The sequence below is a fragment of the Streptacidiphilus sp. EB129 genome, from assembly GCF_041262645.1.
Classification (GTDB): domain Bacteria; phylum Actinomycetota; class Actinomycetes; order Streptomycetales; family Streptomycetaceae; genus Streptacidiphilus.
Map to the genome: position 1 here is coordinate 1 of NZ_JBGCCS010000048.1, position 43700 is coordinate 43700.

35 protein-coding genes and 3 pseudogenes are annotated in these 43700 nt (G+C 68.6%); 13 read left to right on the top strand and 25 right to left on the bottom strand.

Going from position 1 to position 43700, the window contains the following annotated elements; translation table 11 throughout:
• Positions 1-167: 167 nt before the first annotated feature.
• Together ABH925_RS33710 and ABH925_RS33715 are read right to left on the bottom strand one after the other, a co-directional pair.
• A complete protein-coding gene (locus tag ABH925_RS33710) occupies positions 168-653 on the bottom strand; it encodes a hypothetical protein (protein ID WP_370154436.1) in 486 nt (161 codons plus the stop codon).
• 687 nt (positions 654-1340) lie between these two features.
• On the bottom strand, positions 1341-1640 hold the full coding sequence (locus ABH925_RS33715; RefSeq protein WP_370154438.1) for a hypothetical protein: 300 nt from the start codon (positions 1638-1640) through the stop codon (positions 1341-1343).
• Positions 1641-1955: 315 nt separating this feature from the next.
• Between ABH925_RS33715 and ABH925_RS33720 the strand changes: the two genes are divergently transcribed.
• On the top strand, positions 1956-2219 hold the full coding sequence (locus ABH925_RS33720; RefSeq protein ID WP_370154440.1) for a hypothetical protein: 264 nt from the start codon (positions 1956-1958) through the stop codon (positions 2217-2219).
• A 516-nt stretch (positions 2220-2735) separates the two neighbouring features.
• On the opposite strand, the gene ABH925_RS33725 is transcribed toward ABH925_RS33720, so the two are convergent.
• From ABH925_RS33725 to ABH925_RS33740, 4 genes are all read right to left on the bottom strand, one after another.
• Entirely contained in the window at positions 2736-3179 is a 444-nt protein-coding gene (locus ABH925_RS33725; protein WP_370154442.1) for a hypothetical protein, read from the bottom strand.
• Between the two features lie 336 nt (positions 3180-3515).
• Positions 3516-4646, bottom strand: coding sequence for a site-2 protease family protein (locus tag ABH925_RS33730; protein ID WP_370154444.1), 1131 nt, complete (start codon positions 4644-4646; stop codon positions 3516-3518).
• Between the two features lie 1336 nt (positions 4647-5982).
• The gene (locus ABH925_RS33735; protein WP_370154447.1) at positions 5983-7032 is read right to left on the bottom strand and encodes a glycosyltransferase family 2 protein; all 1050 of its coding nucleotides are present in this window, start codon (positions 7030-7032) and stop codon (positions 5983-5985) included.
• 589 nt (positions 7033-7621) lie between these two features.
• Positions 7622-9922, bottom strand: coding sequence for a Dyp-type peroxidase (locus ABH925_RS33740; RefSeq protein ID WP_370154450.1), 2301 nt, complete (start codon positions 9920-9922; stop codon positions 7622-7624).
• A gap of 460 nt (positions 9923-10382) precedes the next feature.
• Between ABH925_RS33740 and ABH925_RS33745 the strand changes: the two genes are divergently transcribed.
• Positions 10383-12332 carry a galactose oxidase-like domain-containing protein gene (locus ABH925_RS33745; protein ID WP_370154451.1) on the top strand — a complete coding sequence of 650 codons (1950 nt, stop codon included), beginning with the start codon at positions 10383-10385 and terminating at the stop codon, positions 12330-12332.
• A gap of 2935 nt (positions 12333-15267) precedes the next feature.
• Here ABH925_RS33745 and ABH925_RS33750 read toward each other — a convergent pair.
• Positions 15268-15513: a hypothetical protein gene (locus ABH925_RS33750; RefSeq protein WP_370154452.1), complete on the bottom strand. Its 246-nt coding sequence runs from the start codon at positions 15511-15513 to the stop codon at positions 15268-15270.
• Positions 15514-16387: 874 nt separating this feature from the next.
• Here ABH925_RS33750 and ABH925_RS33755 point away from each other — a divergent pair.
• Positions 16388-16615, top strand: coding sequence for a hypothetical protein (locus ABH925_RS33755; RefSeq protein WP_370154453.1), 228 nt, complete (start codon positions 16388-16390; stop codon positions 16613-16615).
• Here ABH925_RS33755 and ABH925_RS33760 read toward each other — a convergent pair.
• Positions 16595-17245, bottom strand: coding sequence for a thiol:disulfide interchange protein DsbA/DsbL (locus ABH925_RS33760; RefSeq protein WP_370154455.1), 651 nt, complete (start codon positions 17243-17245; stop codon positions 16595-16597). The two genes, ABH925_RS33755 and ABH925_RS33760, sit on opposite strands and share 21 nt — an antisense overlap.
• A 188-nt stretch (positions 17246-17433) precedes the next feature.
• On the bottom strand, positions 17434-18789 hold the full coding sequence (locus ABH925_RS33765) for an endonuclease domain-containing protein (protein ID WP_370154457.1): 1356 nt from the start codon (positions 18787-18789) through the stop codon (positions 17434-17436).
• A gap of 1531 nt (positions 18790-20320) precedes the next feature.
• On the opposite strand from ABH925_RS33765, the gene ABH925_RS33770 reads away from it, so the two are divergent.
• Together ABH925_RS33770 and ABH925_RS33775 are read left to right on the top strand one after the other, a co-directional pair.
• Entirely contained in the window at positions 20321-20803 is a 483-nt protein-coding gene (locus tag ABH925_RS33770) for a helix-turn-helix domain-containing protein (protein WP_370154460.1), read from the top strand.
• Entirely contained in the window at positions 20803-21150 is a 348-nt protein-coding gene (locus ABH925_RS33775; RefSeq protein WP_370154463.1) for a hypothetical protein, read from the top strand. Before ABH925_RS33770 ends, ABH925_RS33775 begins: the two co-directional genes overlap by 1 nt.
• Before the next feature lie 211 nt (positions 21151-21361).
• Here ABH925_RS33775 and ABH925_RS33780 read toward each other — a convergent pair whose 3' ends face one another.
• From ABH925_RS33780 to ABH925_RS33795, 4 genes and pseudogenes are all read right to left on the bottom strand, one after another.
• Positions 21362-21685: a hypothetical protein gene (locus ABH925_RS33780; protein ID WP_370154465.1), complete on the bottom strand. Its 324-nt coding sequence runs from the start codon at positions 21683-21685 to the stop codon at positions 21362-21364.
• 88 nt (positions 21686-21773) lie between these two features.
• Positions 21774-22148, bottom strand: a pseudogene (locus tag ABH925_RS33785) (hypothetical protein); the annotation flags it as partial.
• Positions 22144-22344, bottom strand: a pseudogene (locus ABH925_RS33790) (IS1182 family transposase); the annotation flags it as partial. The pseudogenes ABH925_RS33785 and ABH925_RS33790, both read right to left, overlap by 5 nt.
• Positions 22345-22387: 43 nt before the next feature.
• A complete protein-coding gene (locus tag ABH925_RS33795) occupies positions 22388-22996 on the bottom strand; it encodes a GNAT family N-acetyltransferase (RefSeq protein ID WP_370154520.1) in 609 nt (202 codons plus the stop codon).
• 450 nt (positions 22997-23446) lie between these two features.
• Here ABH925_RS33795 and ABH925_RS33800 point away from each other — a divergent pair, with 450 nt between their 5' ends.
• Positions 23447-24877 carry a hypothetical protein gene (locus ABH925_RS33800; RefSeq protein ID WP_370154468.1) on the top strand — a complete coding sequence of 477 codons (1431 nt, stop codon included), beginning with the start codon at positions 23447-23449 and terminating at the stop codon, positions 24875-24877.
• Positions 24878-24916: 39 nt separating this feature from the next.
• Here the strand turns inward: ABH925_RS33800 and rfbB are convergent, their stop codons facing one another.
• From rfbB to ABH925_RS33820, 4 genes are all read right to left on the bottom strand, one after another.
• Complete coding sequence (rfbB, locus tag ABH925_RS33805) at positions 24917-25909, bottom strand: dTDP-glucose 4,6-dehydratase (protein WP_370154471.1); 993 nt, start codon at positions 25907-25909, stop codon at positions 24917-24919.
• Positions 25906-26979, bottom strand: a complete 1074-nt coding sequence (locus ABH925_RS33810; protein ID WP_370154474.1) for a glucose-1-phosphate thymidylyltransferase — start codon at positions 26977-26979, stop codon at positions 25906-25908. The genes rfbB and ABH925_RS33810 overlap by 4 nt, the downstream gene beginning before the upstream one ends.
• 66 nt (positions 26980-27045) lie before the next feature.
• Positions 27046-28083, bottom strand: a complete 1038-nt coding sequence (locus ABH925_RS33815; RefSeq protein ID WP_370154477.1) for a methyltransferase — start codon at positions 28081-28083, stop codon at positions 27046-27048.
• A 57-nt stretch (positions 28084-28140) separates the two neighbouring features.
• A complete protein-coding gene (locus tag ABH925_RS33820) occupies positions 28141-29169 on the bottom strand; it encodes a methyltransferase (RefSeq protein WP_370154480.1) in 1029 nt (342 codons plus the stop codon).
• Positions 29170-29336: 167 nt separating this feature from the next.
• On the opposite strand from ABH925_RS33820, the gene ABH925_RS33825 reads away from it, so the two are divergent.
• From ABH925_RS33825 to ABH925_RS33850, 6 genes are all read left to right on the top strand, one after another.
• Positions 29337-30098, top strand: coding sequence for an SDR family NAD(P)-dependent oxidoreductase (locus ABH925_RS33825; RefSeq protein ID WP_370154483.1), 762 nt, complete (start codon positions 29337-29339; stop codon positions 30096-30098).
• A gap of 114 nt (positions 30099-30212) precedes the next feature.
• Entirely contained in the window at positions 30213-31973 is a 1761-nt protein-coding gene (locus ABH925_RS33830) for an FAD-dependent oxidoreductase (RefSeq protein WP_370154486.1), read from the top strand.
• Between the two features lie 49 nt (positions 31974-32022).
• Positions 32023-32988 carry an SRPBCC family protein gene (locus ABH925_RS33835; RefSeq protein WP_370154489.1) on the top strand — a complete coding sequence of 322 codons (966 nt, stop codon included), beginning with the start codon at positions 32023-32025 and terminating at the stop codon, positions 32986-32988.
• Positions 32981-34510, top strand: coding sequence for a class I adenylate-forming enzyme family protein (locus ABH925_RS33840; RefSeq protein WP_370154491.1), 1530 nt, complete (start codon positions 32981-32983; stop codon positions 34508-34510). Before ABH925_RS33835 ends, ABH925_RS33840 begins: the two co-directional genes overlap by 8 nt.
• Before the next feature lie 12 nt (positions 34511-34522).
• On the top strand, positions 34523-34804 hold the full coding sequence (locus ABH925_RS33845) for an antibiotic biosynthesis monooxygenase (protein WP_370154493.1): 282 nt from the start codon (positions 34523-34525) through the stop codon (positions 34802-34804).
• 91 nt (positions 34805-34895) lie between these two features.
• Positions 34896-35591: an HAD family hydrolase gene (locus tag ABH925_RS33850; protein ID WP_370154496.1), complete on the top strand. Its 696-nt coding sequence runs from the start codon at positions 34896-34898 to the stop codon at positions 35589-35591.
• 28 nt (positions 35592-35619) lie between these two features.
• Here the strand turns inward: ABH925_RS33850 and ABH925_RS33855 are convergent, their stop codons facing one another.
• The 7 genes from ABH925_RS33855 to ABH925_RS33885 form a co-directional block, all read right to left on the bottom strand.
• Positions 35620-36057: a nuclear transport factor 2 family protein gene (locus ABH925_RS33855; RefSeq protein ID WP_370154499.1), complete on the bottom strand. Its 438-nt coding sequence runs from the start codon at positions 36055-36057 to the stop codon at positions 35620-35622.
• A 45-nt stretch (positions 36058-36102) separates the two neighbouring features.
• A complete protein-coding gene (locus ABH925_RS33860; protein ID WP_370154502.1) occupies positions 36103-36876 on the bottom strand; it encodes a cyclase family protein in 774 nt (257 codons plus the stop codon).
• Positions 36877-36904: 28 nt separating this feature from the next.
• Complete coding sequence (locus tag ABH925_RS33865; RefSeq protein ID WP_370154505.1) at positions 36905-38137, bottom strand: FAD-dependent monooxygenase; 1233 nt, start codon at positions 38135-38137, stop codon at positions 36905-36907.
• Between the two features lie 2 nt (positions 38138-38139).
• Positions 38140-38868: an SDR family oxidoreductase gene (locus ABH925_RS33870; RefSeq protein ID WP_370154508.1), complete on the bottom strand. Its 729-nt coding sequence runs from the start codon at positions 38866-38868 to the stop codon at positions 38140-38142.
• A 17-nt stretch (positions 38869-38885) separates the two neighbouring features.
• Positions 38886-39137, bottom strand: a complete 252-nt coding sequence (locus tag ABH925_RS33875) for an acyl carrier protein (protein ID WP_370154511.1) — start codon at positions 39135-39137, stop codon at positions 38886-38888.
• Positions 39138-39199: 62 nt separating this feature from the next.
• Complete coding sequence (locus ABH925_RS33880) at positions 39200-40426, bottom strand: ketosynthase chain-length factor (RefSeq protein WP_370154514.1); 1227 nt, start codon at positions 40424-40426, stop codon at positions 39200-39202.
• Positions 40423-41691 (bottom strand): beta-ketoacyl synthase, encoded by a 1269-nt coding sequence (locus ABH925_RS33885; protein ID WP_370154522.1) that lies wholly within the window; start codon positions 41689-41691, stop codon positions 40423-40425. The genes ABH925_RS33880 and ABH925_RS33885 overlap by 4 nt, the downstream gene beginning before the upstream one ends.
• 485 nt (positions 41692-42176) lie before the next feature.
• Between ABH925_RS33885 and ABH925_RS33890 the strand changes: the two genes are divergently transcribed.
• On the top strand, positions 42177-42965 hold the full coding sequence (locus ABH925_RS33890) for a BTAD domain-containing putative transcriptional regulator (protein ID WP_370154517.1): 789 nt from the start codon (positions 42177-42179) through the stop codon (positions 42963-42965).
• A gap of 48 nt (positions 42966-43013) precedes the next feature.
• Here ABH925_RS33890 and ABH925_RS33895 read toward each other — a convergent pair.
• Positions 43014-43636, bottom strand: a pseudogene (locus tag ABH925_RS33895) (transposase family protein); the annotation flags it as partial.
• Positions 43637-43700: the final 64 nt, after the last annotated feature.

The window sequence follows — 43700 nt, forward strand, 5'->3', positions numbered from 1 at the left end:
CTTCCGCACACCCACCGACATCGCGGCGTTCCTCAACCCTGACGCCGCCCAAAACAAGATCCAACAAGCGTGTTAATTACCTGCAAGCCCTAACTGCCTGTACCGGAACCCGGCGGGATGGGACGCCGCCGGATGATCCCTTGTCAGGCGGCGCCGCCGTTCAGGTTTCACGGCAGCGTGAGGATCGGGGCCTTGCAATCGGTCCTGCCGATGAATTTGAGGTCCATCGCAGTCTGGGCCCACACCTTGCGGTTGGCGTCGACCCACAGCGAGAACGTTCCCTTCGCGACCACCGCGTTCACGTCCCGGGTGATGCCCTGGTCAAGGTTCCCGCTGAGCTCCGTCAGTCGGACGCGACCGATGATGGGAATCTTCGCGTACAGCGTGGCGTGGACGTCGTCGGTGGCTGTGTCAACGGCCCCTGCCAGCTCGTATACGCCACAGAAGCCGCGGTTGAAGGGGTACTCGTTGGACGCGCTCTGCGGGGCGCTCTCCGGCGTGGCGTACAGCTGGCGTTCAGGGCTGCTAGGCAGCGTCAGCTGCCTGGCCGCAGTCGGCGCGCTGGCTGGGGCGACCGCGTGAGCGGGTAGGCAGTTGCCGAGGACGGCCACCGCGCTGAGGGAGATGGCCGCGAGATAACGCAAGGGGCGCATACACAAGTCCTTGACTTCCCGGCCCGGCACCTGCCACCGGACCGACCGACGGATTCATGACCGCCGAACCGCTCCGCCAGTCGGGACGTCACACCACTTCACCCGTACGAGTTCGGCGGGACGAGGGCTGCACAAGGCCCGTCAGCCGCAGTCGCTGACACCAGGGCGGCATGGTACTGACGCCGATGCGGCACGATGCTGACACCAGGGCGGCGTCACCGCGCTGACGCCGGCGGCTGCGTGACGGTGCGTCCCGCTGCTCGTTGGTCCCGGGGAGGCCATCTCTCGTGGCCGTTCGGCGGGGGCCGGTGTACCGAGTGGTGTCCGTGCACCGGCCCCCGCTGCCCCGCCGCGCCTGATGACAGCTCTGCTCGCACCGGCGGCGACCTTGGCGGCGCCGAGTGTGACGACCCTACGCCGAGGGTGTCGACGGTCAGCCTCACCTCGGGGTCGAGCAACCGCAGCAACCCCTTGGCGCGAGGCGCTCTTCTTCAGCGACGAGGAGCGGGCGGCGCTCGCGCTGGCCGAGGCCGCCACCCGGATCCAGGACGACGCCCCCGGCGTGACCGACGAGATCTGGGGCGCCGCCGCAGATCACTTCACCGGGGAGCAGCTGAACGCGATCACCTTGGAGATCGCGCTGTTCAGACGGGCGCGCACGCTCGTGCGCGGCAGCGTCTGTTGCCGTCAGGCGGCACCGCTGACACCCGGAGCGATGAAGCGGCGATGGAGCGGTGTGAATGCGGTCTCGGGCTCTCCTGCGAGGCCGGCCTCCTTGACGGCCCCGGCGAGCCGGTCAGCGAAGAAGCGCTCGAAGTCGCCCTGCGAGTCCCAGACGTCCGTTACCAGCAGCGCGCCGCCCTCGAAGCGCGCGACGTGCAGGATCAGGCCCTGCGGGGTCTGCTCCTCCCAGCGGACCAGGTCGCTGACCTCGTCGTACTGCTGCGGCGTGACTCCGGCCCAGCGCATCGACATGACAAAAGCCATGGCAGATTCCTCCTGCTTCTGGTTGACCCGGATCGGGTCGTGGTCTGTAGCCCCCGGCCAGCAGACTCCCGTTGACGGCTGACCGCATGCCCGGGTACGCCGTTCGGGGCGGTGCTGCCGCGGGCCCGTCGGACGTGGCCGCGGCATCGCCGCCGGCGCCGTCATCGGGGTGGATACCGTCGGCGGTGTCCTGGTCGCCCTGGTGCACGCGCTCGCGGCGGCGTCCCCGTCGGAGGGGGCCTCGCCATGTTCGAGAGGTTGGCGAGACACGTGCCCTGGCATGCGCCCCAGGCCGGCTCAACCCAGACTGAAGCCATGGAAGAGCATGCCAAGACAAGCATGGAAGCTCGGTTCAAAGCTGCTACCGATGCCGCCGTAAAGCGCATCAGGGTCTGGCACGAGGCCGAGGTCTACTTCATCGAGGCTCAGAAGATCGACGATCGCGTCCCCCGGCTGCAGACGTCCGCTTCGGTCCGGTTCGAGGGGGCGTGGCTCCACTTGAGGCTCGACGAGGATCAGTCGAAGGTCGTCACGGTTCCGGCCCACCGGGTAAGCCGCGTCGAGTGGACCGTGACCTGAAGCGTCCACTTCCATTAAAGGGCGGGACGCAGGTGAGCGATACGCCGGACCCGGATGCGCCGTGGGGTCGTTGCCCTCGCTGCGGGAGGCCGCTCGTCCGTGACGAACTCCCTCTCCAGGTGTGGCCGGCATCCGTATCCATGCAGGGGCCGCCGGTCTGCCGCGTATGCACGCCTGACGAGGTCGAGCGGTACATCGAGGAGTGGGATCCGCCAGAGGACTCGGATGCGTGAAAACCCCGCTGGGTTGTGTTGTTGAGGCCAACCTCAGCAGCTGGCCGTCCCGCCTACTGCCCCCACGACTCAGGCGGGACGGCCAGTACAGCACCGCCCGGGCCGCGATGGTGGGCGGTTCCGGACGGCCGTCTGCGCACGCCCCGGCCTCGACATCGAGGAGGACGTGCTCGGTGCGGCCGTTGCGGGCCAGGTCCAGGCGCTGCGCACCGGGTACGGCGAGCTGCATGACGAAGCGCGCCGTCCAGTCCCCGAGCAGATCGGGTTGTACCTGGTACCCGTTCTACGCGGTCGGTTCCAGGAGCCATTCCGGCCCGCGGCAGGACAGAACGAGTACCGGACCCTCCGGGCTGAGGGCGTTGAGGCAGCTGTCCGTGTCGAGGTTGCGAATGTTGGCGGGCGTCCTGGGGCCGAAGTCATCGATCTGCCAACGCTGCAGGCGGCCTTCGCCGCAGGGGGCCACGGCCGCCTCGGGGAACCGCAGTGTGTCCAGGCAGAGCGCTGGTTGGTCGGTCGGGGAGAGCTGGACAGAACCGTCTTCCTGGTTGGTTACCTTCCATTGGGTGCAGTCGCGGTCGTACTTGAGCACGACCGGACTGAAGGGGCCGGCCAGAGGGGCCAGACACCCGCCGGTCCTGAGGTTGCGGATGACGTAAGTGCCGTCGCCGACAGCGTGGGCGGGCACGGCCAGCGCCACCACCGCGACGGCGGATGCGGCCAGGGACAACAGGGAACGGACATGCTTCACAGCGGACTCCAAAAGCCGGGGGACATGGCAACCGGACCCCACGGGCCCGATGACAGGACGATCACATGCCCTGACACCCAACTGCTGCGCCCCGCCAGTACCCGTTATAAGGCTTCACCCGTCCGGGGCAGCTCGTGTCCGAGATCCCGCCCCCCGTGACACTGCGCTCGAACCCGGGATCCAGGGACAGCCCCACCGACGGCGCACGAGCGAGACCAGGTCCCGCAGACGCGGCGAAGGCGACCTGATCTGACGTAACGTCAGATCCGACGCGCTGCAACGCAGGCCGGTCGAGCTTCACCGGCGTATGTCGTCTCAGAGCATGCGCAGTGGCGGCCAGCGTGCGCGTTGGACGATGCGGACGATGTCGTGGTTGGTGATGATGCCCACCAGGCGGCCGTCGTCGAGGACCAGTACTTTGACGCTCGATGTGGGGACCCGGTCCAGTGCCTCGGTCAGCTGCTCGCCGGGAGCGGCGACCGCGCACTGTGCCAGCGGTAGGGCGGTGTCACCGAGCCGCACCGTGCTCCGTTGCGCGATGGGCACGGCGGCCAGGCTGTGCAGCGCCACCAGCCCGCTTGGCCGGCCGTCGTGGTCCAGTAGCGGCAGGGTGGAGTGCCGGGAGTACTGTGCGCTTGTCTGCAGGAACTGGTCGACGGTGAGCCAGTTCGGTGCGGTCTGGACAGGGCTGGACATGGCATCGGCCACGCTCACCTCGCGCAGGGCGCTGCCGAAGACGGCCCGGCGCCGTTCCATCTCGGCGGTCACGGCGATGAAGAAGCCGATGAGCAGCAGCCATACGCCCTGGCTTGCCGCGCGGAACAGCAGGATCGCGCCGAGTGTGACGATCAGCAGGCCGATGGTGCGGCCGCCTCGGTCTGCGGCCCGTTCGGCCCGGTCGCGGTCTCCGGTGCGTGACCACAGGACTGCCTGGAGCAGGCGGCCTCCGTCCAGCGGGGTGACCGGCACCAGATTGAACAGGCCCAGTACCAGGTTGGCGGCGCCCAGCCAGACCAGTACGGCGACCCAGATGGGCCAGGCGCCGTGCAACGGGCGCAGTGCCACTGCGCCGCCCAGGGCGGTGCCGCCCAGGGCGAGACTGGCCAGCGGCCCGCTTGCGGCGATTTCGAATGTGGCGCGGGGAGACCGGGGCGTTCCCATCTCGGTGACACCGCCCAGTGCCCACAGCGTGGTCTCCTGCACCGTGATGCCGAATCTGCGGGCGACCATGGAGTGCGCAATCTCGTGGATCATCAGACTGAGGAGCAGCAGCAGCGCCCCGACGAAACCTGCTGTGATGTACGCGCTGGTGGAGCGGCCCGGTACCCACAGGGGCAGCACCTGCCAGCTGATGTTGTAGCCGAGCAGGGCCGCCAGGATCAGCACGCTCCAGTGGACCCGCACGGAGATCCCCAGCACCTGGCCGATTTCGATTGAGCCGCCCACAGTCGCTTCTCCCGCTGTCTAAGTCGGTGCCGGTAGCCCCTGGCGCGTGGTTCACGTTTCGCGGCACTGGCCCCCTGTGCCTCATCGTGGCCGCAGGGATGAGGGCGGGCGATTCGACGGGGAAGCTGCGATGGGTGGGAACAGCCACGCCCAGGATCACGGCATTTGCTCCCGGTGCCGTATGCGTGCTGGTCAGGCGCTGTGCACCAAAGGGCAGATGCGGCTTCGTGAGATTGGCCGACTGGTGCGGGCGAAGGCGCACAAGGGTGACTCGGCCCGTCGCCGAGCAGCCTCATCCCGCAGACGGAACGGTTGAACCAGCAACCGTCCGGGGAAAATTGAGATCGCTGCTACAGCGGAGGCGGCGGCCACACGGTGCTGTGCCGCGCCTGATGGTGGGGGCGCGTGGGGGTGCTGTGCGCACCGCCGGGGCTGGCTGGGCGCCGCCGATTCGCGTTCTGAGGTGTCTTCATCCGCGCGGTCTGCTTGTGGTTCCCGATCCAGGTCCGGGATCAGAGCCCCTGGCGTTGCGGCAGGCCTGTTCTGTTCCTCTGGGGATATTCAACGAGCGCGTGGTTGTTTGACATCGACCGTCGGGTGCCCGCCATCTATCCGCGTGCGCGGGGGTGGTGGGCGTCGAGGGCCGCACGGTGCAGGCGAGGTGGTCGTGGCGATCCAGGATGACGGTGACCGGTGGCGGGCCGCTGGGCACTCCATGCCGCCGAGCGGGACCGTCGATGAGCGGGCGCCACGCCGGAAACGACCCGGTAACCGCGCGTGGCCGGGCCTCGCGGCTGGCCGTGGGCCGTCCCGAATACCGACCACCGCCGCTGCGAGGCGTTCCCCCACCCTATTGGACCTCGCTTTGTCAACTTGCCGCTGTCGCGCTCCGGGTCGGCTCACCAAACGCTGAGCTCTGCGGGGGCGGGATGCACGGAACTGGATTCTCAAGCGGGATTTTTCAGGTCCGTCAATTAGCGGGAACGGTAGGGGAGTCGAACCCCTGTGCTGCTGAGTGCCTTCCACTCGGTACCGTCCTTGTCAGTCCCTCGGGGCTGCTGGATGGCTGCGGCGATCTGCATGGCCTGCCGGCCGTCCCTTCGGCCCCACCTGCTCGGCGCTTTTTCCGGGGCCATTTGTGTTTACGGTTTCCCCTCGTCTTTGTGACGGCGGGGTGCGAGACGCCAGAGGGCAAGGCCTGCGGCCAGGAGCGTGGCGGCGGCAACCACCGCCCACAGTGTTCCGAGTTGTCCTCCCGTGTGCGCGAGGATCGCGCCACCGCCGATCGTCGCCCCGCTTGCGATTTTCTGGTACATGGGGTTCATCTCCATTGGGATCAGGTGCTTGCCCACTGTTCGGCCTTGCGCCACAGTGAGTCGTAGATTGATTTGACGTAGATTGCGCTGATAAACAGGTCGTACAGCATGTCTGGAATGATGCAGGCTGCGAGTGCATATGCGCGCCACCCCTGCCCGCGTACAGAGACGATCCGTTCGGTGAAGAATATCCCTCCAATTCCCAGCCAGAACGGCGAGAGAGACATTCCCCCGCGACTGAGACCTATACCCGTGAGCACGAGATACAGCATGAACAGGAGTGCTCCGAGCCCCATAGCGGCCTGTTTGGCGATGTACGGTGCGGTGACGCGTGTCAGGCCGTAGTCGCGGAGATTCTCCAGAGCACCACGCTGCCAGCGGAGACGCTGTGCCCAGAGCTTCCGAACGGTGGGCATAATTTCTGTTTCGACCTCGCATCCGCGTGGTGAGGCCGGCTTGTATCCGAGGGTTTTCACGGCTTTTGTCATCTCGTCGTCCTCGGTAAGCGATGCGGTGCTGTAGTAGCTTGCGCCGCCGCCGATCATGTGTGATCGGCGTGCTTCGCGTACCTCACGCAGAGTTCGAACGGGAAAGCATGTGGCTGTGCCGGTGAGAACTGTTGCGCGCCCTTTCTTGCGGTGGGTCTCGCGGGCGTACCGGGCATACTCCATGCGTTGAAGAAGTCCTAGGACGCCTCCGCCCTGTTCTCCGTAGAAGATTCCACCGACGGCCCCGATCCTGTATCCTCGCAGGCGGCCGAGTGCTGTTCTTGTGAAGCCGGTGTTCAGGATCGTGTCCGCGTCCTGAACAAGTACGTGGTCCCTGTCGTGGAGCTGGGGAATTAGCCAGTCCAGGGCGAGGTTCAGCGCTCCGGCTTTCATGGCCGTGTTGCCCTGTGTGGTGAATACGTCGACGCCACGGGAACGCGCGATGTCCGCAGTGTTGTCTATGCAGTTGTCGGCCACGACGACGATTTGGTCCGGAGGCCTGTGCTGCTGTTGGAGGCCTGTAATGGCATTGCCTATGGTGGTCTTCTCGTTGTGCGCGGGGATGAGTGCCACGAGTTTCATATGCCTTCTGCCCTTAGTTCCTGCTTTCGATGACATGCTCGCGGGTTCGGTTCCCTGTCGCTAGCGGGTCAGCAGTTCCTGCGAGGCACGATCCCAAAACACGGGGATCGTTATCTGGAAGCCGCTGACTATGGCTCGTAGAGCGTATACATGAGTTGTAAACTTCACCTGTATACCTACAGAGTGCACCCGATGATCCCTATGGTCAACAAGCGGGGTCGGGCGCAACCCATCGCCTCGGAGGCGGACATGGCAGATCAGACAGATTCCGGTGGGGGCCGACGCGCCGGGAACGGAGCTGGCCTTCCGCTGCTGGGGCGGTGCAGGGTCTCGCCGACGTCGAACACGGACAGCGCGGATCCGCCGGGAGCCTACCGGGGGTCGGTGCTGTCACTGCCGCCTGGGATCACGGTCGGGATGGGTCGTTGGATCTTTTGTTGATCTTGTTTTTGGGCTGGAGTCGCGCGGGGGATGAGGTGCCTGTCAGCGCCGGTGTGTCGCCAGGGGGTGCGGCTTGTGGCCGGTGGCATTGCGTTGGGAGGCTGGGCCCTGCGGGTGTTCGGACGGCTGGGCCCAGCCCGGGGTGGCGCTACGTGTTCTGGGTCAGTGACTTCCACAGGGTGACGGGGCGGTCCGGTACCGCGATGGCGTCCGTGTGGGCTGTGCCGTCGGCGATGGTGGTGATGCGGTACTGGTCCTGGTGGAACACCCAGTGGTAGCTGAGGCCGTTCTTCCGGTACATGTCGGGGATCGGCAGGACCGCGCTGACGCGGCCGATGCCGGCGAGGGAGTCCCACTGGGAGATCCGGCGGTCAGTGCGCTCCTGGACGTCGGTGTGCTGAGGGCCGTCGGCGATCGACACGAGCCGGTAGAGCTGTTCGCCGTTGACGGTGTGGAAGACCCAGTACCAGCTCTTGCCCTTCCCCTGCTCCGGTTGCATGTCGGGTACCGGGAGGAAGAAGTCGACCTTGGTGACGCCCTTGAGTGATTGCCAGGCGCCCAGTTGCGTGTCGGGGCGCTCGCGCACGTCCTCGTGTTCCCTGCCGTCGGCGATCGAGATCACCCGGTAGACCTGCTGGTTGTTCACGGTGTGGAACAGCCAGTACCACCTCTTGCCGTTGTCCGGCTGGTTGTCGGGGAAGGGTACGAAGCAGTCCAGCCTGGTGATGCCCTCGAAGGAGTCCCACTGGGTGATCTCCCGGTCGGGCTTCTCCTGGACGTCGGTGTGGTCCCTGCTGTTGGCGATCGAGACGACCCGGAAGGTCTGCTGGGGGCCCACCGTGCGGAACGCCCAGTACCAGCTCTTGCCGTCCTTGGGCTGCATGTCCCCCACGGGCAGGAAGGTGTCGACCGGCCGGCCCTGCACGGGCTGGGGTTTGTCGGCGAGTCTGCCCTCGCTCAGCGACATGAGGGTGGTGATGGACGGAGCGAACGCATAGACGGCCCCCTCGGTCTGGACGAACTGCTGGAAGCTCAGCCGGATGTCGCCGTTCTGCCAGTTGATGGTCCCTGCGCGGCCGACCATCGGGTCGCGGCCGGTCTCGGGCTTGCGTCCCGGGGGGAAGTCCGGGTTGTCGATCCAGGACTTCTGGATGAACTCGAACTGGTCGAGCAGATCGGCCTGGTAGGACACGAAGAGCAGTCCGCGCGGGGCGTCGGGGCCACCGGGGCCCTCGGAGGCGGGGTCGAAGGGGTGGCCGTAGGGACTGCCGCGGCGCATGATCCGGCGGCTGTCGATGAACGGGTCCTCCGCCAGCGGGTTCTTCTCCCGGGGGTCCTCGCTCTCGGGGATGATGTTGAGGCCGTCGCGCGGGTTGGTCTTGCGCAGGTGGGAGTAGAGCGGGGTGATCAGCCCGTCCGGGTCGTCGCGGAAGGTGATGTCGTTGTCGTCGGAGGCGACGGTGTTGAAGGGGGTGTCGGCGTGCGGGCACTTCGCCACCGGGGTGCCCGAGCGCCAGCGGCCGACGATGCGGGCGGCCAGCCACTCCACGGTGGTCTCCTGCGGTACGGCCTTCTTGTCCTTGAGTTCCTTGAGCATCCGGGCGACCTGCGCCCACCAGCCCGGGACGTCCTGGCCGAGGCGGCGCACCACGTGGAAGGAGCCGTTGAACGCCCACGGGGGCAGGTCACTCGGTTTGTCCGCGACACGGGGTTGTCCGACGACGAACTCGCCGGCCGGGATCAGGCGGGTGCCCGGGTGGTCCTTGACCCACTGCGGCTGAAGCGGGTCGGGCTCGTCGAAGCCGCGTACCCCCGGCTCGCTCACGCCGTCCTTGAAGCCGAAGTGCTCCTTGCCGCGTCGGGTGCCCGGAAGAGTGGCGGCGTTCTGCTGGAACACGATCGAGATCTTGAACTGCTGCGCGGCTTCGCGCTGCGCGACCAGTTCGGCCTGGAGGTCCTCGACGGTGTCGGAGGCGATGGTGAGGACCGCGTGGATGGTCTGTTCCTGCTTGTGGTTGCCGAAGACCCACCGCTCCGGTGAGCTGTCGCCGGTGTCGCCGAGGTGGGCCGCGCGGGTGACCGGTCCCTGGGCGAACGCGGTCAGCGTCGTCTCCCCCTCGTCGCCGGGCGGCGGAAGCTTCGGGGAACTGCCCGGTACCTTCCCGGCGAGCTTCTCCAGACCGGCGTAGGTGAAGCTGATGGCGAGCCAGGTGGCCTTGAGGCTCACCGGGTCGCCACCCGAGCGCTTGCGCGCGTCACTGAAGGCCCTGTTGAACGCCGCCACCTGTTTGGTGGTGGCGATGCGCGGGGTCAGCCGCTGCAGCCAGGTCCGTGCCCTGCTCTCGTCCTCGAAGGTGAGGAAGAGGAGGGTCATCTGGTCCTTTTTGAACCCGGCCAGGATGTCGCCCTGGATGTCCCGGTTCTCACGCAGTGTCAGATCTGTTGCCATGGATACTCCAGAAGGTCGACCGAGGGGGACTCCCGGCCTGGCCGAGTCGGAACAGGGCTCTGCCCAACGGTTTCCGGGCAGGCGGACTCATCTCCATTCGGCGAAAGCGGAGAGTAATTTCACGCTACTCTGCGTATTCAAACGGTGCCAGTGGTGACACTCCGTTCATGGAGCCGCCCTGTCCGAGGGGGCCCATTCGGCTGACGCCTCGCCGCCCTTCATCGCGTGCCGCCGCGACATCTCCCCATCGACCAGCACTATCGAGGCATCATCCGTGTACGCATAGCTTCTGCCGTGCGCGTCCGGGAGCCCTGCCCCACCCACGGGCGGGCCGGACTGCCGGGGAGCGGTGCTCACGGTACGTGTCCGCCGGGCCGACCGGCCGGGACCGCGCGACGGCCAGCGGTCGCGGTCCAGGGCCCGCCGGTCCCGGTCCCCGTCCCCTTCCACAAGGAGCTCCGTGTCCCGCACCTACCCCTCCCCGCGCGCCAGACTGTCGCTGATCCTCTCGGCCTGCGCGATCGCCTCGGCCCTGGCGACCACCAGCGCCCTCATCGCCCCGGTGTCCGCAGGCGCCGCGCCGGCGGTCTCCCAGGAGGACATCACCGCGGCCCAGATCCAGGCCGAGGTGCGCCCCGCCGAACGCGCCGCGTTCGGCCCCGAGGAAGCCGAGTACCTCGCCTGGAGCCGGCTGGAGTACCGCGCCACCCACGGCCTGCGCCCCGGCGCCAAGACCCGTGCCGAAGGCGGGCCGGACGACGGTTACCCCAACCCGATGCGCATCCGCCGCCTGGAAATGCTGACAGCCACCCAGAAGGCGACCAACGACCGCTTCGACCCGAAGGTCTTCGGCAAGTTCACCACCTACTTCCCCTCGCCCGACTACGGCGACCACATCGCCCTGCTGCCCACCGGCAAGGTGCTGCTCTTCTCCTTCGAGGCGATCCAGACCGACCCGACCAAGGAGCCCGCACCCACCAACATCATCGGCGCCGCCAACGCCGGCCGCGCCTACCTGTGGGACCCGACCAAGGGCACCGGAACCACGGCGTTCAAGGCCGTTCCACCCCCCATGGTGCAACTGGACGACGGCACCGGCGCGGTGCGCCCGGCGCCGTTCTTCTGCGCCGGGCACGCCTTCCTGCCGAACGGGATGCTGGGGGTGTTCGGCGGCAACCTGGGCGGGAACGGCGGAGCGGGTGCCAAGCTGTCGCTGATCTTCGACCCGTGGAAGGAGACCTGGACGCAGAATCCGGACATGTCGGTCGGCCGCTGGTACCCCTCGGTGGTCACCGGCGCGGACGGCCGTCAGCTCATCATGTCCGGGCAGTCCGACCTGGGGTGGGGCACCCCGACCCCGGTCGTCGAACGCTTCCCCGCCAAGTCCGTGCCCGTCACCACCGACCCCAACCAGGTCCCGCGCGCGCCCGTCGACCGGTTCGGCGCCGACGCGCCCTTCACCACCGACTACCCCCAGCTGTTCTCCCTCAACGACGGCAAGATCTACGGCCTGGGCCGGACCCCCGGCGAGCAGTGGCTCTTCGACCCGAAGCTGGAGACCCGCACCGACCTGCCCGCGCGCCCGGACAACCTGCCGGCGGGCGTCACCAGCCGCAACTACGGCTCCGCGGTGGCACTGCCGGGCGGCTTCAAGGGACCCGACTCCGTCCTGGTCCTGGGCGGGGACCGGACCGACCCCAACACCTACCAGCTGTCCGGCGGGCAGTGGTCCAAGCAGCAGCCCAGGGCGTTCGGCCGCACCCAGGACGACACCCTGATCATGCCGGACGGCACGCTGTTCACCGTCAACGGCGCCTTCGACATCCGCGACTACGGCAACGGCCCGTACAACCCCAACGCCGACCTGAAGTACCGTCAGACCGAGTTCCGCGACATCCAGGGCAACTGGAAGCTGGGCCCCGTCCAGCGACTGCCGCGCGGCTACCACTCCAACGCGGTGATCCTGCCCGACGGACGGGTCCTGATCACCGGCGACGAACTGCAGCAGATCGCCAACAACCCCGACATCAAGTCGGGCATGAACGGCACCATCGAGATCTACGAACCCCCCTACCTGCAGACCGGCAACCGGCCCACCCTCGAATCGGCCCCCACCGGCCCGCTCAACTACAACAAGAGCTTCACCGTCACCACCACGACCCCCGACCGGGTCACCCGCGCGGTCCTGCTGGCGCCGATCACCTCCACCCACTCGGTGGACACCGGCCAGCGGCAGGTCGAGGTCCAGATCACCGGCCGCAACGGAGGCCAACTCACCCTGCAGACGCCCCCGCTGGCCGCAGCGGCACCGCCCGGCTACTACATGCTGTTCCTCCTCGACGCGGCCGGCGTCCCCAGCGTCGCGAAATGGATCAAGCTTGAGGCCAAGGAGTCAGGCGGCAACATCTAGGGGCTCCGCCCCGGCCCTCGTACCAGAACGGGAACGAGGGCCGGGGCCGAATCGCAGGCGGGTGGCCGGTGAGGGAACGGCGCCGGCGTGCCGACGTCACCCTGGGCGGGCGACGCGGATACTGGCGCGCCTGTTTCGTGCAGCGGAGTCGGTGTCCTGCCGTGGGACGCGGGGTTGGAGGAGTTCGCGCGGATGGTCGCCTTCATCGACCTGGCGGCGTTGCCGGGTGTGCTCCTGGCTCAGGAGGCGGGCCCCGGTCCCGGGGTGCCTGCGGTGCCGTCGGGATATCCGGCGGTGCGGTTGGGGAGCGCGGACCTGGCCATGCCGCTGGTGGAGCCCGGCTGTGGCCGGACTGGGATGCCGCGGGGTGGCGGCAGCGACGGTGGTTCAGGTGCGTCATCGGCGGCTGGTGGCCGGGCGGGTGGGAGCGCGTTGGCCGACGGTCAGCGGGACTCGCTACGTGCACGAGCGCGACAGCAGGAGCCATCCGCTGCGCTGGTTCGCCAGTCCGGTGTAGTGGTAGGCCGGTGAGCTGGTGGGATGGTTGCGGCGCGCGAGGAAAGCCGCGCGGGGAGCCGGTGGTTGCGTCGCGCGACGAAACATGGCGGCCGTCCCGGCCTCGGCCGGGACGGCCGCGCACCGTAGGAGCCGGACACGCACCGCGGGTGGCGCGGCTGGGGCGACCTCGGCGCAAGTGCGGGCGCGGTCCAGGCGCAGCGGTTACCAGGTCCCTGTCTGACAGTCTCAGTGTCGGACCACGCAATGCCGGTGATCAACCTCCGCCTCGGGAACACTTGGATCCGGTAGGGCCGCGCTCGGCGTCCTGCTCGTCGTCGCCATCGGTCTGGGCATCAGAGCCGCTCTGTCGAAATGGCGAGCCACCCGCCACCGGTCCTCGCAGTAACGGGCAACCACGCGCACTCGGCTACCGCCGGTGGAGTCCGGGTTCGGCGAGTTGGTCGTGCGGGGCGAGGCTGGCAGGGTTCCATGGCGGTGGCGGGCCGGTGACGAGCGACAGTCGGCGGGACGGTTCGGGGCCGGCCGCCGCTGTGGGTCACCGCGCGGACGGTCCTGGGGACGCAGGGCTGTCCGCGCGGTTGGCTGCGGAGGCAATTGCTCGCCTGGTCCCGTGCCCGGCCTCGATCGCGTATGCGCACCGGGAGCGGCCTGCCCGCAGCCTTCCGCCCGAACCCCGCCCGGCCGGGAACCCGCGTTCGTATCGGGCTCCTGCGTGGACCCCGCTCATGGGGTGCGGGGGTCCACGCAGGAGCGGGGCGGGACTTCGGGCCTTCCGGTTTCGGAGGTTCCCGGGGGCTCGCCGGTCTCGTCCGTGTGTCTATCGTCGCCGGGCGTCTGGTGTAGGGGTGGGTGGCGACATGCGGCGAACGGGTGAGGTGTGCCGTAGGGCGCGGTGTCTGCCGGCGGCGTGTGGGCTCCCGGCCGGATCCATGGGTGTCTGGCCGGTCGGCTGGTTCCTGTGAACCCGCGGACACGACCGGGCTGCTCCCGATTCCCCAGATGGTTGAGATTTCAGCTGTGGCCAGCGTCGCCCGCCCGTGGAGGGTGCGGGCCGGGCCGGGAGCGCCGGCGGACACGGGCTGGCGCTGCACCCGTCACCGGGGGGTTCGGCGTGCGGCCCGGGTTGTGCGCGGTGGGGCTGCTGTGAGCCGCCGTGGACATGGTCGTGGTGCGGGGCGAGGCTGGCAGGGTTCCAGAGCGGTGGCGGGCCGGTTACGGGGGACAGCCGTTCCTTGCCGGGGCGGTTCCGGCCCGGCCGCCGCTCTCGGGGCACCGCGGCGACCGTCCGGGAGGGACACGCGGACGTTCGGGCAGAAGGCTGCCGGGGATGCTGCTGCGGTCGGCGCGGAGCGGCCGGGCGGTACCGGGATCGTCGCCGCGCGGGGCGTTGGCTGGGATCGAGGGTGCGCGCTGTGGTGGAGGGGCTGCGCGTCGTTGCCTGGGGTCGGCTGGCTGTGCTCACGCCGGGAGCGTGGGTCCGACCCGATGAGCCCCATGAGGGCTGCTCCGACGGCGCTCTCGGAGTGCCGCGCCGCGTTGCGCGCCCGGCCGGGCAGTTCTGCCTGATCCGCGTGGGCCGGTGAGATGACCAGCTATGGGTGATGAACCTGTGGGCTGTCCGGCCGGGCGTTGCGGTGAGAGGCCCCTGGTGGAGCTGCGGCGTAGCGTGAGCAGGGGTGGGCTGGGGTTCGAAGGAGGCTGCGCCATGGAGCAAATTGGGCGAGGTGGATGGTTCGCCCTGGGTATCGCCGGTCTGGTGGTGGCGGGTGTTGCGCACGCTGTCACGGGTGCGGCGCACATCGGTAGCGAGATGCTGCGACCTGAGCCGGACGAGGGTCCCGGGCCGGCGTCGGCCGGCGTCTGCGAGCGTGTGGACAGTGGACCAGGGGGCTGGATTCTGTTCGGCGGTCTGGTCCTGGCAGGGGGAGCGGTCTACCACGTCATCGCGGGCGTCGCGGAGATCTTGAGGGATCTTGTGCGTGCGCGTCCGACAGTGCAGTCCGTGTGAGCGGCATGCCCCTGGAGGCGAGGGGTATTCAGTCGGGCAGTGACAGCGCACCGGCTGCTTTGGGGCTGCAGGGTCCACAGGTGCAGTGCGTTCCCTGCCTCGGAGAGGGTTGTACCAGGTGCTGTCGCCGAGTGCCTGCGGGGTGCCGGATGTCGGGAACGGGTAGTGATCTGTCCCGTCACCCGCATCCGCACCCGTGTCCACCAACCAGTGCAGCTCGGTGCCGAGGTCAGCGTCGGTCGTCCCGCGTCAAGGAAGCCCGTCGAAGTCCCGCCACACCCCGTCGGCAGGCTGTGGCGGCAAGCCGCGCCTTCCTGGGCTTCCTGGCTCCGCGTCAGCCTGTGGACGGTCCGCTGTCAGATGTCCACCGGTGTGCCCGTTGATCGGTGGGGTGACACGGGGTCACACTCACAGGAGTTCGAGGTCGGTGGGGTCGGCTTCGAATTCGATGCCTCCGCCGAGGGGGCGTATGAAGACCCGGCGGCGCCAGACTGTGTCACTGAGGCTGAGGTGTTCCACCAGTTGGCCGGTGATGGTGCCGGTGCGTCCGTCGGTGCGGTGGCGCACGCGGTGGCCGAGGTGGGGGTGGAGCGGTGTACTGATGGTGACTCTTGCCGGGGCCTCCTGCCGGCGGGCGGCGCGACGTGCGGTCATGGCGGCCAGCATGTCCGCCATGAACCCCGAATATGCGTATGCCAGGGGCATGCGAGTCATATCGGCGGAAAGAATCGATTCACCTTCCTCCTGAATACCCAGTGGTGCTCCCGATTCCCCACATGGTTGCTGTTTCAACTGATGATCTGCACGGGTTTGGTAGTGATGGCTCGTCATTGTTTTGGGAGCGTCGTACGGGTGGGCTGATCTGTGGCTTTCGGGTGGTGCCTCGGTCTCGTGCGGTGACGATCGGGGACTCTCGTTTTTGACGGGGCACCATGCTGGCTTGCTGCCGGTTGGGACAGAGGGGCCTGCCGCGTTGCAGACTGGTGGCTGTGCTTGCGTGAACGGGAGTCCGGCCTCATCGCCACCGTCTGCAACGGGCAAACGGTCCACCATGCTCCGACTCGACTCGGCACAGATCTGGTGCACGGATCAGCCAACGACAACCACCCTGAGCGCGGAGCAGAGGGGCCGTCAGCTCTCCAGCCACCGCCAGCAAAGCGGTGACGTACCCCACAATGGCCCAGGACGGCAATGCCCGCTTCAGCACCGCGTCCTCGACTCCGCACAGCCCCACCACCTGGCGCCCGCACTGGTCGAGCAGCACATCGGCATCGGCTCGCTGCGCGCCGCCGTCGTGCCGGGACGGTGGCTGCTCCAGCACGCCAGCACGGCGTTGGCCTACAGCCCGTAGCGGGTCGCGATCCGGGATACCAGCGACCAGGTGGTCTCTGTTGATTGCCACGCTGGATGGGTCTGGCTGCAGCACAGATGCCCTTGCCAGGGAGATCCCGCGACGATTCGATTCCTCATGCGGCCGCTGACCGACGTCTTCACGAAACCGCGGCCAGAGCCCGGGGTGCGCGGTGGGGTGACCAAGCCCATGTCGCGCAAGCGGCACTCCTCGGTGATCCTCGCTGCTCTGGACCACCCCGCCCTCGCCGGACGCGCCACGGCACTTGCCACGGCTTCTGCCACTGCCCTGCTGCGCCGCAGTCCGGCGTGGGCGGAACGGACCGCGACGGCGGTGGCGTTCCCTGCTGGCACCGGGCACGCCACCGCCCCGGCCGTCCGTGCGTCAGTGGCTGTGGTGCAGTAGGTAGTCGACGACGGGGATGGTTCCCGGTACGCCGCCGGGTGCGATGAACGGTGAGGTTCGGTAGGTGCCGCCGATGATCACGCTGGGCATCTCGTGGACTTCGTAGCGTTCCCGCAGGGCTGGTGCGTCCTGGACTTCCTGCTGTACCTCGGGTGAGTTCCAGGCGTCCATCAGCAGCTGGGGGTCGATCCCCTGCGTCTGGGCCCACTGGCTGAGCGCGTCGGGCTGGGTCAGGTCCCAGTGCTCGTCGCGGACCGCGTGGAACACAGCCTGCTCCAGGATGTCGGACAATCCCAGCCGGTCCAGGGTGTAGTAGACCCGGGCGTAGGCCATCATCTGCGGCTGGTCCGGCCAGGCGGCGGGGATGTGGCGGATCGTCACCGGTGGGTTCTGCCGCGCGGCCCAGTCGCGCAGCGGCTGCGCGAGCTGGTAGGAGTGCGAGCAGTTGTACCAGAAGACCTCGGTCACCTCGCGCGGCGAGGCCGGCACCGGGTGCTGGAGCCGGACGTACTGCACACCGGCGATCGGCGCGGCGTCCGCGGTGCCGGCTGGGGCCTGCAGGCCGAGGAGCGTGGTGGTGAGCACCAGCGTGGCCATCGCGCGGACCAGCGGCTTCGTGAACGAGGTCATACCGGCAACGATGACCACCGGCAGCCCGGCCGTGCCGCTGACACGACGGCGCGGCGCGTGCATTCGACCGCATGGGGGGCGGAGGTGACGCCGCCCGGCGCACCACGGGATGTCCCACAGGACCGAACACTGCCGCTGCAGGGCGGGTACACCCAGCGGTCGTAGGGGTCTGTGCTTGTGTTGGCTGGTCAGAACAGTGCGAGGTCTTCGCTGCTGGTGTCCGCGATGACGGGTCGGAAGTGGGTGGGGGTGTTGTCGTGGCGGCCGGGGCCGGCTGCGGTGGCCACGCTGGGGGCGGTCTTCGCCAGCCAGGTGCGGAATTGGTCGACGGCCTGCCGGTAGGGGACCTGTGCCAGGGTGCGGTGCTCCCCGCTGGGGCAGGAGTCCAGGGCGAGGGTGATCAGGCATGAGGCGGGTGTGTTGTGGCTGCCTGTCCAGGACGCGCATAGTTCACCGCAGGGTTTGCGTCCGCGGGAGCTGTGGGGGTTGCGGTGGGTGGGGCGCAGTGGCTCGCCGACCAGGAGGGCGGTCAGCGCGGCCAGGTGTGGCAGCGGCAGGGTGGTGCGGGCGCGGCAGCCGGGGCAGCGGTGCCAGTGCTTGAGCCAGTCCTCGGCGCGGGCGTGGAAGAGGTCCGCGTAGCGGCTGGTCACGTGTACGTCGTTGCTGTAGAGGTAGTTCGGCCGTTCCCGTGTGTTGCAGGGCTGGCACAGGGGAGCGCGGACGTAGCCGTGTTCGTGGCAGTGGTCGAGCACGGACGCGGGTGCTTCCTGGCACAGGGCGCACATCCATCCGGACACCTCGAGCGGGCTGCGCTTCTTGCTGAGCGCCGCGTACACGTGCCCTTCCCACTGCCCGTCGTACCGGCGCAGCGTGGTGGTGCGGCAGCCCGGGCAGAGCGTCTGCCAGCCGCCGTCGACCTGGACGCGCCACCGATCGCACTGGTCCGCCGCGGCCCCGCACCCCTGGCACCTTCGCGCGGCCAGCAGCCACTGCGCCTCGGTGCGCCCGGCGGCGTCCAGCAGCTGGACCAGGGTGCGGGGCAGCCACCAGGTGTCCGCCGCTCGTGCTTGGGTCCGCTTCACGATGGCCTGGCCCCAGTCGATCCCCGCCAGGTGCGGCAGCTGGTCGCTGCCGCTGTGGCGCGACGGCTGGAGGCCGGGATGGCTTCGTGTGCGGATCCATTCCTGGCCGATGAGGTGACGCCACCGCGGCGCTGGCCGGTCCCTGTTTCCCGCGTCGGGCGAGCCTTGGAAGGGTGCCACGCGGACCAGGTCCTCCCCGTTCATCGTGACCGTACTCAGTTCCGCGGCCGCCGTGCGCACGTCGGTCTCGGGTACATGCCACCGGCCGTCGGCCCCCTTCACCGTCGGCACCGCGTGTTTGCCGAGCAGCACGTACCCCGCCGGGGGATGGGCGGGAGGACGGGTGAACGCCCCGGAAGCGGCCCGGACGGCGCTGATGGCTGTCAGCTCGGCCCACAAAGCGTCCGCGGTGGCCAGAGCGAGCAGGCCGTCTGCGCGGCGCGGGGTAGCGCGGTGTGGCATGCCCGGCACGCTAGCAGGCAGCACCGACACCACCCGAGGGCAGCACCCGCACTTCGTGGCTTTGTCGGTGAGGTTGGGGGTGCGGCCGGCCGCGCGCCGGTGGTCGTCACCGTGCCGTCAGCGGCCACGTCTCCGGTCTGCGCCGCAGAGGCCGACGCGTGGGCTCATGTCCGGGGCCGGGCGCGAGCCCGTCCCGGACGGTGGGTGTCCATGCCCTGCGGGGTGGACGTGGGCCTGCGGGGCACGGCTCGCCTGTCGTGGCGGCAGACGTGGCGGCCTCGGTGCAAGTGCGGGCGTGGGCCCGGCGCAGCGGCTACCAGGTCGCTGACAAAGGCCGACTGCCCGGGCACATGGTTGACGCTCACAACCGCAACCTCTGACCGGACTCACTCCGGGCTTCCCCGTGCCCAGTACGGCGCACACGTCGGCCTGGCAGACGTCCGCGGCTCCGGTCTTCGGGTCCTGCATGTACAGCAGCACGTCCAGCACCCGCCGGGCGCTCAGCCAGATGTCGACCAGCGCAAGTAGTACCAGCGCCTGCCGGGAGATGGTGATCGGCGCGCTGGACGGGGGACCGGCGACGTAGGTGTCGCTCACGGAGGCCTCACTTCCTGTTGACACGGTGCCTTGTATCAGGGGTATGCGCGGGGAGGTCATGCGGACGACTTCCGGGCCGGACGACGGGTACCGCGCAGCGGCACCACGTTCTCGCTGCGCCGCTCAGCAGCGGCCAACTCCTTCGCGTCCGGCGGGCTGACGGCCCGTGCCGCTACCGCCACCCGGGTCGGCCACCAGCCGCAGCCAGTGGCAGTCGGCGGCAGGCTTACAACGCCGATCGCGGAAGTCCGGCTGCCGCCGGACCCGGGCCTTGACGGCCCTTTCCGCGCTCCTTCATCGCCACGGGGCCCTCCGTGCGCTGCTGCCTTATAGGGGCAGAGGGCGGAGAATCGCCAGCTACCAGATCGCGCTGGCCTTGGGCACGCTGACCTTCAGGGACTGCGCAGTTTGCCGAAGGAAGAGGTAGGACGCCTGGGACGGTGTACAGCTACCTACGGGCCACGGCGGGCCAGCTAATGCCGCAGATGGCTGAGGAACCGTTGCTCAGGTTGACGGAAGGTCACATAGGGAGTGGTCGGCTGGAAGCTGACCACTGGGTGCAGCCGTTCCTGTGGCGTGGTGCCTGCCGTGGCGCGCGGCACCCTCCTACGGAGGTTTAGAGAGACATGCTGCTTGCCCTTGTGGCGCTTGAGGTCCGTGTGCAATTCGGAACCACATGAGATGCATTGCGGAACCGGTCGAAGTGCAACGGGAGACCGGATGAGATGCAGAACGAGACTGGTTGAAGTGCAAGCTGATACCGGATGAGATGCAACGGGCGACCGGTCATCATGCATCCAGCGACCGGTCACTGTTACTGAGAGAAACAGCAAAGTGCTTATGGTGCGCCCGGCGTGGAGTGTTGCTCCTAGAAACAGTGATGTGCAAGCAAGCGCCGGAGACTGTTACTCACAGAAACGGAAGGAGGGAAGGAATGGCACCACGCGGGCGCAAGCGACAGCTGGTCGACCCGGCCACCGGTGAAGTCGTCGAGGCCTACGAGACCTACCGGAGCCGAGAGGACACCTACCAGCTGGGAGGGAGCTTCACCCCCGTCAGCGACAACCTGATGGTCGACCTCCTGCACCACAACTCGGGCTTCACCTCCACCGACCGCGACGTTCTCCAGCTCCACGTCCACGCAGCACACGGAGACCGCAAGACCGGCCCGCTGCGCATGACCCGGCAGGAGATCGCCGACCACCTCGGCATCAGCCTCCGCACCGTCGCCGCTTCCATCGGGCGGCTGTCTCGGGCAAACCTGATCGTCATGGCCGAGACCCACGGTCGCATCTCCTACTACAAGGCGGCCGCGCACGTGGGATCGCGCGACGGCGGAGCCAAGCAGCGAGCCCAGGCCGAAGCCCAGCCCGCCCCGCTGGTCCCCCGCTCCGGAATCGAACGGAAGGCATCCTGATGCGCGAACTCGCCCACATCGATGTCCCCCGCGATGAGATGGCAGCGATCCTCGCCCTGCCCCACCCTCAGCTGCGTATCGTCCTCTTCTATCTTTTCATCGAGAGCAACGAGGATGTCGTAGTGCAGGAGAACGGCGCGGTCATGGCCACGGGGAAGAAGATCGCCGAAACGGTCGGTATCAACCGCAGCCTGTACGCCCGGACCGTCCCGGGCCTGGTCGAAGACGGATGGATCGTCCCGATCGAGCGGATTGGGAACATCACCTACTACGCCAAGGGCCAACGGCTCTCCGCGATGCAGGCCCCGGGCACCAACGTCCTGCAATTCCAGCAGCGCAGCGCCTGACCGCGGCTTGCGTAGTGAGGGTCGCCCCACAACGGGGGCAACCCTCACTTGCTGTCCGGGCTGTGCTCCACAGCAACAATGACCGGCACCCGGTTGCACATCACTGTTACTCAGAAAAACTGTGTGCAGTACGACGATGCACACCACCGTGCCGGTCAGGAACAGTCCTGCTGCTGCGGCACCCACGGCGTGCTCGCGTTGGACATGGGGCTCAGTCCCCGTGAGTGTCACGCAATCCACGCCAAACCGGGTGGCGCAGAACCCCGGAGGTGATTGCCTCGAGGTAGTCGACTTCTCCGGCGAGATCAGGGCGCACGAAGCGGACGTCCTGGGCGAACGGCAAGGTCGGTCCTATCGAGAAGGGCGAACCGTCCTTGCCCAGGGGCACCAGCAGGCTCGCCAGGTGTTTGCGTTGGGCCTCGGTGAACCCAGTGCCGACCTTGCCCACGTAGCGCAGCCCGGAACGCCCTTCCCGGACCCCGAGCAGCAGGGCCTTGACGCTGCGGCCGGCCGGGATCCAGCCGCCGATGATCACATCCAGGGAGCGGGTGTGTTTGATCTTGACACCAGTCGCGGGAGCGCAGACCAGGCTGATATTCGGAGGATAGGCGCTTCAGCACCACGTCCTCCAAGCCCTGTGCCGCCGTCCATTCCAGGGCCAGCCTGGCATCCGGTCCCGGCCAGGCAGGCGGGACCACGATCCGTTCGCTGTCCAGCGCCAGCGATTCCAACACCTCGTGCCTGCCCCGGTAGGTCATGGCCGTCAGATCGCGGCAGCGCAGCCACAGGCAGTCGAACACCATCAGCGTCACCGGGGAGGACCGCGCCGCGGTACGGATCGCCTCGGGTCGGCGCAGTGGCACGCGCTCCTGGAGGCGTCCGAAGCTGGGCCTGCCGTCCGGGCCGGTAGCGATGATCTCGCCGTCCAGCACCGCGTCGAGGCCCGGCAGCAGCTCCAGGAGCTCGCCCAGCTCTGGGTACCGGTCGGTGGCGGTCAGCGTGGATCGACGACAGGTCCAGCACCTCGTCGATCAGGTCGGCAACGAAGCGGGCCAGGTGGCCCTCGGGCAGCCAGTCGTCCAGCGACGGGGGCAGCAGCAGGACCTGGTGCGGGTCGAACGCCCGGAACCTCTTGTCCAACGCCGGCCGCGGTCCGGACTGCGAGCGCACAGCCGCAGCGTCGATCTCGAACAGGGCATCCCCACCAGACATATGAGGATCGTTCCACTGCGGTAGATCACTCACCGGACCGGGGGAACCCGCGGTGCCTGGACCAGTCACCGGCGAGGACTGCCAGGATCTGCGTGTCGACCCAGGCACCCTGCCAGTGCAGCGCCTGACGCTTCGTGCCCTCGTGCACGAAGCCGACCTGCTCGTAGACGTGCCGGGCACGTGGATTGAAGGCGAAGACCTCAAGGTCGACCCGGTGGATACCGACAGTCTCGAAGGCATGGGCAAGGATCAGCCGGGTGGCCTCGGTACCGTAGCCACGGCCGAAAGCACGGGGCCCGACCAGGGCGATCCGGAACGAACACGACCGGTTGTCGGCATGCAGGTCATCCAGCACGACCTCGCCGACGTACTCACCCGTGGCTTGCTCGACGACCGCCAGATACAGCTGGTCGTCCACCGCTGCCCGCGAGGAGTACCACTGCTCGGCGCGCTCTAAAACCCCCGGCCGGACCTGCCCATGCGTCCCCGTCAGCCGACGCACCTCCGGCTCGTTCAGCAGTTCCGCGAGCCCTGGGGCATCGGCAGCAGTGACCGGCCGCAGCAGCACCCGCTCACCAACCAGCGTGGGCTTGGCAGCGAGCGACAGCGCAGGAGACGTCATGGCATCGATCATGCCGAACACGCAGCCACCCACGCCAACGCATTACCCGCCAGAAACCAACCCAGGGCTAAGCGTTACTGACCCACGCTCCTAGCCGAATATGACCAAGCGAAGCGACGTTGCGCTCGCCCGCGCCCGCGACGAGCCCGCTCCCGGCTCCCGCTGCCGCACTTCATGGGTGGCGAACTACTAGAAACCAACTCGTAACTGCCCCACCGATCGATGGTTTGCCAACCACCACAGGATGAGAGTGGTCAAGACGGTCACGAACTGCCTACTATCCACGAAGGCCAGCGCCTGAAGCCGACCGGGGGAGTGATGGCCGATGATGGACCAAGCGTCGTGCCGAATGACAGACACAAAGATCACCCCCGTCCCTCCCCAGGCATTGATCGCATTGCTCTGGGCCGACGCCCCGGCCGTGAGAGCCGCCGACCCGCGGTGCGAAGCAGGTGCCGGCCGATGAGCGGCCAACCCGCTGACAAGCACCGGCTCTCAGACCAGCCGCTTAAACTGACCCCGGGGCGACGCGCTCCGTTCACACAGGTCGGCGACTGGGTGTTGCTGTCCGGCGTGGGCTGCGAGGCCAGGACCCTGTACTGGGCGCTCTCCGCTCATCTCAACGCCTCACGCGAGGACAACGAAGTATGGCCGAGCCTGCTCACTCTCGCGCGGATCATCGGGCTCAAGAAGCCGGAGAACGTGTCCAAGTACATGCTCCAACTGGAGGTCATCGGTGCCGTCGAGGTGATCCGTACCACCGCCGGCCTGAAGCGCCGCAACCGGTACATCGTGCATCAGGCACCACCGCCGGGCTACCGCGGTCCGCAGTCCATGGCCGACTGGTACGCCCAGAACCGGCCCGTCGCCGAGGAAACGAGGAACGAACGGCAGGCCCGTGAAACCGACTTCGACAACTGGCTGGCCGACACCCGACAGTCGATCAAGGACCGGTGCAACGAGACCTCCGAGGCACGGACCCAGGCCAAGCAGTCAGGCGACGCGGTGGTGGCCCCGGTGCCCTTCTTGGGGACCCGTCCCCGTACCCCCGCGGGAGGGGGTACGGCGCGAGCTGCGGTAACGTACGGACCCTTAGAGGAAACCGTACCCCCTCTCGCGGGGGTACGTACCCCCCCAACGCGGGGTCCCGTACCCCCGCGTACAGGGGTTGAAGTAGACCAAGAAGAAACACACCAAGAGACGAACGCAGCACCTTCGGCGCGTAGCGCCACTGACGGCCGCAGGCCTCTTACAGGTAGTCAGGGTCTGCCGTCATCACGGCCTGCCAAGCCGTCGCGGCACCAAGCTGCGCCTGGGAAGGTCGGGGCACCGGGCACCCAGGTCGCGCTCGTGCGCGCAGTCGAACTGGGGCTGCCCGCCGAACTGCAGCGCCTTCTTCCCCGATGGAGGCCGACGGTACTCCGCGACGTCATCTTGCGCGAGTGCCAGGGCAGGACAGCTGAACAGCTCATTGCCCGGGCGGACCGCCGTTGGTACACCTGGGGCCTCGCTGCGGCTGCAGACACGGCCACCGGCGGGGCAGGACTGGCGCACCCGGTGGGCGCCGCCGTGCGGATTCTCGGCCCCTACCGATGCCAAGCAGACGGCTGCGACCGCGAATGCCCCGATCCACGGTGCGAGGACGGAGTCGACATCGACACGGGACGGCACTGTCCTCGGTGCATCGAGCATCGCCTCGACGCACACGGCACGCAGGCGCGCCGTGCCAACCAAGGTCGCGGCGAAAGCCAAGGTGTTGGTGGCAGTCCGGTCGAGGCGTACTGCGTGGATTGCGGCACGCGGGTCAGCGGCCCCATGCACAGTGACGGCACCTGCCAGGGCTGCACCCAGGCGGTGCTCAGCGCACTGGCATCCCTGGGCGGGGTCGGCTGACGGGGCCGCGGTGCAGCGGTCAGCTGCACCGCGGCCGGATCACGTCCGAGCCAGCACGGCTTCCTCACGACGGCGCAGCGGCTCCCACCAGGAACGGTTGCCCCGGTACCAGCGCACCACATCGGCCAGGCCCTGCTCGAACGCCACATGGTTGCGGAACCCAAGCTCTTCGCGGATCTTCGAGTCGTTCACCGAGTAGCGCAGGTCGTGGCCTTTGCGGTCCTCAACGTGACGGACCGCGCTCCAGTCCGCCCCGCACAGCGCGACGAGTCGCTCGGTGAGCTCCCTGTTCGTCAAGGACTCGCCGCCGCCGACGTTGTAGATCTCGCCAGCGCGGCCGCCTTCGAGAACAGCCTGGATCGCCCGGCAGTGGTCATCCACGTGCAGCCACTCGCGGACGTTGGAGCCGTCGCCGTAGAGAGGCACGGACTTGCCGTCCATGAGGTTGGAGACGAACAGCGGGATGACCTTCTCAGGGAACTGGTTGGGGCCGTAGTTGTTGGAACACCGCGTGATGGAGATGTCCATGGTGTGGGTGCGCCAGTAGGAGCGAGCGATGAGGTCGGCCGAGGCCTTGGACGCGGAGTAGGGAGAGTTGGGCTCCAGCGGACTCTCCTCGGTCCACGAGCCAGTGGCGATGCTCCCGTAGACCTCGTCGGTCGACACCACGACCACACGCGGGATGCCGGTCAGGCGGGCGCACTCCAGCAGGTTGTGGGTGCCCTGGACGTTGGTGCGCACGAACTCCGCGGCGTCGCCGATCGACCGGTCCACGTGCGACTCGGCCGCGAAGTGCACGACAGCGTCGTGGCCTGGCAGCAGGTCCAGGAGTGGCTGGGCGTCGCAGATGTCCGCGCGGACGAACTGCAGGCGCGGTTCGACCATCGGTAGGCTCGTGGTCGTGCCCGCGTAGGTGAGCTTGTCCACGACCGTGACCTGGGCGCCACGGTACGCGGGGTACTCGTCGGCCAGCAGGCTGCGGACGTAGTGCGAGCCGATGAAGCCTGCGCCGCCCGTGACGAGGATTTTCACGCGGCGGCCTCGATTCGGGAGTCGTCGCCCAGGACGAAGCAGTGGCGGGTCGGCGCGTCGGCCGCGTGGCTGACCTCGGCGTTGCGGCCGATCAGTGAGCCGTGGATGCCCCGCACGCCGCGGATAGTGGACCCGTCCATCACAATCGAGTCCTCCACGCCGGCCTGTTCCACCACGGCGTCGCGGCCGATCGAAACCGACGGGCCGATCGTGCTGTCGCGCACGACGGCGCCGGCGGCCACCGTCACCGGACCGATGAGGCGGGAACGCTCGACCACCGCCCCGGCCTCGATGACGAACGGGCCGGGACCCACCAGCTCGCTCTCGTTGTCGATCTTCCCGGACAGGGACGGGGCGAGGGCCTCGAGCAGGACGCGGTTGCAGGCGAGCACGTCCTCGATGCGACCGGTGTCCTTCCAATAGCCCTCGAAGACTTCCGCCCGCACGGCCCGGCCGTTCTTGCGCAGCCACTCGATGGCGTCGGTGATCTCCAACTCCCCTCTGGGGCTCGGCTGGATGCTGGCCACGGCGGTGTGCACTTCCTTGGTGAAGAAGTACACCCCGATCAGCGCGGTGTCGGCGACCGGCTCGGACGGCTTCTCGACCAACCGCTCCACCGTGCCCTCCGGGCCCAGCACGGCGATGCCGTAGTGGCGCGGGTCCGCGACCTTGCACACCAGCACCTGGGCTTCGGGCCGGTTCGCCCGGAACCGCTCGGCGTGCTCGGCCACGCCGCCGACTAGGACGTTGTCGCCCAGGTACATGATGAAGTCCTCGCCGCCCAGGAACGGTTCGGCGATCCGGACGCAGTGCGCCAGGCCCAGCGGGGCCTCCTGCCGGATGAAGGTAACCTGCACGCCGAGGTCGGAGCCGTCGCCGACGGCTCGACGGATCTCCTCGCCGTTGTCGCCGACGATGATGCCGACCTCGGTGATGCCCGCGTCGCGGATGTTGGTTAGGCAGTGGAACAGCACGGGTGCGTTGCCGACAGGCACCAGCTGCTTGGGTATGGAGTAGCTCAACGGGCGCAGTCGTGTGCCGCTGCCCCCGGACAGGACGAGAGCCTTCATGCTGTGTCTCTCTTCTTCCGCGTCAAGGATTGGTCATGACCGAGGGCGGCTGGCATCCGGACGCTGTCAGGCGTCCTTGACCGCGATGAGCAGGCGGTCATTGGTGACGGTGTTCAGTCGCAGCACGTCCGTGGAGCTGAAGCCCGCCTTCTCGGCCCACTCGCATGCAGCGCCCTCGGTGTACTCCGAGCCGCCGTCGCGCATCAGGCTGCAGATCAGGCTCTGCAGGTGCGCGTGCGCGTTGAAGCCCCCGTCCTCGATCATGGCGTCGTAGACGAGCAGGGCACCGCCGGGCCGGACTGCGGGGAAGGCACGCTCGATCAGCGTCTTACGGGCCTCCTCCGGCCAGTCGTGCAGCACGTGACCGAAGATCACGACGTCGGCCTCGGGCAGCGGGTCGGAGAAGAAGTCGCCGCCCTGGAAGCTGACCTTGCCGGTGGTGCCGAGGGTCTCCATGTGCTCGTCGAACAGGGGACGAAGCCCCGGGACGTCGAACACAGTCCCGTTCAGGTGCGGCTGGGCCTTCACCAGCAGACCAGAGAGGTTGCCGCGCGCCCCGCCGACGTCGACGAAGGTGCGGTACTTGCTCCAGTCCAGCTTCTGCGCGAGCTCCGGGGCGACGATCGAGTTGAAGGAGTCCATATGCGCCATGAAGCGGCGGGCCGCGTCCAGGTCGGTCTGCTCCGTCGTCACCGCGCCGGCCGGCGTCTGCGGACCGGACTTCGCCCGGCCGTCGCGCAGCGCCTCGGTCAGGTCGGCCCACAGGCCGTAGTGCACCTTGCCGTGCTGGCGGATGGATCCGTTCAGCGACAGGGGCCCGCCGGGCACGAGGAGGACCTGCGCCGGACGGGCGTTGTGGTACAGGCCGTCGCGGTACTCCAGCAGGTCCAAGCCAACCAGGGCGCCGAGGAAGTCGGGGGCCAGACGCGGGTGCAGGTTCAGGCGCTGGCACAACGCGTCCATGGTCGCTGGCCCCGCGGCCAGCGTCTCGAACAGCCCGAGCTCCACGGCACTGTGCAGCACCTTCGCCTGGGTGTATGCGGTGTTCAGCTGCGCGATGGTGCGGGCGGCCGCTACCGCGTCGGCGTGCATGGACTGCGTCATGGGATGCCTTTCTGAAGATCTGCGGGCTGAGGCTGGGTGAGCGGGAGACGGCTGGGCTCAGACGCGGTCGGCGAGCAGGACCCTCAGCGGAACGCCGGGCAGCGAAGTGACCTGTGGGGCGGTGAGGCCGGCCGCGGCGAACATCCGGCGGTAGGCGTCCATGCTGTGCGACTCGCCCTCGTGGGTCCACGCCAGCATCAGCACGGAGAACAGGTGCGGGATCGGGTCCTGCGCCGGAGGCTGATCGTCGGTGGTGATGGCCACGACGGCCACCTTGCCGTCAGCCTTGGTCGCCTTGGCGAGCTTGGTGAGCATCTCGGTGGCACGCTCTTCGGAGAAGTGGTGCAGCACGTTGGTGATCATGGTGAGGTCGTAGGGTCCTGCGAGATCCGCGGAGAACATGTCGCCGGGGATCAGCTCGACCCGGTCGCGCACGCCCATCCGCTCGGCGTGACCCACCGAGATGTCCAGGACGTTCGGCCAGTCCACATCCCACACCCGCGCCTGCGGGTACCGCGCCGCCAGGGTGTACCCGTAGTAGCCGTGGCCACACGCCGTGTCCAGGACGTCGAACGAGGGCCGGTCGGCACCCCACTCCTTCACGAGATCGGCCAGCGTGCCGGCCACGCGGGCGGTGTTGCCCGTGGGCAGGGCCGCGAAGTCCTCCCAGTACGGGTACTCAGGAGTCTCGGCGTGCTGCTCAAGGACGGTGCCCCCGTGACGCACCGCGTCCGCGAGCCGCCCAAGGGCCTGCCACTCATAGTCGCTGGACGCCAGCCGCATGGCGGAGCCGAAGTAGCCGGGGCTGGACGTCACCAGGACCTGGTCCGCGCCCGGCGCCAGCCGATACTGGCCCTCCTCCACGTAGAGGAGACCGATCGCTGCCAGGGCAGCCAACAGCACCCGCATCCCGCGGGGATGAATGCCGAGCCTTTCCGCGAGGTCATCGGCCTCCAGCGGACCGTCGGCCAGCCCGTCGAAGATGCGCAGCTCGATCCCCGCCCGCAGCACGGCTGTCCGCCGGGTCGACAGCATCATTTCGAACAGATCTTCGCGCGTTACTGCAGGGGTACTGATGTCGGTCACGTCCTTCTCCCGATTCATTGGGAACGGCGAGTACGACGGTGCAGACGCCGGCTCGATCTGGGCTCGAGATCCTGTCCACGTCGGCTGAGGTCCGGGTCGATTGAGTGCTCCTCGAGGACCTCCTGCCAGCGTGCGAGCTCAGCGACCGCGTCGAGGGGAGAACCGACATGGAATTGGGGCTGGACGGCCGGGTAGTGCTGGTCACCGGCGCAAGCCGCGGCATCGGGCGGGCGACCGCCCAGGCCTTCGCGCGGGAGGGTGCGCGCGTCGCCCTCACCTACCACCATCACAAGGAAGCGGCCCTGGTCCTGGCCGACGAGCTCGGCGCAGCCCAGGGACGAGCCATCGCCGTGCCCTACGCACTCGATGACCCGGCGTCGGCGCAGGCAGCCGTCGCGGACGTCGAGCAGACCTGGGGAACACTCGACGTGGTGGTCGCCAACGCCGCGGAACTCGGTGCCCGCCGGCCCCGCGGACAGCACGTCGAAGACGTCGCGCCGGCCGCATGGCAGCGGGTTCTGGACACCAACCTCGCCGGTGCCCTGCGTACGGTCCAAGCGGCGGTGGCGCCGATGCGCCGCTCGGGTTGGGGCCGGATCGTGCTGCTTTCCTCCCACATCGTCGATGACGGAGCACCCGGCCAGGAGTTCTACGGCGCGGCCAAGGCCGCCCTGCACGGATTCGCCCGAAGCCTGGCCTGGGACCTGGGCCCCGACGGCATCCTCGTCAACGTGGTGTGCCCCGGCCTGACCCTGACCGAGGGCGTGGCCAGGGACCTCCCCGCCGCCGTGCGCGACGGCGAGAGCGCCCGCACCCCCACCGGCCGGCTGACCACCCCGGAGGAGATCGCCGCCGCGGCGCTGTTCCTCGGGTCGGCCGCCAACGGGCACATCAGCGGCGAAGCGCTCACCGTGGCCGGCGGCCGCTGAGCCGTGCGCGGTCCACCGCGGTTCGAGAGCTGCTCGAGACCCGCGGAAAAGGATGCCGGGGACAGGGGGCTGTGACAGCGCTCCCCACGCCACATGGGACTGCCAGGGGAGAAGATGACCGACGGACCCGAGCCCGACACGCGAGATCCGCAAGTCCTTGTCGTCGGCGCCGGCCCAGTCGGCCTGACGGTCGCTCACGAATTGGCCCGCCGCGGCGTCCGCGTCCACCTGATCGACGCGGCCGCCGGCCCGGCGCCGACGAGCCGCGCCGTGGCCACCCACGCCCGCACCCTCGAGATCTACGACCAGATGAGTGTCCTCGGCGCGATGGTCGAGCACGGCCGCCGGATGCAGGCCTTCAGCATGCATCGCAACGGCTCCCAACTCGTGCGCCTGGGAGCCGAATACCGTGCCACACCCACCCGGTTCCCCTTCACCTTGCTGCTGGAGCAGGCCGGCACCGAGCGGGTGCTGCGCGAGGCCGTAGCCCAACGCGGCGTCACCGTGCACTGGGGCACGCGACTGCAGACACTGGAGCAGCACTCCGACGGCGTCGAAGCGGTGCTGCAGCTCCCGGACGGCACCAGCACGCGCCTGCGCGTCCCCTGGCTCGTGGGCTGTGACGGCGGCCACAGCACCGTCCGAAGCCTGCTGAAGCTTCCCCTGACCGGCGACTCGACCGAGACGTGGCTGATCGCCGACGCCGAGGTCGACATGAACGTCCCCCAGGACAGCATCCACTGGATCCACGTCGAGGGCGGGACCGTCATGGCCGTCCCCTTCGCGAGCCCCGGCAAATGGCGGCTACTGGACACGACCGTCGAGACGGACTCAGGCCGCCCCGACCAGGTCGCCGAGCGGTTCTCCCGCAAACTGACCAAGGGCCTTGGCACCCACGCCGCCGTCAAAACCCCCGCATGGGTCTCGGTCTTCACGATCCAGCAGCGAATGATCCAGACCATGCGGGTCAACCGCTGCTTCGTCGCTGGCGACGCCGCCCACGTCCACAGCCCGGCCTCCGGCCAAGGACTCAACACCGGAATCCAGGAGGCCTTCAACCTCGCTTGGAAGCTCGCGATGGCCATCCACGGCCACGCCCACGACGCCCTGCTCGACAGCTACTCGGCCGAGCGCGTCCCGATCGGCCGCGACCTCCTGGAGACCACCCGCACGGCCACCCGCCTCGTCGCCCTCAAGAGCGTGATAGCGGCCGCAGCCATGCCGGTCGTCTTCGCTGTCGTCCGATGCGTGCCCGCCATCCGTCGCAAGATCGAGGGCAAGGTCATCGGCCGCATGTCGGCGCTGCTCATCAGCTACCCCGACAGCCCGCTGACGCAGCCCTCGCACGCCCGCCCGCCGGTGGGACCCGCGCCCGGCGAGCGCGTCACCGCCGTCAGCGCCGCCACCGCCAACGGAGATCCCGGGTGGACGGCCTTCGCGCGGCAGCTGGAGGACCCGCGCTGGACGCTCCTCGCGTTCACCGACCGCACAGGCGCACAGACGCCGACCTCGACGTGGCTGCAGGACCTTGCCGACCTCAACCGCGGATGGCTCTCCGTCCGTGTCGTCGCGCCCTCGGCGCCGATCCGTCGCGGGGCGCCGTCCAGCTACGAGACGCTGGCTGCCGCCCTGCAGCTCGCCGATCAGACGCCGATGCCGCTGGCTGGCCCGCTGGTCGTCCACGCCGACGCGCCCTCGCTGGCAGGAGATGCGCTACCCGACCCGTACCGGGCGCTCGCGGACGGACTGGGCATCCGCGGCCAAGGATGGCTCCTGATTCGCCCTGACGCCTACCTTGCGGCCCGCGGTGACCGGCTGGACGCAGCCTCTGTGCACGCGGCGCTGGCCGCTCTGCCGCTGACCTCCGCTCCCTGACTCCGGTCGAAGCCAACACCTCGAATCCGAGCCGACTGAAGGACAACTTGTGTCTGACCTGACTGCGAATCCGGCCGTCGTGACCACGGCTCACCGCGGCACCGCGACCGCGCCCCCCGAGTTCCTGTTCGACGTCGTTGCCGCGGTGGAGAACTGGCCCCAGTTCTTCTCCGCCGCGGTCCACGCCGAGTACCTGGAGGTCGGCGATGGCACCGACGTCGTCCGGCGCTGGTTCCTCACCCCCGAGGAGGGACAGGTGGTTGTCCGCACCGCCCGTCGCCACCTCGACCGCGCCGCTCTGAGGATCACCCTCGAGGACATCGAGCCGCAGGCTCCCCGCACCGCCTCCCGCGTCGAATGGCTGTTCACGAAGAGCGCCAGCGGATCCAACGTGGAGGTCGTCCACGAGCTGACCCTCGCGGACGACACCACCGACGAGGCCTATGCCGCGGCTGTCGCCGACCTCGAGCGCAACGCCGCCGCGCAGCTCGACGCTGTCCTGGACCAGGGCAACCGCCGTGAACTCCTCGATCAGCTGGTGCTCTCCTTCGAGGACCCGCTCTTCGTCGCAGGCCGCGCCGAGGACGCCTACGAGGTCCTCAACGAGGCCGACAAGTGGCCCGAGCGGATCGCGCACGTGGCCCGACTGACCATGACCGAGGACGAGCCCGGCATCCAGTTCTTCGACATGGACACTCAGGCCCCCGACGGCGTGCCGCACAGCACCCGCTCGGTGCGCGTCTGCCTGGCCCCGCGGCTGATCGTCTACAAGCAGATCAAGCTGCCGCCGCTGCTGGACGCCCACACCGGCCACTGGCGGTTCACCCCCACGCCCGAGGGCATCATCGTCGCGGCCCGCCACACCGTCACCATCAAGCCAAGCGCCCTGGCGATCCTCGGCGAGGGCACCACGATCCAGGACGCCCGGAATTACCTGCGCAACGTCCTGAGCGCCAACAGCATGAAGAACCTTCAGCTGTCTAAGGCGTTCGCCGAGGACCGAGCCCGTGGCTGAGCCGGTGGCCATGCCCGACCGGCTCGATGACCTCGTACGGGCCGCTGCGCAGACTGTGCCGCACCGCATCGCCCTGCGGGACAAGGACACCCAGCTGTCCTACGCCGAACTGGACGCCCAGGTGTCCCGCTGCGCGGGCGTAGTGCGCAACCACTGGCACGCCTCCGGCGGTGTCATCGCCCTGGTTGCAGCCCTCGACCCGGCGTTCGCCGTCGCCTACTACGGCATCGTCCGCGGCGGTGCCAGCGTCGCCATCGTCAACGCGCACCTGCGCGGGGAGAACCTCGCCCACGTGCTGAGGCTGTCCGGCGCCCGGATCGCCATCGTCACCCACGAGATGCGCGACCGGATCCAAGAGGCACGCCGTTGGGTTCCCGAGCTGACGGAGGTGCTCCTGACCCGCGGCGACGCCGGAGGCACCGGCGCTGAGTGCCTCGAGGACCTCGTGGACAACCACGCGCCCGTCACGGCGACCCCGCCGGCCAGCGCCGACGAGGTGGCCTGCATCCAGTTCACCAGCGGCACCACGGGTCCCGCCAAGGGTGTCCAGCTCTCACACCAGAACCTGGTCACCAACGCCCACCAGGTCGCCAAGGCGCACCGGCTCAACGGCGACGCGGTGATGCTCAATCACCTGCCGTCCTTCCACCCGATGCACCTCAACGCGGGCCTGGCGGCGATGGCGACGCACGTGCTGTGCCGGTCCGCGGACGGCGCGGACGCGGTGGACGAGGCGAACAACTACGGGGCGACGCACTTCTACAGCCTCCCGGTGCGCCTGGCCCGGCTGGCGGCAGACCCGCGGCTGCCTGGACTGCGGCTCGCCACCGTGCGGACCATCCTCTCGGGGGGCTCCGCACTGTTGCCCGCGGCTGCCGAGGCCCTGTCCGCTCACTTCGGTGTGGCGGCGATCCAGGGTTACGGGTTGGCCGAGACGTCGCCGCTGACGCACGGCGACCTCCCCGAGCGACCCACCGTCGGATCCGTCGGACCGCCCGTGGAGGGCACGGAATGTCGGACCGTCGATGTGGACTCCCGCCAACCGCTGCCCGTCGGCGAGCGCGGCGAGGTCCAGGTACGCGGCCCGCAGGTGATGCGCGGATACCTCGCCGGCGTCGACAACCCCATCGACCGCGACGGGTGGCTGTCCACCGGCGACATCGGCTACATCCGCTACGACGGCGTGCTGTTCCTCGTGGACCGGACCAAAGACGTCTTCAAGTGCGACAACTGGCTGGTGTCACCCAGCGAGATCGAAGCGGTCCTCGCCCGCCATTCCGATGTCGCGGACTGCGCCGTCGTGGACGTGCCCGACCCCTTCCGTGGCGCGGTGGCCTACGCCTTCATCGTCCCCCGCTCGCCCGACGCAGACCTCGGCCGCGTCCTGGAGGAGGCCAACGCCGGCCTCTCCGACTTCGAGCGCCTGCACGGCATCGAGGCGGTCGACGCCATCCCGCGTTCCCCAAACGGCAAGATCCTGCGACGCGACCTACGCGCCCGGGCGCCACACACCCCCGACTAGAAGGAGTCAACTATGGTGACCGTTATCAACAAGCTCACCGTCATCGGAGAGACCGACGAGTTCGAGCGTTCCATCTCCGCCATCACCGACTTCATGAAGCAGCAGCCCGGCTTCGTGTCGCACCAGCTCTACCGATCCCGCAACAATCCCAAGGTGTACGTGGAGACCGCCGAGTGGACGGCACCGGACCTGCATCGGTCGGCCATGACGGCGGACGCCTTCCGTAATCTCGTCGTCGGCCTGGGCCAGGTCGCCAAGGCCGAACCGGACGTCTACGACACCGTCGCCGAGTAGCACACACAGGTGCCTGTGGCGGCCGCGCACCCGGCCGCCACAGGCACCTGTGCAGGTTTCTGCTCTGCGGCCCCTGGGGAGGGTCAAGGCCATGGCCACTGGTGTGATGTTCGACTTCTCGGGCACCTTGTTCCGGGTCGAGACCACAATCGCGTGGCTCGACGCCGCGCTGGATACCGTCGGGGTCGCGCTCACCGCTCCCGAGCGAGCGAGATGGGCGCGCCTGCTCGAGCGCGCTGGCGCGCTGCCCGGGGGGGCGTGGCCGCATTCGATACCGCCTCACCTGGCCAAGGTCTGGCAAGAGCGGGACCTGGACCTGGAACGGCACAATGCCGCCTACACCGGGCTCGCAGAGACCGTCGGCCCGCTACCGCACCCGGAACTTGCGGCCGCGCTGTATGAGCGTCACATGGCACCGCAGGCGTGGCATCCCTACCCAGACGCACGCAGCACGCTCGGCGAGCTGCGTCGCCGTGGCGTCCCGGTCGCTGTCGTCAGCAACATCGCGTGGGATCTCCGGCCGGTCTTCCGATATCACGGCCTGGATTCCATGGTCGACGCCTTCGTTCTCTCCTTCGAGCACCACCGGCAAAAGCCGGATGCCGAGCTGTTCCGTGCGGCCTGCGAGGACCTCGGCTGCAAGCCGGCCGAGGTCGTCATGGTCGGCGACGACCCCACCGCCGACGGCGGAGCCGCAGTGCTGGGTTGCGCGTTCCTGCAGGTACGGCATGCGCCCATCACCGAGCGGCCCAGCGCCCTGACCGCGGTGCTGGACCTGCTCGAGTGATGGGCGCAGCCTCGGTTCCGTGGCTCGTTCAGGGCATGTCGTCCCGGGTGACGACCCGCTGGCTGATGCGCAGCGCGCCCTCCTCGCGGACCAGCAGGTCCTCGCAGACGCAGGTCCGGTGCAGCCGCGGCTCCTGGCCCGCAGTCGTGGCGAACACCAGCGCGTAGCAGCGAACCTTGACCGATCCGTCTTCCTGCGCGGACACGGCCACTACGCCGTGCCAGTGACGGTGCTGCTCGTTCGCGGCCACCAGCTTGGCGTGCGCGTCCCCGGCTGCGGCGGCCAGCGCCGCCCGACCCCGGACGGGCGTCGGCAGCGTCTGCGGGTGGAACCAGCCGTCCGCGGTGAAGTCCGCCGCCCAGGCCTCGGCGGAGCCCGAGTCAAGGCGGTGCAGGTGAGCGGCATAGAACTGCTCCACCTCCGCGCGCAGCGCGGCGAATTCCAGGGGAGTGAGCGATGCGGTCATGGGTCTGTTCTCCTAGGGAAGAGTGAGAGAGCGCGGATGGTGGCGTCAGGCGTCCAGCAGGGCGACGGCACGGGCCCAGCCGGCCCCCGCGCCCGCGATCCGGACGGGGAAGCAGCTCACCGTGAACCCGAACGGCACCGGCAGGGCGTCCAGATTCGCGAGCCGTTCGATCTGGCAGTACTCACGCTCGCGCCCGGCGAAGTGCGCCGGCCACAGCACCGAGGCGTCGCCGCTCTCCTGGAAGCGCTTGATCATGTGTCCGAACGGTGCGTCCAGGCTGAAGGCATCCGTGCCGATCACTCGGATGCCCAGATCGAGCAGGTAGTGCACCGCGGACGCGTCCAGGCCCGTGAACGAGGTGAAGTACTCGGGCGTCCCGGCCAGCCGGTCCGCTCCCGTGCGCAGTATCACGATGTCCAGCGGCTGGGGGCGGTAGCCGATCCGATCCAGCTCCTTCGCCAGTTGCTCGGCGCGCACGGCCCCAACCCCGAATCCGCTGATGTCCAGCACCACCCCGGGACGCTGGAACCACTCCAAGGGCATCTGGTCGATGTGGCGGGGCTCGCCGTAGGAGGCCCGGCTCCCGTAGTGGGACGGAGCGTCCACGTGCGTGCCCGTGTGCGATGTCAGCGTCAGGGTGTCGATGGACAGCAGCTCCTGGTCCGGAAGCACCGCTGGGTCGAAGTGCACACCGAAGTGCTCCAGCATCTCCGCGCTCATGTGACGGGCGCCCTCGGCCGGCGTCGTGATCTCATGGACCACCGCCTCCGGCTCCCACTTGGACGCGTCTATTGGTGTGGACAGGTCGATCACGCGCATGATGGCACTCCTCGTCGGGATGGGCTGCTCAGGAAGTGAAGAGATCCGTACGCAGCGGAACAGGACTGCTTCCGTACGCGATGCGCGCCGTGATTTTCGAGCCGATGGGGGTCCGGCCGACGATCCGGGCCACGTGGGGCCGCAGGCGCGCCTCCAGCCCGCCGCGCGCGAGCATCATGCGGCTCTGCATGACCTGGAACTTCATGACGGCATCGATGGCCGGCCGCCGGCCGGTCTCGTACTCGCGCAGACGCACGGCCCCGAAGTTCCCCTCACGGACCGCCGCGGTCAGAACGGGATGCAGCAGGACGGCGTCCTGGACGGCGAGGTTGATGCCCTGGGCGCCCAGCGGGCTGTGCGTGTGAGCGGCGTCGCCGATCAGCACAAGACCGTCCTGCACCCAGGTGTCGGCGCAGCCCGCGAACACGTCCAGCAGGGTGAGGTCGTTCACGGACGCCAACGCGGAGCCCACGGCGTCCCGGTACTCCGGCAGGGCCCGCACGATCTCCCCACGGGCCTGCTCGAACACGGCGTCCTTGCTTCCCGCGTACGAGCGATGCGGCAAGGTCCAGCCGATCTGGACGGAATCGGGCCAGGAGGGGTACACGAGCACGGGGTTGCCCTGGGAGCGGATGACGGACACTTCCCGCATCCCGGACGCCGAGCCGGAGCCCGTGCCGCACGCGGGGACCTTCAGCCACAGGACGTCGAAGTTGAAGGCCTCGATCCGCCCCGCGGGGATCCCGGCGAGCTGCCGCACCTTCGAGTAGCGCCCGTCCGCACCGACCACGCAGCCGGCGCTCACCTGTGTCTGGCCCTCGGGCGACTTCGTCGTCAGCCCGGTGACCTTGCCGTCGCGCCGCTGCAGGGAGCGCACCCGGTGGCTCGACAGGTAGGTGAAGCCGGGGTACTTCCCGCAGTGCGCCAACAGCTCCTCGAGGAGGTGCTGCTGCGGGATGCTCAGCAACTGGTTGTACGGCGCCCCAAGGCGCCGGTAGTCGATGTCCAGAAGGGCGCGCTGCCCCTCGCGCAGACGGAACCGGTCCAGCGGGTAGCAGCCGCGAGCCATCGCTCCGGGCAGGACACCGATCCTGTCCAGCAGCGCTAGGCCGCCCGGCTGCAGGATCTCGCCGCGGAACTCGCGCCCGTGTATGGCGGACCGCTCCGCCAAAGTCACTGTCACCCCTGACCTGAGCAGTAGCAGAGACAGCGTTAGGCCGGCGGGACCCCCGCCCACGATGCACACGTCGGAACGGATCATGCTCAACCCACCAATCCCAGACCGCCGTCGACAGTGATCACTTGTCCGCGCAGCCAGAACGCCTCGTCCGCGCAGAGCAGCGCGACCGCGTCGGCGACGTCCTCAGGACGCGTCAGCCGCCCGGCCGGGGTCCGGCCGGCCAGTGTGGCGGAGACCGGATCGCTCGCGTCGCCACGGTCTATCCGCGCGGTGGACACCGCGTTCACCGCCACGCCCGTCGGCGCAAGGGCGACCGCCAGATAGCGCACCAGACTCTCCAGCGCGGCCTTGGACAGGCCCAAGCTCACATAGGCCGGCACCACACGGTGGGCGCCAGCGCTAGAGACGGCGATGACCTTCCCCGCATTGGGGCTCATGACCTTGGGCAGCGTCGCGGCGGCGTGAATGAGGGGCGCCACGGCGACCTCGTAGTCCCAGTGCATGTCCTCCGGCCGCGGCTCCACGGCGGCCATTCGGTGGAGGGAGACCGCGCAGTGGACCAGGATGTCCACCTCCCCGTGCTTGTCGGCGAGGCCGCGCAGCAGATCGGGAAGGACCGCGGGGTGCGAGACGTCCCCCGGTGCTGCGGTCACATCGCCACCCAGCGAACGTAGTTCAGCGGCCGCCGTCTCCGCGCCCGCGGCGTCGCGGGCGTTGAGATAGACCGTGCAGCCCGATGCCGCGAGCTTGCGTACGACGGCCAGTCCAAGACCCCGGCTCGCGCCGGTCACCAGGGCGACGCGCCCGTCCAAGCGCAGCTTGGTCGGCCTCATCGCGTCTGGGCGGCGTTCACCAGCTGCAGCAGCAGCCGGGGCGTCTTCGCGTCGTTGACGTCGGCGTCCGACAGGGTCACGCCGTACTCGCGCTCCAGCCGGCTGGCGGTCTCGAGCATAGCTAGGGAGTCGTAGCCGATCACGGAGAACGGGGTGTCCATCAGGTCGGACACCAGCTGGCCGAGCTCGACTCTGCCGGCGCCTTCCGCGAACACCCGGAACAGGTCGTCTATGGAAACGTCACTCATCTATGCCTCAGCTCTTCGGCTCAATGTGGGAAAGGGCGCAGGTCACCGCAGTGTGCCCCGTCTCAGCGGGGCGCGCGCACGATGAGCGCCGCGTTGAAGCCGCCCTCGCCGCGTGCCAGGACGAGCGCGGTAGCCAGCGGACGGCGGCGTGGTCCGCCGACGACGAGATCAACGCCCAGACGCGCTGGGGGAGGGGGCACGTTCGTGGTCGGGGGAATGACCCCGTCGCGCAGGGCGAGCAGGGCGGTGGCGACGTCAAGCGCTCCGCTGCCGGCGTTCAGGCGGCCGGTCATCGTCTTGGGAACGGTGACCGGGATGCTGTGCGGGCCGAAGACGGCCGCCACCGCCTGGGCCTCGTCCAGGTCCCGCGTCGGCAGACCGGCGCCGTCGGCGAAGACCACGTCGACGTCCCGGGGCGCAAGCTGCGCGTCAGTGAGAGCCAGGTCGATCGCGCGGAGCAGTCCGGAGGCACGTCCCGACCCGGGCCTCGGGTCGAACGTCGCCGCGTACCCGGCGATCTCGCCGTACATCCTCGGCACCCCGCGTGCCGTCGCGGTTTCCAACTCCTCCACGACCAGCAGCGCTCCGCCCTCGCCGGCTACGGACCCGTCCGCGTCCGGTGCGAACGGCCGGTAGGCCTGCTCAGGGTCCTGGCTGCGCGACAGCCGCCCACCGGAGGCGACGGCTGCCCAGCCCCAGGGGCACAGCGACGCGTCGACGCCGCCAGCGATCATGTACTTGGCGCCGGATCGGATGTTGCGGCGCGCCTGGGCCAGGGCATCGAGGCCGCCCGCCTGCTCGGTGACCAATACGCCGCTGGGGCCACGCATGCCGTGCCGGATGGAGATCTGACCGGTGTTCACCGCGTAGAACCAGGCGAAGGACTGGTACGCACTCACGTGCCCCGGGCCCTTGCTCCAAAGATTCTCCAGCTCGCGCTGGCCGAACTCGAAGCCTCCCGAACCGCTGGCGGTGACCACGCCCATCTCGTACTCGGGCACGGCCGCGGGATCCAGCGTCGCGTCCCCCAGCGCCCAGTCGGTGATCGTCAGCGCGATCTGGGTCACCCGGTCGGTTTGCGGGAGCAGGCGGTCTGGCAGGTGGTCGGCGCCGTCGAAGTCGGGCAGTTCCCCGGCCAGGATGGCTGGATACGCGTCCGGGACGAACCGGGTGATACGCCCGATGCCGCTGCGCCCCTCCAGGATCGAGGCCCAGTAGTCCTCGATGCCCAGCCCATTGGGTGCCGCAATGCCAAGTCCGGTCACCACGGCGGTCGGCTTCGTGATCATCGGGCGCTCCTGGCTTCGGGCCGGCTGAGAATCATCGCGCTCTGGAATCCGCCGAAGCCGCTGCCGACGGTCAGTACGGTGTCGAGCCGGGCCTCCCGGGCAGTCAGCGGAACGTAGTCCAGGTCGCACTCCGGGTCCGCCTCGTGCAGGTTCGCGGTGGGCGGGATCACCCCGTGCTCGATGGCCAGGGCGCAGGCCGCGATCTCCAGCGAGCCGACCGCCCCGAGCGAGTGCCCGATCATGGACTTGATCGAGCTGACCGGCACGCGGTAGGCGTGGTCGCCCAGGCTCCGTTTGAACGCGGCGGTCTCGTGGCGATCGTTCTGCTTGGTCCCTGATCCGTGGGCGTTGACGTAGCTGACGTCCTCGGGGTTCGTCCGGGCCATATCGAGCGCGGCCGAGATCGCCTCGCCGAGCTCGCGACCATCAGGACGCAGGCCTGTCATGTGGAACGCGTTGGCGCGGGTGCCCGTGCCGGTGATTTCAGCGTAGATGTGGGCGCCACGGGCCTCGGCGCGAGAACGCTCCTCAAGGACGAACATGGCAGCCCCCTCGCCCAGGACAAAACCGTTGCGGCTCGCGTCGAAGGGCCGGGAGGCATGGGCCGGATCGTCATTGCGTGGGGTTGTCGCGCGGATGGCGTCGAAGCACGCAACCGTGATCGGCGAGATCGGCGCGTCCGTGGCCCCGGCCACCATGACTTCGGCAGAGCCCTCATTGATGAGTTCAACTGCTCGGGAAACAGCGTCGATACCCGATGTGCAGCCGGTGGAAACTACCGAGACAGGACCCTCCGCGCCCACCTTCCAAGCCACCTCTGCGGCGAGAGAGCTGGGCACGAGGTATCCGAAGAGATGAGGAGCTGCGTACGCGAAGTCGATTTCTCTGCCGCCGCCGCTGACGATGACGTACTCTTCCTCGAGGCCCATTGTGCAGCCCACTGCACTGCCGATGACAATGCCGGTTCGCTGGGCCAGCGAATCACTGATGGAAAGCCCACTGTCTACGACGGCATCTGCGGCCGCGACGACGGCGAACTGGGCTGCCCGATCCATGCGGCGGACCTCCCTTGGAGTGAGACCCTCGCTCTCTGGGTCGAAGTCGCACTCAGCTGCGATGCGTGATCGGAACAGCGTCGGATCGAAGAACGTGATGCCGCGCGTGGCGGTGCGGCCTTCACTGATCAGTTTCCAGAACTCTGCTGTTCCGCGGCCCCCTGGGGCGATGACCCCAATTCCGGTTATAACGGTGCTCCGCCCCACCATGCCTCCCGTCTCAGTCGGCACCCGTGCCGCTGTTTCAGAATCGAAGTAGTCGCTCGAACGCCGCTCGAGCGACTACGAAGCAGTCGCTCGAACGCCACTCGAGCGATGGACGAAGCACGGTTCCGCATAGGAGATCGGGCGATCCGGTCTAATTGGCCAGAAATGATCCTCATTGTGTGGATGGCGGCGATCGAATGCCCGCAGCGTGAGCCATCTCACGATGATGGAAGAGTTTCCCTGAGAAGCAGAACGTCGCGAGTGAGTGTTTACGATGTGAGATTCCAGTGAGAGCGATGATCGCCCAAGGCTTGCCATGGCTTAGGCCTCAAAGATGAGGTATGTTGCAGGAAGTCGGCATGGGAGGGAGTTGAGTCACTGCTCGTGGAGCTGGGGGCCCAGTGGTAGTGCGTCAGAAAATGCCAAAAGGGCCATAAGTACTTGATTTGCTACCGAACTACTGCCCATCGGGGAAGGCGAAAAGCGAGATGGAAGCGCAGGTTCTAGGGCCGGTATCTATCACCACCGGCGGCCACGCGGTAATGCCGAGCGCGCGAAAGACCAAGCAGGTGCTTGCGCTGCTGCTGCTCAACGCGAACCACCTGGTTTCGGTCCCCACACTCATCGAAGAGCTCTGGGAAGACAAGCCGCCGGCCAGCGCGATGACGACCCTGCAGACCTACGTCTTCCAACTGCGCCGCATGATCGCGGAAGCCATGCCGAGCGTCTCCCCAAAAGATGTCCTCGCCACCACGCTGAACGGGTACGTCCTCCAAATTCCCCCGGAATCCCTCGACCTCAACCGCTACGAACAGGCCCGGATGCTGGGGCTGCGGCACTACGCCACCGGTGAGTTCCGGCAGGCGGCGGATAGCCTGCGTACCGCGTTGGGGACGTGGAGGGGACCAGCCCTCGCGGACGTCAAGACCGGACGGCTGTTGGACAGTGAGGTCGTCCGTCTGCAGGAGTCCCGCCTGACCGCCCACGAGACCTGCATCAACGCCGAACTCGCCATCGGTGAACATGGCACGCTTGTCAGCGAGTTGACGGGTCTGACCGCGCAACATCCCATGCACGAGCCCTTTCACCGACAGCTGATGCTCGCGCTATACCGCGCCGGACGAAGGCCGGACGCGCTCAACGCGTTCCGGCGGCTGCGCTCCACGCTCGTGGACGAGCTGGGTCTAGAGCCGTCGCGCGAGGTGCAGTCGCTCCATCAGTCGATCCTGTCCGCCGACCCGGCACTGGACCACGACCATGCGCTCGCACTGCGCTGAAGACCTCGGGTACTCCCCCAAGGCCGGGAAGTTAGGGCCTGCCGGAAATCAACTCGCTGTCTTGAACTCTGACGGTGGTGTGATGCCGTGACGGGCGGCGAGGCCGAGGAGGTCGTCCAGGGTTGCCAGTCGGGTGTCGGCGGGTTCGATGGTGTGGCCGGCTTCGTCGAGGAGGCGCCGGGTCTGGCTGATGGCCCGGTTCAGGCTCTGGGGACCCACTGCGAAGAGCGGGGCGATCGTCACTTGAGGAAGCCGGTGTCGCTCGTAGAGGAGGGTGACCAGGAGCTGGTCGACGAGGGTGAGGCCGGGGCGCCGGCCGGTGTAGCGGCCGAGCGCGGGCACTTTCTGCCGGTCACCGCCGCGTCGTTGGTGGAGGTCTGCTTCCCGCTGGCCTTCTCGTGCCGCGCTCAGTGCGGCGATGAGCCCGCTCCATTGCTCGTCCGGCATGCCGGTCAGGGGCGGGTGGGCAGCCATGAGCGGCCCGGTCCGGGCAGGTCCTGGGGCGGGATCGGTGGGATGCCGTCGCGGCAGTGGTTCTCGGGGCGCAGGGTGTAGTTCCAGTCCCCGTGCCAGTGGTGGCGGTCCAGCGGCAGGGCTGCCATCTGTGTGTCGCCGATCGTGATCCCGGTCGGGTAGGGATTAGTACTGCAACCGCATCTGGGGGTTGTGGCCTCGGCGTTTGTAGTCTTCCCGGGCCCTTGCGGTCCCGCCCGAGGCCGGGAAAATCGGGGGTGG

Excerpts from the sequence above, each read along its gene's own strand:
- ABH925_RS33710 (WP_370154436.1), bottom strand. The coding sequence starts at position 653 with ATGCGCCCCTTGCGTTATCTCGCGGCCATCTCCCTCAGCGCGGTGGCC.
- ABH925_RS33715 (WP_370154438.1), bottom strand. The coding sequence starts at position 1,640 with ATGGCTTTTGTCATGTCGATGCGCTGGGCCGGAGTCACGCCGCAGCAG.
- ABH925_RS33720 (WP_370154440.1), top strand. The coding sequence starts at position 1,956 with ATGGAAGAGCATGCCAAGACAAGCATGGAAGCTCGGTTCAAAGCTGCT.
- ABH925_RS33735 (WP_370154447.1), bottom strand. The coding sequence starts at position 7,032 with ATGAAACTCGTGGCACTCATCCCCGCGCACAACGAGAAGACCACCATA.
- ABH925_RS33740 (WP_370154450.1), bottom strand. The coding sequence starts at position 9,922 with ATGGCAACAGATCTGACACTGCGTGAGAACCGGGACATCCAGGGCGAC.
- ABH925_RS33750 (WP_370154452.1), bottom strand. The coding sequence starts at position 15,513 with ATGACCGCACGTCGCGCCGCCCGCCGGCAGGAGGCCCCGGCAAGAGTC.
- ABH925_RS33760 (WP_370154455.1), bottom strand. The coding sequence starts at position 17,245 with ATGACCTCGTTCACGAAGCCGCTGGTCCGCGCGATGGCCACGCTGGTG.
- ABH925_RS33765 (WP_370154457.1), bottom strand. The coding sequence starts at position 18,789 with ATGCCACACCGCGCTACCCCGCGCCGCGCAGACGGCCTGCTCGCTCTG.
- ABH925_RS33770 (WP_370154460.1), top strand. The coding sequence starts at position 20,321 with ATGGCACCACGCGGGCGCAAGCGACAGCTGGTCGACCCGGCCACCGGT.
- ABH925_RS33775 (WP_370154463.1), top strand. The coding sequence starts at position 20,803 with ATGCGCGAACTCGCCCACATCGATGTCCCCCGCGATGAGATGGCAGCG.
- ABH925_RS33795 (WP_370154520.1), bottom strand. The coding sequence starts at position 22,996 with ATGATCGATGCCATGACGTCTCCTGCGCTGTCGCTCGCTGCCAAGCCC.
- ABH925_RS33800 (WP_370154468.1), top strand. The coding sequence starts at position 23,447 with ATGAGCGGCCAACCCGCTGACAAGCACCGGCTCTCAGACCAGCCGCTT.
- ABH925_RS33810 (WP_370154474.1), bottom strand. The coding sequence starts at position 26,979 with ATGAAGGCTCTCGTCCTGTCCGGGGGCAGCGGCACACGACTGCGCCCG.
- ABH925_RS33815 (WP_370154477.1), bottom strand. The coding sequence starts at position 28,083 with ATGACGCAGTCCATGCACGCCGACGCGGTAGCGGCCGCCCGCACCATC.
- ABH925_RS33825 (WP_370154483.1), top strand. The coding sequence starts at position 29,337 with ATGGAATTGGGGCTGGACGGCCGGGTAGTGCTGGTCACCGGCGCAAGC.
- ABH925_RS33830 (WP_370154486.1), top strand. The coding sequence starts at position 30,213 with ATGACCGACGGACCCGAGCCCGACACGCGAGATCCGCAAGTCCTTGTC.
- ABH925_RS33845 (WP_370154493.1), top strand. The coding sequence starts at position 34,523 with ATGGTGACCGTTATCAACAAGCTCACCGTCATCGGAGAGACCGACGAG.
- ABH925_RS33850 (WP_370154496.1), top strand. The coding sequence starts at position 34,896 with ATGGCCACTGGTGTGATGTTCGACTTCTCGGGCACCTTGTTCCGGGTC.
- ABH925_RS33855 (WP_370154499.1), bottom strand. The coding sequence starts at position 36,057 with ATGACCGCATCGCTCACTCCCCTGGAATTCGCCGCGCTGCGCGCGGAG.
- ABH925_RS33860 (WP_370154502.1), bottom strand. The coding sequence starts at position 36,876 with ATGCGCGTGATCGACCTGTCCACACCAATAGACGCGTCCAAGTGGGAG.
- ABH925_RS33865 (WP_370154505.1), bottom strand. The coding sequence starts at position 38,137 with ATGATCCGTTCCGACGTGTGCATCGTGGGCGGGGGTCCCGCCGGCCTA.
- ABH925_RS33875 (WP_370154511.1), bottom strand. The coding sequence starts at position 39,137 with ATGAGTGACGTTTCCATAGACGACCTGTTCCGGGTGTTCGCGGAAGGC.
- ABH925_RS33880 (WP_370154514.1), bottom strand. The coding sequence starts at position 40,426 with ATGATCACGAAGCCGACCGCCGTGGTGACCGGACTTGGCATTGCGGCA.
- ABH925_RS33885 (WP_370154522.1), bottom strand. The coding sequence starts at position 41,691 with ATGGTGGGGCGGAGCACCGTTATAACCGGAATTGGGGTCATCGCCCCA.
- ABH925_RS33890 (WP_370154517.1), top strand. The coding sequence starts at position 42,177 with ATGGAAGCGCAGGTTCTAGGGCCGGTATCTATCACCACCGGCGGCCAC.